This window comes from Micromonospora sp. C97 (assembly GCF_018070385.1).
Lineage (GTDB): Bacteria > Actinomycetota > Actinomycetes > Mycobacteriales > Micromonosporaceae > Micromonospora > Micromonospora parva.
Genome location: NZ_JAGPXU010000001.1, coordinates 115343 through 172250, shown reverse-complemented (window position 1 = coordinate 172250; position 56908 = coordinate 115343). Strand labels below are relative to the sequence as shown.

Below are 56908 nucleotides of genomic sequence, written 5' to 3'. Positions count from 1 at the left end.
AGGTGCTGCAGGTCTTCGCCATCGTGCTCGTCCCGGTCGCGATCGGCATGCTCATCCGGGCACGGATGCCGCAGGTGGCCGAGCGGCTGAACCGCCCGGTCCGGATCCTGTCCGTCGTCGTCCTCGTCGCGGTGATCGCCGGTGCGGTGCTCGGCGAGCGGGAGAACATCGCCGACTACTTCGTCTCGGTCGGCCTGGCCGTGCTCGCCTTCAACCTGCTCAGTCTCGCCATCGGGTACGGGGTGCCGCGCCTCGCCGGTGTGGACCGCAGCGCCGCGACGGCCGCCGGCTTCGAGATCGGCATCCACAACAGCACCCTGGCCATCACCATCGCGCTCAGCCCGGCGCTGCTCAACAGCACCCAGATGGCGATCCCGGGCGCCGTCTACGGCATCGTCATGTTCTTCACCGCGGCGGCCTTCGGTTACCTGGTGACCCGGGCCGGCGCCCGGTCCGCCACCGCCCTGACGCCCTGACGGCCGCTGCCCGCTCTCCCCGACGGCGGGGTCAGGGCGAGCGGGCGGCAACTCTCAGCCGACCTGGTTGTTGTCCTTCTGCGCGCCCCAGCCGTGCCAGCGGTCGATCTCGATCAGGGCGCTGACCCGGGCGCGCTCCCGCCGTGGGTACGCGTTGCCCGTGTAGTGCTTCGACAGCCGGTCGATGTCCGCGAGGCCCTCGTCGGGACGCAGTTCGGTGACGTGCCCGATGATGCTGACGTGGGTGTACCAGCCGGCCTCGTCGAGAACGGTGAGCGACACCCGGGGGTCGTTGCGGACGTGCTCCAGCCGGCGGCGGCTCTCGTCCATGTTCACCAGGATCCGGCCGTCCTCCCACAGGTACCAGGTGGCGGCGGAGACCGGCTGGCCACCGTTGCGCAGGGTGGTCATGACGGCGGGGTTCGGCTTCTGGAGCATGGCGACCGCGGCTTCGGGAAGCGGTGGCTTGGACATGAAGTCTCCTCGTCGCGACAACGTTTACCCCTGCACGTTACGCACCCGCTGGCCCGATCGCGCTCGGATCGTGATCACGGCGTGGCGGGCACCCGGCTGCCGGAGCGACGCCGGCGGCGACGAAGATGTGGTCATGAGCAATTCCGCACTGCCCAGGCGTGTCGTCGTCACCGGGGCCACCGGCAAGCTCGGCCGAGCCGTGGTCGCCCACCTGCGCGCCGTCGGCGTCGACGTGTTGGCGGTGGACCGCACCGGTGGCCGCGACCCGCGCGACGTGAACGGCGAGTTCCTGCTGGCCGACCTGACGGACTACGGGCAGGTGGTGGAGGCGTTCACCGGAGGTGCCGACGAGCACGCGGGCGGCGTCGACGCGGTCGTGCACCTGGCGGCGGTGCCGGCCCCCGGGCTGATGTCCAACGCCACCACCTTCGCGAACAACTCCGCCGCGACCTACAACGTGTTCGCCGCCGCTCGGGCGGCCGGCATCAAACGGGTCGTGTGGGCGTCGAGCGAGACGGTGCTCGGCCTACCGTTCGACACCCCGCCGCCGTACGCGCCGGTCGACGAGGAGTACGCGCCCCGGCCCGAGTCGACGTACTCGCTCAACAAGGCACTGGAGGAGGAGATGGCCCGGCACTTCTGCCGGTGGGACCCGGAGCTGGTCATGGTGGGTCTGCGCTTCTCCAACGTGATGGACGTCGAGGACTACGCGCCGTTCCCCACCTTCGACGCCGACCCGCAACTGCGCCGGTGGAACCTGTGGGGCTACATCGACGCCCGCGACGGAGCCCAGGCCGTCGAGCGGGCCCTAGCCCACGACCAGCCCGGCGCCGACGTCTTCATCATCGCCAACGCCGACACCGTCATGACCCGCTCCAGCGCCAGCCTGATGGCCGAGGTCTACCCGGACGTCGAGGTCCGCAAGGAGCTGGGCGAGCACGAGACCCTGCTCAGCATCGACAAGGCCCGCCGGGTGCTGGGGTACGAGCCGCAGCACTCCTGGCGGGACCACGTCGACCTGCTGTAGGTCAGCGCGCCGCCTGGTAGGCACGGCCGACGGCGGTGGCCGTGCCGCCGGTGCGGAACAGCCCGGTCTGGTCCTTGTCCGTGGCGGGCAGGCCGAACCACGCGTACCGGTGCAGCCAGGACAGGCCGCCCAACATCCGGGTGGCCGCGGTGAGGAACGCGGCCTGCTGGGCCTGCGTGGGGAAGCGGACACCGTTGGAGAAGTCGATCAGGGCGAACTCGGTGAGCCAGATCGGCAGCCCGTACCGGTCGTGCACGGCCTGCAGGTACGACCTGAGCTGGTTGACCGCGTTGGCGGTGGTGAAGTCGCCGCCGTACCAGTGCAGGGCGATGAAGTCGACGCGGTAGCCGCGCTGCTTCGCCCCGGCCATGAACCGGTCGAGCCACTCACCCGGCCGGTCCCCGCCCCAGGCGACCGCCGGGCTGCCCAGCGGAAGACCGGTGGCCTGCAACCGCGGCCACAGCTCCAGCGCCTGCTCGACGGTCATCTCCGCCTGACCGTTCAGGTCCGGCTCGTTGAACCCGAGCAGGTAGCGGCCGTTCTGCTTGGCCTGTTGCAGGTTGCTGGCGGTGACGCTCTTCGCCCCCCAGATCATGGGGACGAACTCGGTGCCCTGCGGACTGGCGACGCCCTGGTGCTTCACGTCCCAGGTGTAGTACCAGCTCGCCCCGGAGTCGGCCAGCGCCTGGCTGACGCCGTCGAAGGTCCACACCCCGACGCCCTTGCGCTTCGAGGTCGCCGCCGGGGCGACCGGACGCCCGGTTGTCGGCCGCACCGCCGGCGTCGGGGGCGGGGTCGGGGCCGCCCCCGCCGGGCTCGCCGTGGCGGTGGGTGCGCTCGGCCCGGTCGCGCCGGGCTGCGAAGCCGTCGGCGTGGGCGCGTCGAGGGCCTGGGTCGCCGCCGGGGCCGGCGTCGGCCCGGTCGGCTGCACCACGACGATCACACCGGTCACCAGTACGGCGACCACGGCGGCCACCAGGAGCGGCCACAACAGCCGCCGCGCGCCGACCGGGAGACTGCCGAGCGTCCCGCGTCGGGGTTCCGCGTGGACGCCTCGTCTTCCCCTCGCGGCGTCCGCTTCACCCGGGCCGGTTGCGCGCATCGTCTCGACTCCCTCATCTGGTCGTACCTCTACCTGACGGGGGCATGGCGGACGAACCGCCAGCTGCCTCCCCTCAGGAGACTGGCCGGCCGGACCGGGATAACGATTTCTGCGGCTGATGGTGGCCGGGAGCGCTGTCCCCGGGCGCGCTGCCGGCCGCTACCACCCGGCCTGTGCGGTCAGGGTCTGTCGCAGGTACGTCTTCGGCCGGGACCCCACTGTCGAGCCGACCACCTCGCCCTGACGGAACACCAGCAGCGTGGGCAGGGACATCACCTGGTAGCTACGGGTCGCCACCGGGTTCTCGTCGGAGTTGAGCTTCGCCACGACCATTCGGTCGCCGAACTCCTGGGCCAGCTCGACGAGGCTCTTCTCGATGGCCTTGCAGGGCGGGCACCAGTCCGCCCAGAAGTCGACGACCACGGGCCGGTCGCTGGCCAGCACCAGCTCCGCGAACGTGTCGTCGGTCACGGTGACCAGCGAACCTACTTCCGACTTCTGAGACATGTCTTCTCCCGATGGGCGATCGCGTGGGTGAGTTGACCGTGCAGTTGGTGGCGCACCGCGCCGAGCCGGTCGATGACGGCGTCGACCTCGGCGATCTTGCGCCGCAGCACCACCACCGAGTCCGGGCAGACGTCGCCGGAGCTGTTGCCGGCCCGCAGGCAGGCGACGAACGGACGGACATCATCGAGGCCGAAGCCGACATCGAGCAGTGCCCGGATCTCCCGTACGACGCGCAGCTCCGCCTCGTCGTAGATGCGGTAGCCGTTGGCGGAGCGCTGCGCCCGTACCAACCCGTGCGCCTCGTAGTAGCGCAGCGTGCGAGGGCTCGTGCCGGCCCGCTCAGCCAACTCGCCAATGAGCATCTGACCTCCTCCATCGGCCCGTCGCGACCACGCTAAACCTTGTCGTCGGCGTCAAGGCAAGCACCGGGCGAGGCGCGGTCAGCAGCCAGAAATGCCCCTTTGGGGGGCGCGCCGCCGGGGCGAGGCGAGGCTCGTCACCGACGCAGGGTCGTCGACGGCGACTCGCCGAACCGGCTCCGGTACTCGGTCGCGAACCGACCGAGGTGCACGAAGCCGTGTTGCAGGGCGACAGTCGTCACGGAAACCCCTGGCGCGGCCGAACGGAGCGTGCGGTGCGCCGCGTCGAGCCGGCAGGCCCGCAGGTACGCGGTCGGGGTGGTCTGCAACTCACGGCGGAAACAGTCCTGCAGCGTTCGTACGCTCACCCGCAGCGCCTCGGCGACGTCACCGACGGTCAGCGCCTCGCCGTGGTGTTCGGAGATCAGGGCGCAGGCCCGGCGGACGAGACGCCCGGGGTGGGCGTGCTGGTCCGGCTCGGCGAGCAGGTGGGAGTGGCTGTGCCGGTGGGCCAGCAACAGCTTGCCGATGAGCCCCTGCTCGAAGCGGGCGGCGACCTGCGGGTGGTCGAACAGCGACGCGTCCGCCGGCTGCGACAGCTCGTCGGCGAGGAACGCCACCCCGCGCGCCCACGCCTGCGCGGTCGCCGTGGTCATGAGCATGCCGACGTCCAGGCGGACCGGGTCGTCCACCGGGCGGCCCAGCAGGCGGGCGAGTTCCCGGTCGACGGCGCGCCGGTCGGCGTAGAAGATCCGGTGGGGAGAGCCCTCGGACCACCGCATGTCCGAGGCGTCGTACGGGGACAGGACCGAGGCGACGTCGGGGGTCGAGCTGACGGTCTGACCGGCGTGCCGGACCAGTGTGCTGCCGGCGCTGGGGATCTGGACGAGGTAGAAGGTCTCCAGCGCGGGCGGTTGAATGCGGACCGCCTGCCCGTAGTCGAGGTCGATGACTCCCACCCCGCCCGCCCGGCGAGCCGCCATCCGCAGGCGCACGCTGCGGACGCCCGCCTGCGGGGTGAGCCGGTGTGGACAGAAGACGCGGCCCACCTCGGCGCGCGCCCGGTCGACGTCGTCCGTCCGGACCGTCACCGCATCCATCCGACACCTCCTGGGCGTCCTGTCGCGCTGACCGTAAGGCGTGCGCGGGCCGGAACAGCCCGGAAAGCCGTCGACCCGACAGGAAAAGGGTCCGGCCGCGTACCGCGGACAGTGGCCGCGTCGCGCGGATAGCGACAGTCCCGGCGTGCTCGCTAGCGTGCGAGCACCGCGGGCGGTCAGCGTCGGCGCGGGTTTCCGGCACTGCTTCACGTCGCAGGGCTCACGTTCGTTTGGAGGAGACCATGAGGATTGCTGTCGTCGGTGCCGGATTCGCCGGTGTGAGCGCAGCGAAGGTGCTGCGACAGAGCGGATTCGACGTCACCGTGTTCGAGCGCGCGCCCGACGTCGGCGGGGTGTGGAGCCGTACCCGGCGCTACCCCGGTCTGACCACCCAGAACGACAAGGGCACCTACCACCTCTCCGACCTGCCGATGCCCGCCCACTACCCGCAGTGGCCCTCGGGCGAGCAGGTCCAGCGGTACCTGGAGACCTACGTGGAGAAGTTCGGGCTGGCCAGCGCGCTGCGCCTGTCCACGGAGGTCGTCTCCGCCGAACTCGTCAACGACGAGACCGGGTGGCTGGTCACGTCCCGACCGACCGGCGCCCAGGAACCGTTGACTGTGCAACGGTACGACCACCTGATCGTCGCCAACGGCATCTTCTCCGACCCGCTCGTGCCGTCCTTCGACGGGCAGGCGGCCTTCGCCGCCGCCGGAGGGCGCGTACTGGCGACGGGGGAGTTCCCCGACGTCGAGGCGGCCCGAGGTAAGAACGTCCTGGTGGTCGGGTACGGCAAGTCGGCCTGTGACGTGGCGGTCCCGGTGAGCGAGGTCGCCGCCCAGACCCACGTGGTGGCCCGGGAACTGCTCTGGAAGATGCCCCGCAAGCTCGGTGGGGCGCTCAACTACAAGTACCTGCTGCTCACCCGGATGGGTGAGGCGCTCTTCCGCTACCTGCACCTGAAGGGCTTCGAGCGGTTCCTGCACGGCCCGGGGAACGGCCTGCGGCAGCGCATGGTCACCAGCGTCGGCTCGGTCGCGACCCGGCAGTTCAACCTGCGCGCGCTGGGCCTGGTGCCCAACGGCAGCTTCGAGGACATCGCCCGCAGCACGGTCAGCCTCGCCACCGAGGGCTTCTTCGAGCGGGTCACCGACGGCCGCATCGTCGTGCACCGGGATCAGGTGATCACCGAGTTGCTGGTCGATGACGCTGGCCGGCCCGCCGCCCGCCTGGCCGACGGCACGGTGCTCCCCGCCGACCTGGTGCTCTGTGGCACCGGCTTCCGCCAGCGCGTGCCGTTCCTCGACGAGGCGGTGCACGCCCGGCTGCAGGACGACGCCGGCAACTTCATGCTCTACCGGCAGATCCTGCCGCTCGGCGTGCCGCGCCTGACGTTCGCCGGCTACAACTCGTCGTTCTTCAGCCCGCTCAGCGCGGAGATGGCGGCGGTCTGGACGGCCGCGTACCTGCGGGGTGGGATCACCCTGCCACCCGAGGAGCGCATGCGTGACGAGGTGCGCGCCCGGCTGGCCTGGATGACGGCACGCACCAACGGACGGCACGCTCGTGGCACGAACATCATCCCGTTCTCGATGCACAACATCGACGAGGTGCTCGACGAACTGGGGCTCAACCTCGGCTCGCTGACCCGGGCCCGGCAGTGGCTGTTCCCGGTCGACCCGGGCTCGTACCGCGGGGTGACGGCGCAGATGATCCGGCGTACCGCCGACCCGGTATTCGCCATCAGCGACGACAGCCCGATAAAGATGGATAAAGTACGCAGATAGCGGATCAGGCGGGACCGGTCGGTGAGGAGGCTCGGGGACGATGGCAGCGGAACAGAGCCACCACCGTGCTGCGTCCGTGCCACCTGCCCCGGCCGGCTGAGCTGTCCCGCCGCCCGTGCTGAGGCGCGCCGAGTTCTTCCGTGGCCTCGGGGACAGCAGGAGCCCGAACTCGGCGACCGTCCTGGAACTGCTGTTCGACATCGTCTACGTCTTCGCGCTGGCCCGCCTCGCCGGGCGGGTCGCGGACGACCTGACCATCGTCCGGCACACCCTGCTCTCCGAGGCGGGCCAGACCGTCCTCTTCTTCACCGCGATGTGGATGATCTGGTCGCTCAACGCCCTGCTGGCGAGCACCTACGACCCGCGGCGCCCCGATCTGCAGGTCATCCTGCTGGCGACGATGTTCGGCACGCTGGTGCTGGCTGTCACCCTGCCGCAGGCCTTCGGCCAACGCGGTGTCATCTTCGCCTGCACCTACGTCGTCATCCAGGTCGGCCGACCGCTCTTCCTGTCGTTCGCCCTGCGTGGCCACCCGGTGCACGTGTTCTCGCTCCGGGTGCTGACCTGGCACCTGGCCACCGGTGTGCTCTGGATCAGTGGTGGCATCAGTGGTGGTCTCGGTCGAGGGGTCTTCTGGACCATCGCTCTCGCCGTCGAGATGATCGGCGCCGCCACCACCTACCCCCTGCCCCGCCTGGGTCCGAGACAGATCGACAGCCTGCGGGTCACCGTCTCGCAGGAGCATCTCGCCGAGCGGTACAACCAGTTCTTCATGATCGCTCTCGCCGAGGTGGTGCTCGAAGCCGGCGCCGCGGTCAGCTTTCCGGGCTTCTCGACCGAGGGAACAATCACCCTCGTCGCCTCGTTCGTGGCGGTCGTCTCGTTCTGGCGAATGTACTTCTACCACGTCAGATCCGGCCATGCCTCGACCCCGAGCGGGGAGGGGATCCAACTGTCGCGGTGGGCGAGCTACAGCCTGCTGTTGATCGTCGGTGGCATCATCTGCACCGCGGTCGGCTTCGGTCAGGTCATCGAGGACCCACACCCGCCGATCGACTGGGCGCTGGTGGCCATCATCTTCGGCGGCCCGGTGCTGTTCCTGATCGGGCGGAGCACCCTGGAACGGGCGAGCCGATCCGCACCTCGGTGTCGGGTGCTCTATCTCGGCGCTGTGGCGCTGGCCGTGGCGGCCCCGGTAATGGTGCTGCTTCCACCGGTCGCCGTGGCGGCCGTCGCGGCGCTGATGCTGGCCGCCATCACCGTGTTCGACCAACGAGCCCACCGCCGAGTCCACCGGCTGGGGTCGGAGTCCAACCCGACGCTGTGATGATCCCGTTGCGGGCCGGCGGCCACTGCGCGTAGCGTGGTCGGGCACGCCGTCGAGCGGGAAGGAGGTCAGAACAATGTCCGATGTTCTGCGCCCCCTCCGCGCTCCGGCGTCCGCGCGGGTCTGACCCGGGGCGCTCGCTTCCCGGAGGACCAACCCATGACTGATCTGGTCATTCGTCCGCTCGTCGCGGGCGAGGAAAATCTGTTCGACTCCATGCCCGATCCGCTGCCGCAGCTGCGCCAGGTCGCGTACGCCGACGGGGTCGCCGGCGGCGGCTACCGGCCCGAGACCACCTGGGTCGCGTTGCGCGCCGGGCGGTTGGTGGGCCGCGCCGCCTGGCTCCTGCCGCCGGGCGCGGTCGGTGCCCCCTGGCTGGACCGGTTCGACCTGGACGCCGAGCCGGAGGTGGGCGCCGAGCTGCTGCGCGCCGCCCACGAGGCGCTGGGCGGTCCCGGTCTGTACTACGCCGCGCTGCCGGCGCACTGGCGGCGTCGGCCGGAGGTGCTGGCCGTGGTGCAGGCACCGATGGCGGCCGCCCGGCTGGCCGGGCTGGTCGAACGGGGGGAGCGGATCCGGTGCTCCTGGACGGGCACCCCGCTGCCGGCGTCCTCCGGGCGCTACGACTTCCGGCCGCCCGCCGACGTCGCCGAGATCAACGCGCTGGTCGCCAGGATCGTCGAGCCGGACGTGCTGACCGGCGTCGAGATCGCGCGGGTGGTTGCCGGTGTCGACCTCGCCACCGACCCACTGGCCTGGTTGGGCGACGCCACCGAGGAATGGCGCGTCGCCCTGGCGGCCGGCGACCCGGTCGGGTTGGTCGGCACCGCCGGAGACGCCTGCTACCCCCTGCTCGCCTACCTCGGCCTGCTCGACGAGGCGGCCCGGCCCGAGCTGCTGGCCGAGGCGGTGCGGGTGCTGGCCGCCGGTGGTGCCCGCGAGGTCATCGCCGATGTGGAGTCCCACCGGGTGACGGTGCTCGCCGAGTTGGAGCGGACCGGCTTTCGGCAGTTGCGTTCCCGGGTCGCCTTCGCGCCGCCGGACAGTCAGGAATAGCTGACCGGGTGCGCCCGGTCACCCGGGCGCACCCCCTCAGCCGGCGCGGACCCCGCCAGCTGTCAGCATCTGGGCATGCCGGAGATCATCGCCCTTCTCCTCGGCGGGTTGGCGCTGGTCGTGGCGGCGGTCGCCGGGCTCTATCTCTGGCCGGTCGGCCGCCGTGGGCTGTCGGTCGCGCCGGCCCGACCGCTCGACTTCGACACGGCCATCCGTGCCGCCGAGGCCACCATCGCCGCCGAGGCTGCCGATCCGGAGATCCGGCCCGAGTCGCGCAGCCGCCTGCTGAGCCACGGCTCCCGTACCGGCCGGGCCGTGCTGTTGCTGCACGGATACACCCTCGCGCCGGAGCAGTACGCGGGGTTGGCCGAGGAGTTCTTCGACAGTGGGTACAACGTCTGGATCCCCCGGGCCCCCCAGCACGGCACCGTCGACCGGCAGGCCCACCACCGGGTCCAGGCCGCTGAGCTGACGACGTACGCGGCGCAGGGTTGGGCCGTCGCGGCGGCCCTCGGAGACGAGGTGGGCGTCGTCGGGATCTCCGGCGGTGCCGTGCTGGCCACCTGGCTCGCGCAGGTGCCCGGCAACGTCGTACGCCACCTGTTGTTGCTGTCGCCGTTCTTCGGCCCGAACCCGCGACAGGCACCGGCGTACGCGGTCAAACCGCTCATCGTGCTGTACGGACGCCGCGTCCTGCGGGACCGCGTCACGTCGCGCGGATACTCCCTCGCCGCCGTCACCCAGTACCTGACGATTGCGCGTACCCTGCCGAATCCGCCCCGACGGACCGGTCTGCGGACCGCGGCTGTCGCGATCAGCCCGCTCGACGCCGTGGTGGACCTCCGGGCGGCGGTGCACCTGCCGCGCCGGATCGCCGACGCGAACGCGATACCGCTGCGGGTGTGCACCCTGCCGGCGGAGTTGGGGGTCGAGCACAACACCCTCAACCTCGGCGTCGACGGCGACGAGTGGCGACGGCGGTACGTCGCGCTCTACGAGGGCGACCCGGCGCCGTTGAACACCGCAGGGGCGTAGCCGGCGGGCTTGTCGCCGATGCCGAGGCCGGGGCTCACCACCCAGGACTGGTACTGCGGGGTGAACATGCCGTAGAGCAGCGGGACCTTCGGGGCGCTCGCCTCGTCGAGCCGACGTCGGGCGTCGGCCGGGATCTCGAAGTCGAGCGCGCCGAGGTTGCTGGCGAGCTGTTCGGGGCCGCTGGCCCCGATGACCACCGACCCGACGGCGGGCTGGGTGGCCACCCAGTTGATCGCCACCTGCGCCATGCTGCGCCCGAGATCGGCGGCCACGCTCTCCAGCGTCTCGATCACCTGCCAGTCGCCGGGGCTGATCTCCCGACCCGCGGCGTCGGGGTTCGTCAGGCGGCCGGCCCCGCTCATGCCCTCGGCGGTCCGCCGGTACTTGCCGCTGAGCAGCCCTCCGCCGATGGGGCTCCACGCGGTGAGCCCCATGCCCAGGCTCTGCGCCATCGTCACGTGCTCCGCCTCGATGTCCCGGGCGACGAGCGAGTACGGCAACTGCACGTTGACCATCGGGGCCAGCCCGTGTGCCTCGGCGTAGCTCTGCGCCCGGGCCGCGTACCAGGCCGGTACGTCGGACAGCCCGGCGTACCGGATCTTGCCGGAGCGCACCAGGTCGTCGAAGGTGTGCACGACCTCCTCGACCGGGGTGATCCGGTCCCAGGTGTGCAGCAGGTACAGGTCGATGTAGTCGGTGCCGAGCCGGCGCAGCGACGCCTCCACGGCCCGCATGATGTGCTTGCGGCCATTGCCGCTGGCGTTCGGGTCGGACGGGTCGACGGTGTTGGTGGCCTTGCTGGTGAGCACGAGCCGCTCGCGTACGCCGGCCCGCTCGATCAGGCGGCCGAGGATCTTCTCGCTCTCGCCGGCGGTGTAGAAGTCCGCCGTGTCGATGAAGTTCCCGCCCGCCTCCAGGTACTGCCGGAAGATCGGTTCGGCCTCCTGCTCGGTCCTGCCGTACGCGGCGTGGAACCCGTCGACGCCGAAGTTCATGGTGCCCAGTGCCAGCCGACTCACCCGCAGACCGGACCGCCCGAGCAGGTAGTAGTGGTTCATGGTGGTGCCCTTCCGATTGTGGTGTCGGCCCGCTGCGGGCCACGTGTTCCAGACTTTTGCTCGGCAAAAATGGACCTGCAAGTCCAAAACCGAGCTAGGGTCGGACCCGCACCCCGAGACCAGGAGGTCCCATGACACGGGCGTTGACCCGCAAGGGCGAGGCGACCCGGGCCCGGATCGTCGCCGGCGCGGCCGCCGAGATCCGCGAGCGCGGCGTCGACGAGGTACGCCTCGAAGACGTGATGGCCCACACCGGCACCAGCAAGGGGCAGCTCTTCCACTACTTCCCGGACGGGAAGGAGGGGCTGCTGCTCGCGGTGGCGCAGCACGAGGCGGACCAGGTGCTCGCAGACCAGGAGCCGATGCTGAGCAACCTGACGACCTGGCCGGCCTGGCTCGCCTGGCGGGACCGGCTGATCGAGCGGTACCAGGCACAGGGGGTGAAGTGCCCGCTCAACGGTCTGCTCGGCCAGACCGGCCGGCGGGCGCCCGGCGCGCAGGCGATCGTGACCGGCCTCATGTGGCGCTGGCAGAAGGCGATCACCGAGGGCATCCGGCACATGCAGTCGACCGGCGACATGGCCGGAGACCTCGACGCCGACCGGGCCGCCGCGGCACTGCTCGCCGGCATCCAGGGCGGTGTGCTGCTGCTGCTCTCCACCGGGAAGATCGACCACCTCGAAGCCGTCCTCGACCTCACCATCGACTCGCTTCGGGCAGGTGCTCGAACGGCCTGATCGTGTGAGAATCTGCTCGTCCGGCCGTGCCCCGGTCGTTGTCGGAGAGGGGTGGTCGCTCGTGTCGGCAGGATTGGTGGCAGTGCTGCTCGGCGGCGGGATCCCGCTCGTCGCCGCGCTCCTGCTGATGATCATCGGCGCGCTGGGGCGTCGGGCACGGGCCGGGCGACTGACCGGCCGATACACGTCGCGTCCGGGCAACTCGTCAGACAACAGCTCGTCGAGCATGGGCGGAAGCTGAGGCCAGCCCCGCCCAACCTCCAGCGAACCTCCGCAACTGACCGTGCACCGCGACGCTCCCGCCCTTGGTGATCAAGAGGTTTGCGTCAGCGGGCTCGGCGTGTCGTGACGCGAACCTCTTGATCACCGCGGGCGGGGGTTCAGGTGGGTTCAGGTGGGAGGTGGGTGAGGTGGGTGGTGGCGTTGCGGGTTATGGCGGCAGCGAGCGCGATGGTCGCGGGCTGGACTCCGTTCTGCTGCTCCGCGGTGGCGATCCGGACCGACTGCGTCAGGTGCGCCCGCAGGTGCCCGGCGAGCAGACGGTGAAGCGGCGCCCCGGTGGCCGACCGCAGCGTCGCCAACTGCTCGGCGGTGACCATGCCCGGCATGTCGTGCCCCTCGTGCGGATTGGTCGTCGGCGCGCCAGCCTCGGCGAGTAGTTGGCGGGCGCGGTCCAGGTCCGCGCGCTGGGCGGCCGCGACCTGGGCGGCCGTTCGCCGCCAGGCCGGGTCGGTGGTGCGGGCCGGCACCAGATCGAGTACGGGCAGCAGACGTTCGGCCATCGCGGCGGTCAGTTGCAGCCAGGCGATGTCGGTCGGGTTGAACGACCCCGCCGTACCCGACGGTGTCGGCGCGACCGTCGCCGGTGGCGCGGTAACGGGTGGTGTGCCGGCCGCGTCCCGGCGCCCGGCACCGCAGCCGGCGACCAGCAGCACGGCGACGAGCAGGGCACCCGCCCTGGGTTGGCGCATCCGACTCCCTCCCCACCCGGGCGGCGGGCCCGGGATGACCGGACCCGCCGCTGAGGTGTGACCCGCTCGCTCAGATCGGTCGGCCGTCGTGACCGCACTTGATGACGGGACGGATGCAGTCCTGGACCCGACGGGCCAGCTCGGCCACCGGCCAGGCGTTGAAGAAGTCGCCGTGCATCGTGTAGCCCGGCCCGGACGCCAACCGGAACCGCGACGGGTCACCGGTGACCGGGTACCGCAGCACCTGCCGCAACTTCGGCACGTGCACCGGGTGTGTGCTCGGGCAGGCCTGGTTCACCGGGTACGCCAGGTGGCTCTTGTGGTCCGGTGAGTCGAGGTCGCGGCCGTTCCAGCACTGCGGGAAGTCCAGGTACGACTCCAGCATCGTGCCGGACGGGCAGTTGACGAAGTCCTTCGACGGCGGCACGTGTCCGGCGTGCAGGCAGGACCAGCGGGCGATGCTGTCGTTCGGCCCGGTGGCCTTCGCGTTGCCGGCGACGAGCCGCAGCCCCTGCGGGAACGGCTGGGTGTTCGCGACGACGTCGGCGCGTACGCCCTCGCCCAGGTAGTAGAACGTGGCGATCGCCGGCTCCACCGCGACGTTGTCCCGGTACAGGGTCGGCACCCAGTAGGACGAGACGTCCACCCGTGGATTGCAGGTGGTGGGGGAGTTGACCAGGTCGGGGAGCGTGGTGTTGGCGTTCGTCACGGTGCTGCCGAAGAAGCTGTGCATGTGCGAGGCCCCGGGCAGCCCGGGGAAGATGATCGGGTCGTCCGGCAACCGGTGGCTGTAGGTGCAGTCGGCGGGGAACTCGGCGACCCGGATGACGTTGGCGCCGAAGTCAGCGCCGGCTCGGCCGGTGGCGGCGTCGGCCCGGCCGGTGGCGGAGACCAGGTACGTGCCGAGGAGCATCAGCAGTGCGCCGATCGCCGTGGCGAGGCGCAGTCGGCGGGGCATGCCGGAGAGGGGTGCGGCCCTGTCCATCGTGTGACTCCTGTCGGGAGGACGGGTCAGGGACAGCTCCGGCGCCGCCGCCGAAGACAGCGGAGTGTGTCCTGGCCAGACATGGTGGTGGCTTGGTGAGCCCGAGAAGAGAGAGCGCTCTCTTCGTCCCAGCCTCACCCGTATGTCGACTCTTGTCAATACGTTCGGCAACTGGTGGAAAAGACGCCGAAGGGCCGGGCCCCGTGGTGGGGTCCGGCCCTTCGGTGTTGGTGTGGTGCGGGTCAGCTGGTGGCGTAGCCGCGGGTGGCGATCCAGTCCGCGAGGTGCTCGACGGTGACCTCGTAGGAGGCGGTGTCCGGGTTGGCGGAGTCGGCGATCTTCACCACGTTCCCGCCATCGCGGTAGCCGACGACGCTGATGTAGTGCCCGCCCTCGAAGGAGTGGATACCACCGTCGGTGTCGGTGGTGGTGCCGGCGATGTTGGCGACCACGGCCCGGCCGTCGTCGACGGTCTTCACAACGTCGGCGCGCAGCTGGTCGGTCTGCTTGTCATCCGCGGCGGGCGTGCTGATCTCCACCGACCGGTAGGCGTCGTTCTTACCGGTCTCCTTGTTCAACACCGGGGTGATGTCGTTGATGGAGTTGGTGCCGGCTTCGGTGGTGCCCATTTCCTTGGCCATGGCGTCGACGCTGATGTCCTTGCCCTGCACGGACAGGGCGTTACGGGCGGCGGCGGGGCCGCAGTAGTAGAAGTTCGGCTGGGCCTCGTAGCGCACGCCGAGCTGACGCTCGCCGTGGCCCTTGCGGTCGGTCTGGGTCTGCGACGCGGGCTTGCTGGTGTTCGGGGCGGCGAAGGCGGTGGTGACGGGGCCGGCGATGGCGCCGCCGGTGAAGGCGAGGCCGGCGGCGGTCAGGGCGGTCTTACGGATCAGATCGGTACGCATGATGGCGTGCTCCTCTGCATCGGGGGAAACCGCACAGGCACTGAACCGGGGGGTGTGCCCGTGGGGGGTGTGGCCGTGCGGGGACGTTCGCGGGGTGCCCGGCGACCCGCTGAGGGGTCGGCGTCGGGACAGGGTGTAACGGTTGGCGGTGGCGGGTCATTCCGCCTGCCCATCGGCCCTGTTGTGATGCCGGGCCTGGCTGGTTCCGCCTACCAGGGCTGGCCGGTGGTGCTCGGGCCTGGCTGGTTTCGCCTACCTGGGGCCGGCCGGTGGTGCTCGGGCCTGGCTGGTTTCGCCTACCTGGGGCCGGCCGGTGGTGCTCGGCCGTGCGGGGGGTGTAACCGTGGCGGCCGGGCGGGTGTTCCCGGCGGCTGCTCTCCACCGGGCCGGGGGCGCGGTGGTCTGCCAGGTATAACGACCCGGCCCGGCCCCCGATTCCGCCGTCGGGGTGGTCCCGACCACCCGACATCCCCACCCAAACCGGACACCGATGCCTGCCGGGCTGCCCCGACATGACGGACGAACGGGATGATCGACTCGGGTTCCTGAAAAGCGCGCTGTCCCGGTGTGGGGGATACCGCGGCTTCCTGAAAGCCGAGTGGATCACGCCCGTCTGCGCCATTTGCGCCCCCTCGACCGGGGCCGACGCGGGGGGAGACAGTGCCCGACGGAACCGGGCGACTTGGCCGGACCCGGTCCCACCCTTGGGTCACGTCGCGGGCCCGTTCGCGTGCCCCTCGACGAAGCCCTCCCGATCGGGAGGGGTGTCAGCCTTCGCGACCGGGGAACATCGCCAGGGCCTTCGCGCGCTGCGCGACGAGATCGGCGTAGGTGCCGTCACGTTCGGCCCAACGATGCATGAGAACGCCCTTCACGAGGATTTCGCGCGGGGTGGGGTTCGCCGAGAGCAGCTGCATGACCTCGGTGGCGAAGTCGTCGAGCGGCAGCGCGTGCGGGTTCACCTTCTCCTGCCCGGCTGTCGCGACGGCCGGGGGAACGAGCTCGACGACGTCGACACCGGTGCCGTCGAGCTGCGCGCGCAGCGCCTCGGAGTAGGCGTGCACCGCTGCCTTCGAGGCGGCGTAGCTGGGCATGGGCGGGAACGGCAGGAAGGCGATGCCGGAGGTGACGGTGATGAACGTGCCGGCACCCCGACCCAGCAGGTGCGGGGTGAAGGCGTCGATGACCCGGATGGTGCCGACCAGGTTGGTGTCGATCGTCGCCTGCGCCGCCCCGAAGTGCGCAGGATCGCGAAGGTCTTCGGTGAGCATGACACCCGACATCGTCACCACCGTGTCCAGTTCGGGGTAACGGGCGAGCACGGCGTCCCGGACAGCGCCGACAGAGGCGCCGTCGGTGACGTCGATGCCGAACGTGCCGAAACCTTCCGCGGCGAGCGCGGAGAGGGCCTCGGGGCTGCGACCGCCAACGGCCACGGTGCTGCCCGCCGCGGCGAACCGCCGGGCCAGCTCCCGCCCGATACCCGACGTGCCGCCGACGATGAGAACTGTGCGGTTGGAGAGATCCACGAGATCTTCCCTTCGATCCAGAGGGCGCCGACGCGTCAACTCGCGGCGCGAACAGTGATGCGCGCTGTCCTTCTCAACAACAGCGCGATCACAGTCTTGACGGAGCCCGGCGGGGGTGGCAGGGCCCCCGTTTTCCCAGGTCCCACCAGGACCCCTCTGCGCCCCGCGCACCGCACTACCGTGGTGAGCATGAGGGATGAGGAGTCGGCCGGCGGCCATCGGCTGGGCAGCTACCTCCGGGCCCGGCGCGAACTGGTCTCACCGGCGCAGGTGGGGCTCCCGACCGGCGGTCGGCGCCGCGTGCCCGGCCTGCGCCGCGAGGAGGTCGCCCTGCTCGCCGGGATCAGCCCCGACTACTACCTGCGGCTGGAACGGGGCCGGGACAGGAACCCCTCACCGCAGGTCCTCGAATCACTCGCGCGCGTCCTGCAACTCGACGACATCGAGCGGACGTATCTGCTCGACCTCGCGGCGGCGCGTCCCAGGGCACCGCGCCGCAAGCGGTCCGAGCACGTACCGGCGCGGGTGTACGAACTGCTCGCCCACCTTCAGATCCCCGCGTTCGTGGAAGGACGCGCCTTCGACGTCCTGGCCTCCAACCCGATGGCCGTGGCGCTCTCCCCGCGCCTGCGGCCCGGTCAGAACCGGCTGCGCTCGCTCCTGCTCGATCCGGAGGAACGAGCCTTCCACCAGGACTGGACGAAGGCCACCGCCGACTTCATCGCCACCCTGCGCACCACCATCGGCGACGACATCGACAACCCCCGGTTCGTCGAGCTGGTGGGCGAACTCGCGCTGTCCAGTCAGCGGTTCCGGACCCTGTGGGCCCGCCACGACGTCCGCAGCCTCGACGGGGGCACGACCACCGTCCACCACCCCGTCGTCGGTGAACTGCGCCTCCACCGGGACAAACTCCCCATCGGTGACGTCATCCTCGTCGTCTACTACCCCGACAAGGACAGCGACAGCGACGAGAAACTGCGGCTGCTCGCCGCACTCGCACACACCGAGACCGCCGACGACCACACCCGGGTGGGGCGGCCCGACGCGTCGTCGAACCGCCCCACCCGTTCCCAGAGCTGATCAGAAACCGAGGACGGCCCGCCCGCCGACCACCGGCAGTCGCAGCTCGCTGTCCTTCGGCGCGACCCGCAGCTCGGTGCCGCCCAGCGGCAGCAGGGTGTACTCCTGGTCGCTGGAGAAAACCACCACGCCGATGCGGTGGCCCGCCGGGAAGACGTAGTCCTTCGGCTCCATGGTCCACCGGTAGTCGTACAGCTTGCCCTGCTTGACCGGCTCGGTGCGGGCGGCGCTCTTGCGGTTCTGCGGGTCCATCCAGCCTCGCGTCACCACTGTCGGTGCTGCGGTCGACCCGGCCGGCCCGTAGTCGACCAGGTACGCGGTGAGGTTCGCGTCCGGCTTGTTGTCGATCGCCATCCGCAGCCGCATCTCCGGACGCCCCGAGATGCGCACGCTCTGCGTCAGCTCCGGGGAACGGTAGGCGAGGCGGTTGGCGCTCGCGGTGTCCGGATTGGACACCAGAGTGTCCGGGTGGATGGTCCGGCCCTCGTCAACGAAGCTCTGCTCGACAGTGGCCTTGGGCGGCTTGCCGGTGGTGAGGGTGCCCGGCGCGGTGGCGTCGGTGGCGGCGAAGCGCAGCCCGACCTCCCGCGCGGCCGGGTCGGGCCAGTTGGCGTACGTGGTGTAGGCGCGATCCTCGCGCTGGAGCACCGCCGTCGGCTCGTCCATGATGCCGTTGCGCACGTTCCACAACCAGAAGTCGAACCAGCGGTTCTCGGTCTGCTTGTACGTCCACGTCTGACCGCTCGGCAGGGTCACCGAGGCGCTGCTGCCCGGGCCGCCGTGCCCGCCCTGGTGCAACCAGATCTTGCGCGGCACGTGGCGCTTGGCGAGCTCGTCCCACCAGCCGGCGAAGTGTTCGGTCTTCACGTTCCAGTCGTTGAGGCCGTGCACCACGAAGACGCTGGCCTCGACGTCGCGGGCGTCGAGGTAGTCGCGGTCGCGCCAGAACGTGGAGTAGTCGCCGGTGATCCGGTCCTGCTCCTCGGTGATCTTCGCGAGCTCGTCGGCGCACTGCCCCTCGGCGCGGGCCTGTCCGGCGGTGTACTGGGCCAGGATGTCGAGGTCCTCGCCCTGGAACGTGCCGGGTGCGACGACGAGGCCGTTGGCCCGGTAGTAGTCGTACCAGCTGCTGATCGCGGAGACCGGCACGATGGTCTTGAGCCCCTTGACGCCCGTGGTGGCGACCTGGTTGGGCAGCGTCCCGTTGTAGGAGACCCCGGTCATGCCGACCGCGCCGGTGGTCCAGCCGGCGGTGACCGGGGCGCCGTTGGCGTCGTACCCCTTCGCCCGGCCGTTGAGCCAGTCGATGACGGCCTTGGTGCCGAGCGTCTCGGCCTGGTCGCCGCTGGTCGGGCAGCCGTCCGAGTCGCCGGTGCCGACGCTCTGGCCGAGCACCACCGCGTACCCGCGGGGCACGTAGTAGTCATCCAGCGAGCCGGGCAGGTTGGCCTTGGCCTGGGCCCGCTGCGTGCCCACGTCGAGCGCCCGGCGGCCGGAGCGGTCGGTCAGACCGTTCTGCGGCAGGTCGTCGACCAGCACGCTCGGGTACGGCACGTCACCCCAGGTGCCCTTGCGGTAGGGGCTGTGCTCGAAGATGACCGGCACCTTGAAGCCCTGGGTGGCGGTTTCCCGGGGACGGGAGATGTCGATGGCCACCCGGTCGAGTCGACCGTCGTGGTCGGTGTCCACCGGGGTCTGGACGAACACCCGTTCCTCGATCGCGTCGGCGAGCGAGAACACGGGTTGGGTCATGCCGTCGCTGACCACGATGCCGGTGGGCGTGGTGGGCGGGGGCGGGGCGGCAGCCGCTGGTGGGGCTGCGCTGAGCACCAGCGCGCCGGACACGCCGACGCTCAGGAGTGCCAGATGACGGGGTCGACGCATCCGCGTCTCCCTTCGGTTGGGCTGGTTGCCGGGGTCGGCGGGGGCCGATCTCGAAGATCCATTCGTCGCCATGCTAGGTCCGGTCCGGCGTCGCGTCGATCCCTTCGACCGGGTACGCACCTGTCGTCCACGCCGTCGCCGCCGGTCCGGCGGGCCGCAATCGAAACGACATCGAACTGAGCCCGTCGGCGATACAACGCCGAAATCCGCAGCGCGTGGGCCGGAAAACCCCCTCGTCAAGGGGTGCCCGCCTGGTCGTCTCCGTGCATATGATCTTGCGGGAAGTCGCCCGAAGAGGCGCTTTCGTCCACATAAGACGAGGAGCACCATGCTCAGGAAAACGCGGTGGCTGTTGGCCATCGCCGTCACGGCCACCACGCTGACCGCCCTACCGGGCGGCGCGGCCACGGCCGGACCCAGCCACATCGGTCAGACCGGCGCACCCGCAGCCACGGCCGATCCGAAGACGCACACCGTCACCCTGCTGACCGGGGACGTGGTGACCGTACGGGACACCGGACCGGGCTGCCCGCACGCCACGGTCCGGCCGGCCGACGAGAACGCGGTGATCCGCCAGACCTGTGGCCCCGACGGCCACCTGCACGTCATCCCCGCCCGCGTCGCGTCCCAGATCGGCTCGGTCCTCGACCCCGACCTCTTCGACGTCACCGCGCTGATCGCCGACGGGTACGACGACGAGAACACCCTCGAGTTGCCGCTCATCGTGCAGCCCGCCACGGCGTCGGCCCGGGTGGCCGCGCTCGGCGACGTGCTGCCGTTGCCCAGCATCGGCGCGGTCGCCGGCCGCGTACCCAAGAAGGGCCCGGCCACCGCGAAGCTGGCGACGAACTCGCTGCTCGCCGGCGCGAAGAAGGTCTGGCTCGACCGCAAGGTCCGCGCCACCGCGTTGACCGGCGGCAAGCGCGCCGACCTCGACCGCAACCTGGAGCAGATCGCCGCATCCGACGCCTGGCAGGCCGGCTGGACCGGCAAGGGGAGCACCGTCGCGGTGCTCGACACCGGCGCCGACTTCACCCACCCGGACCTGGTCGGCCGGGTCGCCGACCGGGCCGACTTCACCGCCGAGGGCGGTGACGCCGTCGACCACAACGGCCACGGTACGCACGTCGCCGCCACCATCGCCGGCACCGGCGCGGCCGCACAGGGGCATCGTCGCGGCGTGGCGCCGGACGCCAGGCTGATGATCGGCAAGGTCCTCGACGACCACGGCTCCGGCGAGGACTCCGGCATCATCGCCGGCATGGAGTGGGCCGCCGCCCGGGCCGACGTCATCAACATGAGCCTCGGCGGCAGCGACGCGGACGACGGCAACGACCCGCTCTCGCTCGCCGTCGACGGCCTGAGCAAGTCCACCGGCGTCCTCTTCGTCATCGCCGCCGGCAACAGCGGCGGCGCGATCTCCTCGCCCGGCTCCGCCGCCAGCGCGCTGACCGTCGGCGCTGTCGACCGCAACGACAATCTCGCCGACTTCTCCAGCCGCGGACCGCTGGTCACCAGCCACGTGGCGAAGCCGGAACTGGTAGCGCCCGGTGTCGACATCGTCGCCGCCCGGGCCGCCGGCACCAACCTGCAGGATCCGATCGACGAGCACTACGAGGCGATCAGCGGCACCTCGATGGCCAGCCCGCACGTGGCGGGCGCCGCCGCGCTCCTCGTCCAGCGGCACCCCGACTGGACCGGCGAGCAGATCAAGGCCGCGCTCGTCGGCGCCGCCGACCCGCTGACCGGCGTCGACGCGTACGCCGTCGGGGCCGGCCGGCTCAACGCGGCGCGGGCCCTCGGCGGCCCGACCAGCAACCAGCCGGTGGTCAACCTCGGCACCTTCGCGTACCCGCAGTCCGGGACCAGCGAGGCGAAGCTGAGCTGGACCGGCGCGGCGACCCCGGCGACGACCCACCTCGACCTCGACGTGTCGGTGGTCAACCACGACGGCCAGCCGGTGCCGCGCGGGGCGGCGTCGCTGTCGACCAACCGGGTGACGCTCAAGCGCGGTTCCACCGCCGGTACGACAGTGCGGATCGACCGCGCGGCGCTGGCCGCCCGGCCGGGCTTCTACCTGGCCACCGTCACCGCGCGCGGCCCCGGCCGCAAGCTGGTCTCGACCACCCCGGTGAGCTTCTCCGTCGAGCCGCCCAGCTATGACCTGACCATCCACACGAAGCCGCTGCCCGGGCTCAAGGACGGCGCGGAGAGCTGGATCAACCTGCTGGTCACCAACCTCGCCGACCCGGTGGTCTACTACGACGGCGCGGGCGGTGCCCCCGGAGACACCTTCACGCTGCGGGTGCCGGCCGGCCGGTACGCGATCCTCGGCTCGTCCGTCGCCTACTACGTCGACAGTGACGTGCTGGAGACCACGCTCGCCGCCGAGGCCGACCTGGACGTGCGCGGTGCCCGGAGCGTGACCCTCGACCCGGCGCGGGCCAGGGCGGTGACGGCGACTGTCGACGGGGTGCCCGCCACACCCACCAAGACCGACCTCACCAACGTCCAGACCGCGCCGAACGGGTTGTCCTGGTGGCACCAGGTCAGCGGGTACGGGTCCAAGACCACTGTCCGCACCACCGCGATGCCGAAGCCCGCTGTCGGGTCCCGGCGCAGCTGGGCGGCCGTCAACCTCGATTCGCCGGCCGGCACGGCCAAGCCGTACCGCTACAACCTGGTGCACGAGTACCCGGACGGCGTACCGGCCGACCCCGCCTTCCGGGTGGGCCGGGCCGAGCAGGCGACGCTCGCCCGCATCGATGAGCGATTCCACCAGATGGACTCGGAGGGGATGGTCACCCAGCTGATCCGCAGTGGCTTCGCGCCGGACGGGTTCCCGGTGACGCAGACCCACGAGGGGAACCTGCCGCCGAACCGCACCGACTACCTCTCGCCCGGGTTCCGCTGGGCGGACGAGGGTGTCTACGGTGGCCTGTCGGCCCAGGAGGCGCCCCGCAGCTACCAGCCGGGCAGTCAGCAGACCAAGGTCTGGGCACGCCAACCGCTGCATTCCGGCTTCTACGACGACCCGGCCGGCGTCGACCAGAGCTGCGCCACCGCGCCGTCGCGGACCCGGGGCAACCTGCACATCGACCTGGTGTCGCTGACCGACCAGCACCAGCGGGCCGACTGCCTCCAGGGCCCCTCCATCGGGGTGAACCGCAAGCTGTCGCTGTACCGCAACGGCAAGCTGGTCGAGGAACGGGACCGCCCGCTCGCCGACTTCACGGTGCCGCAGCAGCTGTCGGACTACCGGCTGACCCTCGACGTCGACACGAGCCTGATCCTGCCGATCTCCACCAAGGTCAGCACCTCGTGGACGTTCCGGTCGGCCGGGCCGGACGGGACCGCAAGCGTGCCGTTGCCGCTGCTCGCGGTGGACTACGCGCTGCCGATGGACACCAACAACCACGCCACCGGCGGTACGGCCGAGCTGGCCGTCCGGCAGGCGCACGGTGTCACGGCGCAGAAGGTGACCTCGTTCGAGGTGTGGACGTCGACAAACGACGGTGCCACCTGGACCTCGGCCCGGGTCACCAGCAGTGGCGACAGCTACCGGGTCGTGCTGCCGAAGGCCGCCGCCGGGCAGGCCGTCTCGCTGCGGGTGAAGGCCGGCGCGAACGGTGGTAGCGGCATCGACCAGACCATCATCCGGGCGTACCACGCCGGCTGACGGTCACCCCGCTGGTGCGGCCCGGGCCCTCGACCGGGCCGCACCGGCACCCCGAGACCGTCATCGGTACCGGTTGAGGACGTCACGCAGTCGGTTCTCCGGGCCCCGGACAAACAGGGCTCGGATCTCGACGAAGGGGTTGTTGCCGGGTCGGTACCTTTCGTCATCGTCCTCTTCGTACTCGTCGCGTGGATCCTCGGGCATGAGCACGAACGGTGTGCCGTCCTGGTCAGGGTGGTTCATCGGGAGTTGCGGGTTGCAGTGCCACACGGTGCCGTAGTGCCGGTTCTGCACCTCGCCGAGGTACCAGGCCGAGACTGCCACGATCGGATCCTCCTGCGCCGCGCTCACCTCCTCCCAGGTGGAGAACTGCCGCCGGAGCAGGTCTTCGAGCTGATCCAGCGACCCGGGCGTGAAGTCCCACGCGTGGCCACTCTGCTGCGCCCACCCCGGGAAGGCCGCCTCCTGCTTCGCCAGCCACGCGTTCAGCCGTGGGTTGTCGGCCCACTCCTGCTCTTCGCTCTGCCGATCGACGCTCATGGCGTTCCACCCTACGACTGTGGTGGCGCGAACGTAACGATCCCGCATCCAAAGCTATCGATCAGGTAGTGCTGGACTGCACCAGCGGCGAACTCACGCCTAGGGTGCCTGACGGCGCTGGTGACCAGATGACTACGGGGAGGCATCTGCCGCAGCGCTTCCGCTGTCTGGTCTTTCAGCCTCCCCAGACGAGGATCCAGATGAGCTACCCGACACCCAGACGTCGCCCACGCAGCCTGGCGCGAATCGCGGTGGCGGTCGCCTGCGCCAGCGTGATGACCTTCAGTGGCCTGCCTGTTCTCACCGGCGGCGTGGAGGCGGCACCGAAGGCGAAGCGCTGCGACGAGATGTACGGCGTCAGAGGCGATCCAGCGAAGCCGGGCGGACTGCCGGCGGACAGCACGATCCGTCGCGAGGCGGACTGGGACGAGTACGAGTTCGACAACCCACGGCAGGCCATGGACGGTCTGACCCTTCCCTCTGACCCGGCCGAACGCACGAAATTCCTGGACGAGATCGGCGAGGACAGCTCGCGATACAAGGAGGGCGACCCGAAGCGGGTCTACGCCACCTACAACAACAACCAGAAGAACGGCACCAGGCCGTTCGCGGGCACGTTCGACGAGTGGCTGAACGAGGTCTACATCGAGAACTACGCCCGTAACCGGCGTGGTGCCGCGTTCACCGCGAAGATCGTACGCGATCTGAACCTCGTCGGACCGGACTGGCTGTGTGAGGAGTACATCCTCGACAAGGACGGCAAGACCATCCGCAAGTACGACGCGGCCAACCACCGGACCAAGGAATTCGTCGAGTTCAAGTCCGGCGGCGCGCACGACACGAGCCAGCCGCCGAAGGACCGCGTCGTACTCAAGGACCCGAGGTACCAGGACTACAAGCTGCGGTACGCCTTCGGCCAGGAGCAGGAACCGAAGACCAGGACGGCTGTGCGGAACCTGGGCGCGGACATCGGCAACGACGCGCAGGGCAGGCCAAGGGTCACCACCTACGAGCACCGTTCCACTGCAGTCGTCCGCTACACGCCTGGCCCGCACAGCAGGTACGACTCCACCCTCAACGCCAAGCCGGGCGTGAACCAGGGCTCACGCGGCGGCGGCAACGACATGATCAACCGGTCCGCGCCGAACCCGGAGACCGCGCGCCAGCAGATCGAGCGTGCCCGTCAGTTGGACACGACCGGTCAGCGCGTGCGTGGTCCCGGCGGCGTGGACTTCTCCACCCTGGAACTGCGCTTCGTGGGCGCGCCGGTCAAGGGCGAGGGCCTGGACTATTCCTTCAGCGCCAAGAAGATGCCAGATCCGGACACCAATCCCGGTGCGGGCGGCAAGGAGAAGGCGGAGCTGGTCTCCGACTCGTTCTTCACCTGGCTCGCGCTCACCCCGGACAAGTTCTGGGTGAACCTCAACCCGGACCAACCCGACAAGATCATGGACGACCGGTTCGGCGAGACCGACGCTGGCCGCGTGCTGCTCGAAGCTGACCTGGATATGAAGCACGACTTCGCCCAGACGATGAACCCCAGCACCGACCGCGGCGCCCGCTTCTGGGACTCGCTGAGTCGGGTCGACGGACGGCCCTGCCTGCACAGCATCCGCAACTGGATCGTCCCCCAGCCGGCGCAGGTGCGGGAGCAGGACGGCGGCATCTACATCCTCGACGCGCCGCTGAAGGTCAACTCCGTTCCGCAGGAGGTCAACACGCCTGTGCCAGGCGGCACCTGCGACCTGACCAAAGCGCAGATCGAGCACAACCAGAGCCTCGTCAACACCATGATCCTCCCCGAAGTCGAGAAGAAGATCAACAACCATGCGGCGTACGCCGACCTGCGCCGGGTGTACACCTCGCGCGTCGCCGCGGAGTGGATCCGGCTGCAGGACGCGGAGAAGGCCACCGACTACCGCGCCATCATCAACAGCAACGAGGTGTCCCGATGGCCGATCCGCGGTGCGAAGTGGGACAAGAACGAAACCTGGCAGCGGTACCTGAAATCCTTCAAGGAGGGCGACTACAGCTTCGAGCGCGAGTACGGCGGCAGGGTCTACGTCTACACCGTCGGCGGCGTGGACTTCTCACAGGCACCGAAGAAGAACATCACCAAATCGGAGTTCACCACGGCGCACCCGCACCTGCCGCGCACCACGCAGACCTCCGTCAAGGCGATGACCGACGACGCCGAGACCAAGAACATCCTCTACCTCGGCGGTAACACCACCGTGAAGGCGTCCAGGGGCGGAGGCGCGACCCCCGAGCCGCCGTCCAACGACGGCGGATCGGGTGGTGGTCTGCCCATCACCGGCGACAGCCTGCCCGTCGGTCTGGTGCTCACGTTCGCTGCCGCGCTCATCGCCGTCGGCAGTGGCATGCTCTGGTGGACGCGTCGCCGTCGGCGATTCCAGAGCTAGCTGTCCCGTTCAGGTCTCCCGGCTGGGCCGGTGCCGTCTCCGGTTGCTGGTCAGCGTGTTGGCTGACCAGCAACCGGAGACCTCGGGCCCGCCCTCGACCCGGTGCCGAATCCTTCTGTCGCCGGAGGTGTCGATCCGGCGGGGCGGCGTTCCGGTCGCTGATCGCGGCCGGTCTGCTGCTCGCCTGGCGGGTCACTGGCCCTCCCAGACCGCCTTCGCCCCGGAGTCGCCGGTACGGAACACGTAGTAGACGGCGACGCCGGCGGCCACCACCGACAACACCTGCAACGCCACTGTCAGCGCAGGGGAGGGGCGCCGGTCGACGTCGCCGTCGGTCGCCCTGGGCGCGACGAACCAGACCAGTGCCAGCGCCACCACGGCCAACCCGATCGTCGCGTACAGCGTGATGTCACCGAACTCCTGATGCGCCTCAAGCTTCGGCAGGAACTCGGGAGTGACCCGGTTGGCCGCCTGCATCCGCTCGAGGAAGGCGTCGCCGGAGAGCTTCGTCAGCAGGGCGGCGATCGGCGCGCCCACCGCGAGCAGCCCCAACACCCAGCGGGTGTGCGGCCGGATCGGCGCGACCAACGCGTAGCCGACGGTCAGCAGGGCCAGCAGCGGCACGAACACCACGGCTGCGTGCAGCAGCAGAGGGTGGGCGGGGATGCCCATGAACTCCTCGAACATCGGCGTCTCCTCCTGATACCGGCCGGACGTCGATCGTCCGGGCATGGACGCTATCGGTACCGCTCGGATGTGTCAGCCCCCACGATCGCCCGGCGGCGCGCGAGCCACGGCGACCTCAGGTCACCGCCGCCCGTACCCCGAGGCCGAGCAGGATCGCACCGGTCAACCGATCGAACGCGCGTCGCACCGAGGCGGTGCGGAGCAGCCGGGCGGCGGCACCGGAGACCTCGGTCCAGCCAGCGAGCCAACAGGTGTGCAGCGCGGCGTGTGCCGTGGCGAGAAGCACCATCGGCACGAGCACCGGTCGACCCGGTTCGAGGAACTGTGGTGCCAGGGTGAGGTAGATGGCGGCGGCCTTCGGGTTCAGCACGTTGCCGAGCAACCCCTGCAGGTAAGGGTGGTCCACCCGCCAGGGCAGCCTCCGGCTGGGAACCGTCGGTGGTCGTTCCGTCTTCGTGCGACGGCGTGACGCGGACCAGAGCAGCCAGAGCCCGAGCCCGACCAGGTAACCGGCGCCGACCAGCTTGACGACCCAGAACGCCTGCGACGAGCGGAGCACCAGCGCGGCCAGACCGACGGCTGCCAGCGTGGCGTGCACGTACAGCCCGGTCACCGTACCCAGGATCACCCACCAGCCCTGCCGCCGGCCGCCGCTGGCGACCCGCGAGACGACCAGGGTCAGGCTCGCCCCCGGCGTGGCGGTGATCGGCGCGACGGCCAGCAGGAAGCCGAGCACCGCGACCCCGTGCACGCTCAGACCACCACCCGGTAGTGGGTGGTGAGCAGCCCGGTGTCGTCGTACACGTGGAACGCGACGCCGGGCGGCTGGGTCTGGGTGGTCAACGGGCCGTCACCCTCCCACGGCATCCGCAGCGTGGAGACCACACCCGGCGCGATCCGCAGTGGACGGCCCGCGAAGGTGCTCGCGGCGGCGGTGTGGAAGTGCCCGGTCAGCACGGCGACGACCTGGGGGTGGGCGGCGACGAGATCGGCCAGGGGGTCGGCCGGCAGCAGCCGCATCGGATCGATGACCGGGTGGTGCAGCACCACCGGCGGGTGATGGAGGGCGATGAACGTGGGCGTCCCGGCCGGCACCGAACCCAGCTCGTCGGCGAGCCACGCCATGGTCTCGTCGTCCAGGTGGCCCTCGTCGGCACCGGGCACCGACGAGTCGGCGAGGAGGAAGACCGCGCCGGCCACGTCGTGCCGGGCGTTGATCGGGCCGGTGCCGCCGCCGTCGTCGCCGAGCAGACCCTTGCGGTACGCGTCGCGCACGTCGTGGTTGCCGGGGCAGACCATGACCGGCAGCGGGGATTCGAAGAGCTTCGCGGCGGTCTCGTACTCGGCCACCTCGCCATGGTCGGCGATGTCCCCGGTGATCAGGATGGCGTCGACCGGTCGTGGCAGGGAGTGCAGGTGGTCCATGACCCGGGCGGTCCGCTCGGCCGATCGGGGATGGCTGTCGATGTGGGTGTCACTGAGGTGTGCGATGACCAGCACGGCGCCCCCTAATGGTTCACGAACGGCGTAAGCATTAGGGAAGCTACTCTTGGCAGCATCGACAGCACAAGCCAGCACCGGAGGGACCGATGTCAGCGCAGCTCGCGCTCGCCCTGGTCAGCACGATTCGGCACGACGGCAGCGGCGGCGTCGCCGACGACCTCGACGACCTCGCCGGCCTCACCGCCTGGCTGCACGAGCAGGCCGACGCACTGCGGGAGTACGTCGACGGGTTCGACGCCCACGGCGACGTCGTCGACGAACGGACCCGACTCGACGTGGTGGCGGTGCGCCGTGCCGCGCGTGGCCTGTTCGCCGTGGCGGTCCGCCCAGGCCCACCGAGCCGGGCCGACTCGGCCTCACTGCTCTCGCCGCAGGAGGCGGTCGCCCAGCTCAACCAGGCCGCCGGGGCGGTGCCGGTCCGGCCCGTGCTGAGCTGGGCGCAGGAGGGCGCACCGTCCCTCGCCTGGCACGGCGAGGCCGCCGACGCGCGGCTCGCGATCACCGCCGGCCTGGCCCGGGCCGTCATCGGCTTCCTCACCGGTCCGGCGCGCGAAGAGTTGCGCGCCTGCCCCGCACCCCGATGCGTGCGCTACTTCGTCAAGGACCACCCGCGTCAGGAGTGGTGCAAGCCCTCCTGCGGCAACCGGGCCCGGGTCGCCCGCCACTACCAGCGGCGCGCCGCACCTCGCTAGCTGCCGCGCTCAGCTACGGGAACGCGGCAGGCAGTCCTTCTTGTACTTGAGGCCCGACCCGCACCAGCAGGCGTCGTTGCGCTCCGGAGGCCAGGCGATCCGCGCGCTGGGTCGTGCCTGCACCTCGGCCGCGTATCCCGCCCGGACCGCGGCGTCGGCCGGATCGCCGTCACGTCGACCGGCAAACGCGTTCAACCCGTCCACGGTGGCACGGAACACGGCCAACCCGGCCTGACCGGCACCCCTCAGCCGGACCAGTTCCTTCTCCAGCCGGCCCCGGTGCGCGTCCCAGTCCGACCCGTACACCTCGCTCAGCGCGGGGTGCTCGGCGAGCAGTCGGTCGAACTCGACCCGGGGCCAGAAGAGCAGGTCGGACTCGGCGTCCCTGCGCTCGCCGGCCCGGCGCACGAGTTGGGTCTCCAGCCGGTCTGCCAGGTCGTCCTGCCGGTCGTGCGGCAGGTTCAGGTTCCGGCGTACCCGATGCCGCTGTTGCAGCAGGAAGAAGGTGACACCGGGCGCGTCCGGCGGACCGAGATCGACCACCGGGTCGATCGCGGTGCTGGCCGGCCCGGAGGCGGCGGTCGCGCGTTCGTTGAGCACCGCGTCGACCGCCTCGCTCAGCCACTGCTCGGCAATCGCCGAACGACCACCGGCATCCAGCGCCGCGCTGACGTAGGCGGGGGCGTGGGGCTGCGTGCGCAGCAACGGGCGCAGCGCTGTCAACTCCGCCATCGCCTCGTCGGCCCGACCGCCGGCGCGGAACAGGGCCCGGGCCCGCAGCGCCCGGGCGAACCCGGCCCGCGGATCGTCCCCGGACGGGTACGCCGCCAGGGCCCGCTCGGCGTAGCGCAGGGCGGCATCCGGTCGGGCCCGGATCTCGGCGATCTCGGCGGCCAGGGTCAGCGCGTCCCCGGCGTCGTCGGGATCCTCCAGTCGGCCCTGCTCCGCCGCCTCGGCGAGATCAGCGGCGACGCCGAGCGGGTTGGCCGTCCCGAGCGCCGAGCGGCGAAGTTCAGCGAGGTCAGCCTTGGTGAGTACGTCTTTCGTCGACACGATCTCACGGTACGTCCGGGTGCTCGCGGTATGCGGGCAGATCACCTGTTACGCCGCTCTCATGCCGCCCGCCGGGCGGACTACGACCACGCGCCGGCCGCAACGGCCCGTTCGGCGTAGGTGTCGAAGTCGAGCGGGTCCCGTCCGAGAACTCGACGTACCCCGTCGGTCGGTTCGGCGAGATGGCCCGCCCGCATCCCGGCGAACAGGGCGTTCAGCCCCGTGGCCGCCTGCGCCGGATAACCCTCGGCGCGCAGTTCGGCGTGGTACTGCTCCGGAGTGAGCTCCACGTAGCGGATCGAGCGGCCGGTCACCCGCGCGATCGTGGCGACCGCCGTAGCGAAGGTGAGCGCACGGGGGCCGGACAGGTCGTACACCTGTCCGTGGTGACCGGGCGAGGTCAACAGCGTGGCCGCCACGTCGGCGACGTCCTGGGCGTCGACGAACGGCTCGGGCGTGGCCCCCATCGGCAGGGCCAGCCGACCGTCGAGCAGTGGTTGGCGAAACAGGTCCTCGCTGAAGTTCTGACTGAAGTTGTTCGCCCGGATGATCGTCCACTCGATGCCGGACTTCCGCACTGCCTCTTCCGCGGCGAGCATGCCGGGGGAGAAGTTACCGATCCGGTCGATCCCGCGCCCGGAGAGCGCCACGATCCGGCCGACACCTGAGTCGACTGCCTGCGTCACGAAGTCGGTGGCCAGCGCCGGGTCCTCCGGAGCGAGCAGATAGACAGCAGAGGCACCTGCCACGGCCGGCCGCCAGGTATCCCGCCGCGACCAGTCGAAGCGCACCTCACCGGAGCGAGAGGCGGCCCGGGCGTGGTGACCCGCCGCCCGCAGCGTCTGGACCAGCCGGCGACCGGTCTTGCCGGTGCCGGCCATCACGAGTGTCGAAGGTGCGTTCGTCGTCATGACCACGAGTCAACGCGCCCGGTCGTTTGCGGGACATGTCCTGTCGTACGCCGGGCATGTCCGATCGTCCGCGGTCCATCCTCCGCGACCTATCGTCGGAGACATGGACCCGTTCGACAATCTGCTGCGCGGTCTGCACGCCGACGGCGCGGCCTTCGGCCGGTCGGTGCTGACGCCGCCGTGGGCGCTGCGGTTCACCGACGGCGCCCCGCTGACGCTCTGTGTTCCGATGCGGGGCGAGGGCTGGATCTCCCATCCGGACAGCGACAAGCCTCGCCTGGTCCGGGTCGGCGAGGCGGCCATCGTGCGCGGGCCGGCGCCGTTCGTCTTCTCCGCCGAGCCCCGGTCGAGCTTCGAGCCCGGGGAACTGCGGGACGTCCGGCGCGGCCAGACCGGGGTCGTCGACCCGGTGGACGCGGATCACACCGACCGCCTCGTGCTGTTGGTCGGGGTGTACCACGTCCGGGGTCGGGTGCCTCAGCGGTTGCTGGGCGCGCTGCCGCCGGTGCTCGTCGTGCCGGAAGACCAGGACTGCGCCGCGCTGCGCGACTACCTGGACGCCCAACTCAACGCGGGTCGGCCCGGACGGCAGGTCGTGCTGGACCGTCTGCTGGACTGGTTGTTGGTGTGCACGGTCCGGGACTGGTTCGACCAGCCGGAGGCCGAGGCGCCCGGCTGGTACCGCGCGCTGAGCGACGACACTGTCGGTCCGGTGCTGCGCGCCATGCACGACGCGCCGGGCCGACCGTGGACCCTGGCCGACCTGGCCGCCCAGGCCGGGGTGTCCCGGTCCACACTGGCGAAACGGTTCACCGCATTGGTGGGTGAACCGCCGCTCACCTACCTGACCGACTGGCGCATGGCGGTGGCCGCCGACCTGTTGTCCGAATCAACAGCGACGGTCGCCGCCGTGGCGCGTCGCCTCGGGTACGCGGACGCGTTCGGCTTCAGCGCGGCCTTCAAACGCGTGCACGGCCTGAGCCCGAGCGGGCATCGACGGCTCACCCGGGTCGACGTCACGGCGGCGTGACCGGCACTCATCGAGGGCCCAGAGCCGGTCGACGAGTGGTCGCAAAACCAACGAACTACGGTCATCCGCCGTCAACCCGTCGTCGGTAGCGTCCGGTCGCCAGTTTCTCGACCAGATCGCACAAAAGGCGGAGTTATGGGCACGGTGGATCGGCGCACGTTCCTCAAGGCGATGGGAGTCCCCGCGATCGGCGCGGCGCTCCCGCTGGACCTCAGCAAGGCGCTCGCCATCCCGGCGAACAACCGGACGGGCACGATCAAGGACGTCGAGCACGTCATCATCCTGATGCAGGAGAACCGTTCCTTCGACCACTACTTCGGCACCATGCGCGGTGTACGCGGATTCGGTGACCCCCATCCGGCGACACTGCCGTCCGGCAAGGACGTGTGGCACCAGCCCAATGGGGCCGACGAGCTGCTGCCCTTCCGGCCCGAGGTGAAGGACCTCGGCCAGACCTTCCTGCCGGACCCGCCGCACGGCTGGAACGACGGGCACGCCGCCTGGAACGACGGCCGGTTCGACAGGTGGGTGCCGAACAAGGGCGTCACGGCGATGACCTACCACACCCGCCAGGACCTGCCGTACCACTACGCGCTCGCCGACGCCTTCACTGTCTGCGACAGTTACCACTGTTCGCTGATGGGGCCGACCGACCCGAACCGCTACCACATGTTCAGCGGCTGGGTCGGCAACGATGGCAAGGGTGGCGGTCCGGTCATCACCAACGCGGAGGCCGGCTACGACTGGTCCACCTACCCGGAGCGGCTGGAGCGCAACGGCATCTCCTGGAAGATCTACCAGGACGTCGGCACCGGCCTGAACGCCGGCGGCTCCTGGGGCTGGACGAACGACCCGTACATCGGCAACTACGGCGACAACTCGCTGCTCTACTTCCACCAGTACCAGAACGCGCAGCCCGGAACGCCGCTGGCAGACAAGGCCAAGACCGGCACCGAGATCAGGACGCAGGGCCGCGACCCGGAGGCGCTGCTGGCCGACTTCCGCGCCGACGTCGAGGCGGGACGCCTGCCCCAGGTTTCCTGGATCACCGCTCCCGAGGCGTACACCGAGCACCCGAACTGGGAGCCGGCGTACGGCTCCTGGTACATCTCGCAGGTCATCGACATCCTCGCGGCGAACCCCGAGGTGTGGAGCAAGATGGCGCTCTTCATCACGTACGACGAGGAGGGCGGCTTCTTCGACCACGTGGTCCCGCCGACCCCACCGCAGTCGCGGGAGCACGGGCAGTCCACGGTGCCCACCACCAACGAGATCTTCCCCGGCGACGCCAACCACCCGGCCGGACCCTACGGGCTCGGCCTTCGCGTACCGATGATCATCGTGTCGCCGTGGACCCGCGGCGGCTACGTGAACTCCCAGGTCTTCGACCACACCTCGCTGATCAAGTTCCTGGAGGCGCGGTTCGGACACGGCCGGCCGGACCTGATCGAGCAGAACATCACCCCGTGGCGGCGTGCCGTCGTCGGCGACCTGACCACGGCCTTCGATTTCCGACACCCGAACCGCTCACGCGAGGTCCGGCTGCCCGACACCGACGACTTCAAGCCCGAGGACCTCATCCGGCACCCCGACGAGGTGCCGGTCCCGCCGGCGGACCAGCGGCTGCCGAAGCAGGAGCACGGGGTACGACCGGCGCGCCCGATCCCGTACACCCTGCACGCCGACGGGCACCTCGCCGACGGCGCGTTCCGGATCGACTTCCGCAACTCGGGCGGGGTCGCCGCGGTCTTCCAGGTCCGCCAGGCAGGCAGCGCGGACGCCCCGCGCAGCTTCACCGTCGAGCCGGGCAAGCACCTGTCGGACACGTGGAAGGTCGAGTCCGGGTACGACCTGTCGGTGCACGGGCCGAACGGGTTCTTCCGCCGGTTCACGGGCGGCCGGTCGAACCTCGACGTCACCCCCTCGTACGACGAGCGGGACTTCAAGGTCGCCCTCACGCTCACCAACCGTGGGTCGAAGCGGGTCGAGGTAACCGTCCGGGACCTCTACAACTCCCGTCCGGTCAAGCTGTCGCTGCGGCCCGGCGAGACGGAGCGGGCGCAGTGGCCGCTCTCCCGTACCCACGGCTGGTACGACCTGACCGTCAGCGTCGCGGGTGACGCCGCCTTCGAGTACCGGTACGCGGGCCACGTCGAGAACGGCAAGGACAGCATCAGCGACCCGTCCCTCGGCGGGCTCGTCTGATCTCACGCACGCCGATGCCGTGCCGGGCGGCCGCCACGTGGCCGCCCGGCACCGGCGTGGGTTCAGTCGTCGCCGCCGCGCCCGGCGGTTGCCCACGTCCAACCAGCTTCGCAGGCCCAGGGGGAGTCGGCGTGCCGCGTCCTGGTGACGGCGGAGCAGCGCCCGGATTCTGGCCAGCAGTTCGGCGACTTCGGCAGGCTTGACCAGATAGTCCTCCGCGCCGGCAAGCGGCGGCCTGAGCGCCCGGCAAGGCGGGGGTCGCGGGCTCAGTCGGCCAGCAGCTCCCGCACCCGCGGGATCACCGTCGTGGCGTACAGCTCGATGCTGCTCATCAGGTGTTCGTGGGCCAGGGTGCCGGTGGCGTACTTGAGGTCGATGCGCTGCAGACCGAGCACCCGCACCGTCTCCGCGATCTTGCGGGCCACCGTCTCCGGCGAACCGACGTGCCAGGACCCCTCGGCGATGTCGGCTTCGAACCGGGCCCGGGTGGCCGGCGGCCAACCGCGCTCCCGGCCGATCCGGTTCAACATGTTGCGGGCGTGCGGCCAGAGCCGATCGGCCGCCTCCTTGTCGGTAGCGGCGACGAAGCCGGGCACGTGTGCGATGACCGGAAGGCGCTCGCGGCCGAACTGGTCGAGGGCACGGTGGTACAGCTCCACGTAGGGCGCGAACCGGGCCGGGTCACCACCGATCACCGCCAGGGCCAGCGGGAAACCGAGCCGGGCGGCCCGGACCACCGACTGCGGGCTGCCGCCGACGCCGACCCAGGTGCGAATCCGCCCGGACTCCGTCTTCGGGTAGACCTCCTGCTGCTTCAGCGGCGCCCGTACGCTGCCCTCCCAGGTCACCGGACCTTCCGCGAGCAGCCGGGACATCAGCTCCAGCTTCTCCTCGAACAACTTCTCGTAGTCACCCAGGTCGTAGCCGAACAGCGGGAACGACTCGGTGAACGAGCCCCGGCCCAGGGTGATCTCGGCGCGGCCCTGGGAGACCGCGTCGAGGGTGGCGAAGCGCTCGAAGACCCGCACCGGATCGTCCGAGCTGAGGACGGTCACCGCGGTGCCGAGCCGGATCCGCTCGGTCCGACCGGCGATAGCGGCGAGCACGATCTCCGGGGCGGAGATCGCGAAGTCGTCGCGGTGGTGCTCACCGAGGCCGATGGCGTCCACGCCGAGCCGGTCCGCGAGGACCGCCTGCTCGACGACGTTGCGGATCACCTGCGCGTACGGCAACGGTCTGCCCTTCGCGTCGACTGTGACATCCCCGAAGCTGTCCAGCCCGAACTCCACCTCGGTGGCCACGTCCGTCCTCCTGATCACGATGCGTCCGCCGCATCCGTTCTTCAGCTGCTTCCGGCGCTTCAACGGCGATATCGCCGCCTCGAATTCCCCAACCCGGCAGTAATAAGCAGCACTCGACGCGACCGACTACCCCGAGTGCGCGAGGTACGCGAGCATCCCCGGGCGGCTTCCCGGCAGGCCGTACTCCTCGACCAGCATGCTGACGTTGCCGAACTCCTGCCCGTCGATCAGCCACGGCTGCGGTGAGCGGCCCAGCACCTCGGCGAGCCGCCGCTGCCGGGGAGTCAACGCCGCGACCGGTGTCCCCGCCGGCGCGGGGCCGTCCGGGAAGGCGAGGCGCAGCGCGGCACCCAGCACCGTCAACGACCGGTCACCGCTGACGACGGGCAGCCGGTCGAGCAACGCGTCGAAGGCCCGGTCGCTGTGCCGCGGGCCGAGCTGCCGCAGGGCCAGGCCCGCGTAGCCGCCGAGGTCGCCGTCGAGGAACGGCACCCACCCCTCGGGCAGGGGTGCCAGCACCTCGTCCCGGCTCGGATCGGCCGCGTGGTCGGGGGCGGCGATGCCGTCGGGCGGGGCCGCCGCCCAGCTCAGCAGCTCCTCGACGGTCGCCGGGTCAGCCGCCGCGCCGAGGACGCGGGCCCGACCGATGGCGGCGCCCCACCGCACAACCGGACGCGGATCGGCCAACCAGCGGACGTCCGGCGCCGCGCCGAGCAGCCCCGACGCCACCAGCATCGTCGCCACCTCGCCGGACGTCACCTCGACGCCGGGCTTCCCGGCGGCGTCGATCGCGGCGGCCAGCGCGGGCACGCTGCCGGTGGCGTCCTCCGGAAACCAGGCCACTGTGTACGCCGCGCCCGTCCGCACACCCGGGTCGCTGTGGTGCAGCAGGGTGCGCAACAGCGGCACCCCGGCGCGCACCGCGTCGTAGACCGACAGTTCGATGTACGCCCACAGCCGACTCTGCTCCGCAGCGGTGAGGGACTCGACGTAGGTGTACTCGACGTACTCCTTCGCCGACTCGTCCGGGCCGGTCCACGGTGGCGGCTTCGCGGCGAGCAGCTCACGCCCGCCCTCGGCGGCCCGGCGGTGTTCGGCAACCGGGAAACCGTCGGGGAGGACACCCTCGTCGAAGCCGACCGCCAGGGCGCCCAGCAGCCCGAGCACCGCCGCCGGATCCGGGGTGGCCGCATCGGCGAGCAGCTCCAGCAGGAACGGCACCGCGTACGCGCTCGCCTCGAACCGGCCGCCCTGGTGGAAGACGTTGGTGTACAGCTCGCCCAGCGCCTCGTCTCGGACGGCCGGGTCGGGCGAAGCGAGGGCGCGCAGCTGGTCGGGCACGTCGTCGGCCGCCCCGTACGCGTGGCCGAGCCGCGCCCAGTCGATGTCGTCGAGTCCGTCGAGCACGCCCCATGCTCTCCCGACTCCTGACCGTCCGGTGCGGCGGGCCGGTCAGAACTCCTCGTACACCGCCGGGTCCTGGTCCGCGAGTCGCCCGTCCGGGCGGCCCAGCGCGGTGATGGCCGCGACCTCCGCGTCGGTGAGCGTGATCCCGAAGACGTCCAGGTTCTCGGCCTGCCGCTGCGGGGAGGCGGCCTTGGGCAGCGGGATCACCTGACGGGCCACGTGCCAGGCGAGGATGGCCTGCGCCGGGCTGACGCCGTGCGCCGCAGCGATCTCCCCGATCACCGGATGCTGTCGCAGGTCGTTGCCGTGGCCGAGCGGGCTCCACCCCTGCACCAGAATGCCGTGCTCCCGGTGGTAGTCGAGCGCCTCCTGCTGCGGGAAGTACGGGTGCACCTCGATCTGGTTGACCACCGGGGCGACCCCGGTCTCGGCCACCAGCCGCTCGATGTGCTCGGGCAGGAAGTTGGACAGACCGATGTGCCGTACCAGCCCGCGTTCGCGGGCCTCAATCAGCGCCCGCCACGCCTGCACGTACCTGTCGACCTTCGGGTTCGGCCAGTGGATCAGGTACAGGTCGATCCGGTCGAGGCCGGTGCGGAACACACTCTCCTCGATGGTGGTCAGGGCCTCGTCGTAGCTGTGGTGCCGTCCCGGCAGCTTCGAGGTGACGATCAGCTCGTCCCGTACGTCGCCCGCCGACCGCACGGCCCGACCGACAGCGCCCTCGTTCTCGTAGTTGAACGCCGAGTCGAGCAACCGGTAACCCGCCCGGATCGCCTGACCGATCGCGTCGACACCCGCCGAGCCGTTCAGTTGGTAGGTGCCGAGCCCGATCGCCGGCAACGTGGTGCCGTCGGCGGCCGTCAGATGCGGAATCGTCATGATCGGAACCCTACCCGCGCGAGCCGTCCCACAGGCGTGTCCCGCGTCCGGACGGCCCCTCAGGCGGACCCGGCATCAGCGGGGGCGTCCCGGATGGCGAGTGCCGCCTGGACGAGCGCGGCGTGGGTCAGCGTCTGCGGGTAGTTGCCGAGGTGGGCACCCGTCGCGGGGTCCACCTCCTCGGCGTAGAGGCCGAGCGGGCTGGCGTAATCAACCATGGCCCGGAACATGTCGACGGCCTCGCGGCGACGCCCGGTGCGGGCAAGGCCCTGAACGAGCCAGAACGAGCACGGCAGGAACGCGCCCTCGGTGCCGGGCAGGCCGTCACGTCCGGGCGGGTAGCGGTAGAGCAGTGGGCCGCCGGCGGACAACCTGTCTCGCACGGCGTCGACGGTGCCCCGCACCCGCTGTGACTCGGCCCGGTCCATGTCCAGCAACGGCAGGACGAGCACTGCCGCGTCGAGATCGGCGGAGCCGTACCCCCGGACGTAGCTGTCCGCCCTCGCGTCGAAGCCGCGCGTCCGGACCTCGGCGGCGATGGCATCACGGGCGTGCTGCCAGCGTCGACGCTGAGCCTCCCGCAGGGGATGCGTGTCGGCGATGGCCAGGGCGCGGTCCAACGCGAGCCAGCCCATGAGCTTGGAATGGACGTGCTGGCCGGGTTCCCGCACCTCCCAGATGCCGGCATCGGGTTCCTGCCAACACTCGGCGACCACGTCGGCGAAGCCGCGCACCGCCCGCCACGTCTCGGCGTCGAGGCGATGCCCGGCCGAAGCGAACGCCCAGGCGGCGTCGATCACCCAGCCGTAGCCGTCGAGCTGGTGTTGACCGGCCGCACCGTTGCCCATCCGCACCGGACGGCTGCCGAGGTAGCCGGGCCAACCAGGCAGTTCTCGTTCGGCTGGCACGTGCCGGCCGTGCACGGTGAGCAGCGCTGGCAGGCGTGGCCGTTGCAGCCGGCTGGCGTGCAGCAGCCAGGCGAGGAAACCGCGGGCCTCGTCGGCCTTGCCGACACTGAGGAAGGCGCTGACGCCGATGCTGGCGTCCCGGGGCCAGACATAGCGGTAGTCCCAGTTGCGTCCGCCACCGGGATCCTCGGGCAACGACGTGGTCGGTGCGGCCACCGGCGCTCCCGACGGCGAGTAGGTCAGCAGCCGCATGGTGAGCAGGCTTCGGGCGACGTGTTCCCGGAACGGCAGCCGCTCGTCGATCTCCGCGGTCCAGGCCCGCCACCGGGCCTCGTCCTCGACGAGCAGGTCCCAGGCGGCCTCCGGCTCGACGTGGATCAGCGGTTCGCGGTGGGCCACGGCCAGGACGAGGGTGACCGGACGGCCCGGCCGGACCGTGACCGAGGCGGGCCGACCCGGTTCAATTCTGAACGGGGGCGTGCTGTCCAGCGCGACCGCGAGCGCCTCCCACTCACACACGAGGCCCTGGCGCCGGTGGTGGATACGCGGCCGGCGGTGCCGTACACCGAGGCGGGGATCGAACTCCACCACCGCGTCGACCGCCGCCTGCTCGGCCGACAACCGTCGCACGATCAGTGTGGTCGGCAGCAGCCGACCGCTGACCTCGGCCAGCATCGCCTCGGTGAGGCGCAGCCGGCCGCCGCCCACCAACCAGGTCGTCTCCACTGTGGCGGTGTGCTGCTTGTACCGTCGCTCGACGACGGTGGCCGCCCCGGCCGGGCCGACCCGGAACGTGCCGGCTTCCGGGCCCCCGACCAGCCGACCGAACAGCGGATCGCCGTCGAAACGCGGTACGCACAGCCAGTCCATCGCGCCGTCACTGGCCACCAGGGCGGCGGTGCGCGTGTCCCCGATCAGCCCGTAGTCGCTGATCGGTGGCCCGTCGGTCATGCAGATCGCTCCGTGCCGGGCCGCCTGGACGAGCGGCGGGTCACGCGGTTCACCTGGCCTGCAGGAGCAACCCGAGGAAGACCCCGTAGACGACGTGGACGACGACCGTGACCAGCGGGGTCTGGATGCCGTAGTTGACGGCGAACAACCCGGGCGGCTCCAACACCGCAGTGCTGGCCGGCCCCGCTCGCTGCGACGCCATCCGCGGGTGGACACCAGGAAGCAGCGGCAGAATCACCGTCAGCGCGATCCCGACGTGCACGACCCCCAACACCGCCCCGAGCCACCAGGTGGAACGGTGCAACAGCGCGAACGCGGCCGCGTAACCGAGCGCGAAGCCCTGACCGACGCAGAGATGCAGGAAGAACCCGACGACCCGCGCCCGGTCCGGATCCCCGGTGACGAAGGCCCCGAGCACCAGGGGAAGGTCGAGCCGGGTGAGACCGGCCAGTTGAGCAGTGATCATCGCCGCGGTGAGCGCCGCGGTGGCGACCAACCCGAACAACGCCCATCCGGCCCAGTCCATCTCAGCGGTTGTCGACGCCGCGGGCGTTGTCGGTCATCGGTCCACCCTCCGGCTGATCAACGTGAAACCCACGGCCGTGGGCCGCCCACCCGGCGCCCGATTTCTCACCATAGGTCACTGGGCCGGTCGGGTTGACCTCCTCGCCCAGACATCCCTTGACCAGTTGACCCCGTGTGGCGAGTGCCCCTTCGCACCTGTCGTGCCGCCGAGCCCACCGGTCGTCACCCGAGGTCGTCTCCGATGGCCGTTTCGTAGACAGTCTCGACCGGTCGGATCACCTTGACCATCGACGCGAGGTATTCCCGCGTCTCCGGGTCCGTGGAGTAGACGATCGTGCCCCGCATCCCGCGGGTCAGCAGAACCTTGTAGGTGTTGCGAATCAGCAAGTCGGCTTCGGTGTCGCTGACCAATTTGCGACTGCGAAACGCCGGGTCCTTCGACTCCTCGCGTCGAGTCACCAGCCGGCCATCCCGCGCCACCAGATCCGGTCCGATGATGACGCCCGACCAGGTGTACTCGAAACCCTGCGCGGTGTAGACGCAGCCCACCTGGCCAAAGCCGTCCGGGTCAGTGGCCCAGAACGCGCTACCTGGCGCCTCGCCGACGCTGCGGTCGCTCTTGACGTTCCAGGGCCTCGACCAGCCGCCGATCTGTACGTCCGGCACCAGGCTGTCGTCCGCTCGCGGGTCGCTCCACGGCCAGCAGTAGCCGGCGGACATGCGCGCCGTGAGACCGGCTGCCTGCCTGCCGGCGAGGAAGGTCTCCAACTCCTGCGGCGACTCGGCGAGGCGCAGGTCGACCCTCCCGTCGCCGGTCCAGACCGACGGCTCGCCGCCGTCGAGCCCGAGCAGATCAACGACCCACTGCTCGTACGCCTCGCTGCCGCCGCAGCGGAACTGAGTGTGTAGAGACACCACCTCGACGTCAAGGTTGAGCTGCTTCGCGTACGACGAGATGACCTCCACGTTGCCCAACTCACCCGGCTTGACTACCTGGTGCTCATCGAGCAGGAAGACCGGCACCCGAGCAGCGGCGATAAGCTCGTCGATCTGCGACCGAGCCTTCTCCCGCTTGACTTTCGGCGTGAACCGGTTGACGGAGGTTTCCCGGATGCGGTGCGCCTCGTCGCAGATCAAGACGTCCAGACCGTTGCGCTCGGCGGACATGAAGCTGTTGAAGTAGCTGAACAGGTTCTTGATCCGGGTCGAGCCTTTGCCTGCGTACCGGCGCAACGTCTGGGTGAACGACCGCGAGCCGGTCGCGTGCATGACGGACCGGTTCTGGCGTGCCAACTCACCGAGCACCGACAACGCGATCACGCTCTTGCCGCTGCCCGGTCCGCCCGATACGACAACGACCGATTTCCGATCCGCCGATCGGGCGCGCTCCACGGCGTGCAGCACCAACTCGTAAGCCACACGCTGCTGATCCAGCAGCGTGAAGTGCGACCGGCTCTGCAGTTCCTGTGCGGCGTACCTGAGCAGATGACGACTGGGGCGAACGGAACTGGTGAGGAACCGGTCTGCGGCCCCGGTACCTGATGTCGGGGCGAGATGGGTGCGCAGGTAGTCGATGAACTGGCCGCGCCGCTGCTTGGTGAAGATGCGGCTCTGCTCGGTTGATCCGCGATCGAACAGGTCACTGATGTCTCGGTCGACCGCGTTGTGCAGGTATGCCACCCCACGGATCCGGTTCCGCTCCGTGGTGAGGACGCCGAGAAAGTCCGTCAGGTACTGGCAGTACAGCTCGACTTGGACGCCAGGGTGGAGCCGTGGGCCACGTGCGTGTTCCACCGCCACGAGGTCGCCGGAGCCCTCGTAGGACTCGGCGTAGGACCACTGCTTCAACTCCACGACAACGTAGGAGTCGTCGGCGGTCCTCGGGTCCACACCGGCGAGAACCACGTCGACCCGCTTGCTGGTCAGCGGCAACTGGTACTCGACGAGTATCTCGACCTGGCTCAGGCCGGCATCGGCGAGATCCTGGCCTAGCACCTCAAGGCTGCGCGACCAGGCACGGCGTTCCGCCGGACTCACGTTTCGGCCGATCTGCTCCGCGATCCGGTCCGCGAGAGTTCCGTTAGCGACCAGGCGCAGCAGACCATCGGCGGACGTACGAAACGCTGACAACTCTTGCCCCCGGGCAGCACGAAGTGATCGTGCGCATGGGGGGCGTATCCGACACTCGCCGGAAGCCCGTCGTGACGCGCTCCTACGTGGTGGACTGTAACGAATAGATCAACTCGGCGCCATGCCGACGCTGCCTGCGGCTACCGCTTCGAGGCTGAACCGCGAGCCAGGTCAACGGGGTAGCGACGAGCCGAATCCTGAAGCTTGGTCAGAGCCGCCTCCACTAGATCGACGCCGAGTACATCGGCGAGCCGGGTCAGGTAGATCATGACGTCGCCGATCTCGGCTCTCACCCGTTTGCCGGCGTCCGGGTCAGACATGACCGCCGCCGACTGCTCGGGCGTGAGCCACTGGAACTCGGCAATCAGCTCACCAACTTCACCAGCGAGTGCCATGGCCAAGTTCTTGGGCGTGTGGAACTGTTGCCAGTCCCGTTCTTCCGCGAATTGCCGTACGCGGCTCGTCAGGTCGTCCATGGCCTGAGCATGGCAGGCCTGCGAGCCAGCGGCGGCAGCCCCCTTGCTGTCCCTCCGCTACTGGCGATGCCGGCGGACCGACTGCGAGTGGACGCGGTCGTCGGCAACTCCGGTGACCAATTCAGAGGTGAGATGGTGAGCGGCGGGCCCGCCGTCGGATTCCTCAAGAATCTCGGACTGTCTATTCCGTGCGAATGTGACAGGTCGATGCGAGAGCCCGAGTTGCTGAAGGAATTATGTACGGAACCGATTGCTAGGTGCCGTCGTCGGTCACAACGAAATGATGACCGGCTGGATCTGGACGTTCTTTTTCAGCTGCTGCGGCGAGGGGATTGGCGTGCTGATGCTGACGGACGTGTTGTAGCCGTAGATGACGACCCCGTCGAGGTGGTTCGCGCCCGGCCAGTTCGACTCCAGGCGGACCGCCATCTGGGTGGGGAAGTTGGTCACCTCCTCGGCGCACGACCGGATCAGGACGATGCTCGGGGTGGCGGTCAGGTGGGTGGCCAGCATTCGGGCCAGCTTCTTGTACGTCCAGCCCCAGTCCTTGGCACCGGCTTCGGCGTCGCCGATTTCCTCGTCGTTGCCGTGCGCGCGGATGCACAGCGGCTCGCCCGCCTGCACCCCGGCCAGGTAGGTGGCCAGTTGCCCGTCCGCCTCGGCCTGCGTGAGCCCGGCGTCGATGGGTAGGAGGGCACCCCACGCGTCCGCGCCCGATTCGGGAGCCTCAGACTGACCGCGTGTCTTCGGATCCTGCGTCGCCACGATGAACATGACATTCTCCTTTAGGAATGGTCGCCTGTTTCAGCGAAACCGCCGAAGGCAGATTAGCGTGGTGGTCGAAGAAGTGCCCTGTCAGCTATCCGGCTCGCATTTAACTCTGTCGGTGGTCGGACAAAATGCTGGCGGCTTCGACGGAGTGACACGTGATTGCTGTCCATCACGGATGCGCAATTCCCGCACGTGCAACAGACGTACGATGGCAGCCGGCGTTGGGGGAGCTACCCGGGGGGTGAGGGTGCGTTATCAGATCCACGTCGAGCAGGAGTTGCCCGCAGGGGCGCTCTGCCGATTTCTGGACGAGAGCTACGGCATCTCGCCGGACGCCGTCTACGTGGGACGCGTCGAGGATCGAGCAGTCGATGACCCTCGGCCGGTCGCCATGCTCAGCCCTCCAGCGCACGACGAGGAGTTCGGCTGGATCCTGACCGGTGACACCGACCTGGCCGACGCCACCGGTCAGGGTGAACGAGAGTTGGCGATTACCTTGGCCCGCGCCTTCGGGGTGCGGGCGCTGGGCGACGACGGCAGCATCTACCCCAGCCGGTGGCTGCTGGTCAGCACCGACGGCAGCAGTGGCCGCGTCATCATCGACGAGGACGCGGCGGCCGACGGGCACCTGCGGGTGGTGCACGCCCTCGAACCGATCAGTGCGGAGCCGCACCTCGCCGTCACACCGCCGTCGAAGTGGGCAGGTGACTGGTGACCGACTGGAGAGGGTGACGCGCGCACACCATCGACGACGCCGCACCTTCAGCTGGCGCAGCCCTCATGTTTGGCTGCCGCGACGAAGTCCGTCCAGGCCTGGGCGGTGAAGGTGAGTAGCGGTCCCGTGGAATCCTTCGAGTCGCGCACGGCGACAACGCCGGGGAGGTTTGTGGCGACCTCGACGCAGTCACCGCCGTTGTCGCCGCTGCGGGTGCTTTTGCGCCAGACGGCGCCACTCAGGTCAGTCATGCCGCATCTCCCCAGCGATCCGCTTGATCATGTCAGTCGATTCTGCCTCGCCGAGGGCCAGCGCATCCAGGCCTCGCCAGACGCGCTGGTAGGCGGCCAGCTCGTCGGGCTTGTCGAGGTACAGAGCGCCGGTCAATGACTCGCTGTAGACCACGGAGGGCTCCGGCGCGGTACGACCGCCCTTGGTGGCCGGGAAATCGAGGATCACAAAGGATCCCGCGACCGCCCCGGGCTGCGGGCCTGCTGCCAGGGGCAGCACTCTGACGCTGACGTTCGGTAGCTCGGACAGCTTGGTGAGGTGAGCGAGCTGCTCGGTCATGACGGTTGGGCTGCCAACGCCACGCCGAAGCACCGCCTCGGACAACACGGATTCAACCCTGGGAGCTGCCGGCAGCCGCCGAGAGAGCAGTGCCTGCCGTTGAAGCCGGACCTGGACCGCGCGCTCGCGTTCCTCCTCGTTCAGCATCCCGCCAAGGCGATAAAGCGCGCGGGCGTACTCCTTGGTCTGAAGGATCCCAGGGATGAGCGACTCGTCATAACGGCGGAGGTGGGCGGCGGCGGACTCCAGGCCGACGTACAGCTCGAACCAGTTCGGCACCGCATCGCCGTACGCGTGCCACCAGCCCTTCGACTTCGTCTCCACGGCCAGCCCGCGCATCGCCTCGGTCATCTCCGGCGACACCCCGTACAGCTCGCACATCGCCTTGACGTCGAGCACCCGGACGGAGCCCTGGCCGCATTCGAGGCGCCAGATCTTCTGCCGGCTGTATTCGAGGGCCTCGGCCGCGGCGTCGAGGGTCACCCCGGCCTCGTTGCGGAACTGACGCAGCAGCCGGCCGAGTTGCCGGCGCGGCACTGTCGATCCGATGTCTTCGGGCATCCGCACACTCCCTGGTTCCGTCACGCAACACTGCGTGACCTGCTCCTGCAACTCCTACGGGGTTCAGTAAAGAAAGTCAATGCACAACGGCGAAATTGCGGTGTGGAACGTTGCGTTTCCACTGCGGACTGTCGCAGGCTGATCACAGCACGGCGGCCGGCCGGTCCCCCCGAACGGCCGCCGTGCATCTCCGAAGATCCCTGCGCGGCGGGAAGGCAGGCAGACATGAACGCCAGCAACCAGCGACCAGAGCCGCCGCGCGGCGGCGCGACCTACCGCTCGGCCGCGTACACCAGTCTGCTGCCGTGGCAGGTGCGTGAGCGCCGCTTCCCGCCGGTCGGGCTCGGACGTCGCGGCCTGAACCCCGACGACGTGTACGCCTTCCTCGACCGGGTCGCCGGCGACATGGCCGCCGTCTACGCCGCGCTCGCCGAGAGCCGCCGCGAGACCGCCCGGATCAAGGCCGGTCTGCGTCGCTGGCAGACCGATCAGGCCCGCGCCCGCAACGAGCGGGACCAGACCAGATGAGCCAGCGGTACGTCATCCATCTGCCCGTCGTTGCCAACGACCTGCCGGCCGCGCAACGCCTGGCTAGGGTCATCGGCCGATGGATGCTGGTGCTGCCCATGGCGGATCCGGGGGAGACCACCGTTTCCGCGGAGGACCAGCAGTTCCTCCGTCACCGGGTCTTCTGCGACCTGCGACTGCCCGGCGGTCGGCGTTGCCTCCTGCGCGACGGCCACGACGGCGACTGCTCCCGCCACCTACGCCGCTGACGGAGCGCTGCCGGCGACGGACCGCCATGACACGGCTGAATGAGCAGGGCCATGACACGGTATGCGCCGGTCAGCTTCCAAAATGTCCGGCTCGGTCACAATGACTGCCGTCGTCGTGTGAGCTGGTGAACAGCGTTCGCTCGGCATCACGGTGATGATTCGGGGTGTGTCAGGCTCCGCCGGTGACGATCACGACGGCAGGCGCGCGATTTCTCGCCGCCTTCAATGACATCGAAAACCACTTCCGCTCCACCCTGCGGGCCGATGTGGCGGTCGGCTTCGCCCAACTGATCCGGGACTATGGGCAACGGCGGACGCTGTCGCAGCAGCAGCGGAACGCCCTGGTCGCGTTCGCCTCGCTGCGCAACGCGATCAGCCACGGCACCTACTACGGCGGCCGGCCGATCGCCGACCCGGTTGAAACCGTCGTGCAGGAAATCGAGCATCTTCGACAGCAGATCGTCGAACCGCCGTTGGCGCTGACGGTCCTCAAATCCGGCAAGGTCTGCGCGGTGCGCCCGGACGACCCCATCAGCATCGCGCTGGAGCACGTCCGCGCATTCGGGTACTCACAGTTGCCGGTTTACGACGACGGCTACGTCGGCGTGCTGACCACCAACGCCATCGCGCGCTGGCTCGCCGATCAGATGACCAGGAACACGGGGATGGCCGAGGAGGAACCGGTTCGGCAGGTGCTTCGTTTCGCCGAACCAGGGGAGGGTGCGGTTCTGGTCCCCAGGGCGATCACCGTGGTGGAGGCGATCGACCTGCTCAGCCAGAGTTGTCTTGCCGGGCAACAGAGTATGGCGCTCATCATCACTCAGAACGGGAGGCGGACCGACAAGCCGTTGCGCCTGGTGGTTCCGTTCGACCTACCGATCTTGACTCAGGCGCTCGCCTTCAACTGAGCTGCCCAGGCCGGGATGGCGGATGGGCCCGGCACTGGCCGCGTCAGCCTAGGCCGTGCTCATCCAGGCCGGTGTTGAGAACCCACGCGAGCGGCATGGTCGCCTGGGTGACGTACTGGTCGCCGTCCAGGCGGTGCATGGTCACGGTCTGCGCCGAATCCTGATCCACTACCCAGTACTGGGGGATGCCGGCGGCAGCGTATTCGCTGCGCTTGGTCACCGTGTCGACGCCCTCGGAGCCGGGCGAAACGATCTCGACCACGAGGAGCACGTCGGCCACCGGCAGCCACACGCCATCTACCTGAGCCTTGCTCCATACAACCAGGTCCGGAATGCGCCCACCGACACCACCGTCACGGCCCGGGATGCGTAAGCCGACTGCTTGAGCGATGTGTTCCGCTGGAACACCGCCCTGGGCGAGCCACACCATGAGCCGGGTCGCGATGATCGCGTGGGTGTAGCCCGGCGGCGGCATGATCGAGACGACTCCCTCGGGGCTGATTTCGTACCGGTGGTTCTCGTCTGCGGCCATCATCGCCGTCAGGTCATCGAGCGTCACGACCGGGGGCATGTACCTGCCAACCGCCTCTGAGCTCATGGGCGCATAGTACCGGTTCGCAGTCCAACTCCTGCGACGATGGGACCGCACGGCGTCAGCGACCACCAGGGTTGCTTGATCCGGGGAACCCAGCCGAATAGGTGGCGTCGACCAGTTCCTGAAGGTGGCGGATGACATCGACCTTGTGTTCAGTTTCCGGAAGTTGTCGCTCGCCAGCCGCCACCAGGCCGTCGCGCCAGTGACTGACGATCTCCTCCTGCGCTGCGGCGGGCAAGTCGTCGATCCACACCGACCCAAGGTTGTTGTCGACGATCTCCTGCAGGTGGTTGGCGGTCTGCCTGTCCGAGAGGCGGGAAATCAGGAACTCCAGCGTCCAGTCGAACAACCCTCCGGTTGCGGTCCAGTCGACGCCTGGTTTCAGGACGATGAGGCCAGCCATTACTTCCCCACAACGAATACTCGTGGACCGAGGCGTCGGTCCCCAATGAACTGCTCGATCCGGGCGACCTGTTCCGGAGCGAACCGCGAGACGTCTACCGGCACCAGGTCTGCTTTATCTAAGTGTCGCTCGATCTGATACTGCAATTGCGGCCACTGACGGTCAAAGTACTGCCCCGGAAAGTTGCCCACCGCATCGTAGGTCCGGCCGGCATCGTCAACCCAGTCGGCTGAGGAATCCGCAGGAGCGCGATGCAGCCGCACGCCCAGTTCCTGCTCCAGACGAAGCGCCGTCTCCGCCTCACCCGGACGAAACCTTCCTGTGGCCGGATCCATGCCAAGGTCGTGGACTCGTTGCTGCTCCGTCAGGGAATGGGATGTTGTCTCGCGAGGTGGCTCAGGTTCCGGCGTGTTCCGGCCCGATGGCGATTCACCTCTCCGTAGCCGCCCCAACACCTGCTTGAGCTTCTCGATGAGGTCGGCGAGTCGGCGTACCTCCGGGATCAGCCGCCGCAGGCTGGCCAGCAAGCCGCGCAGCAGCCGCGCGATCCGCGCCCCCCACGACGCGACCAACGTCGTCACCTGCTCCACGACCAGGGGCGCGGCCAGGCCGCCGGTGATGAGGAGTTCGCCCGCGTACACGATGATGCGGGACACGCAGGTGGCGATGGCGTCGCGGACGAGGAGCCGGACGGCGGCGACCAGGCCGGCGGCGCCTTCGGTGATCGCGGCCAGGGTGTCGGCGCCCTGGGCGAGGCCGGTGATGGCCTGGTGTTGTTCGGCGGTCCAGGCCCGGTAGGCGGGGCCGGCGCTGCCGCCCCAGGCGGCGACGTCGTTGCGCACCGCGCGGGCCAGTTCGGCGGCGTCGTCGCGCAGTGACCCGGCGACGGTACGCCAGGTCTGGGCGTGTGCGGTGATCTGCGCGGGGTCGCCGGCGAGCCAGTCCAGCGCCTCGCTGAGCGGCTTGACGTGTTCGATGAGCCAGGCGATCCCGTACTGGAGCAGGGCGCCGACCGGGTCGGAGACGAGGGCGAGGGCGTCCAGGCCGGCGCTCACGACGCCGAGGCTGCCGTCGATCCAGCTGCCGTTGCGGATGCCCTGCGCGATGAGGTCGATGTCCTCGCAGATCCACACGCCCGCCCAGGCGCTGGGCGGGGTGTCCGCAGCGGTGGCGACGAGCGGGTTCGACGTCACCGGTGCTGCCGCACCTCATCGAGCCGGTGCTGCCGCACGCTGTCGAGCAGGTGTTGGGCATGGGCGTCGGAGCTGCGGTAGCGGTCCGCGCCGACCCGTAGCCTGCCGGCGGTGTCGCGGACCGACGTGGCGGCGGCGCCGATGCCGTCGACCACTGCCTGCTGGAGGCCGCCGAGCAGCACCGGCATCATCGCGCAGAGCTGCCCGTAGGCGTCAGCGCCCAACCGGACGTGCTGGCCTGCCTGGTGGGCGGTGTCGAGACTGCCGGCGCAGCGGTCGAGGCGCGCGGCGTGGGCGGTCAGGTCGTCCGGGTCGACCTGGATGCCGTCACCGGCGGGCATCGTTCGACCCCTGGTCGGGGAGAAGCCGGCTGCGGTACGAGTCGATGATGGCCTGGGCGCTCGCGTCGTCGCCGAGTGTCTCCCCGACTGTGGCGCTGACCTGCCGGAGCAGGTCCGCGCGGGCGGCGGCGGTGATTTCCAGGATCTGCCGGGCGGTGCGGGTCGCGGGTTGTTGCCGGATGCCCTCGTCGAGCGTGAGGTCGATCAGCAGGCCGGTCGAGTCGACGGTGACCTCGACCGTCCGGTCGGCGTTGCGGGCGGTGCCGGTCAGGTCCCGCATCGTCGTCGACAGCGCCCTGGCGCGTTCCGCCCGTTCGGCGAGCGATGATTCCCACTCGTCGAGCCGGCGCGCCGCCGCGTCGAGCGCGGCGTCGTCCGCCCACATGTCGACCCTCCCCAGGGGAGCGCCGCCGACGGCAACCGGCGACCCCACGACACGTTACCAACCGGTGCCGCTGCGTGCATGCCCGCCAAGGTCGCCGCCCTCCCCGCGCGATCTTGCACTTTCTGTCGCGACAAATGACACGGAAGCCCGCAACCCGACCACCGAAAGCGCAAGATCGGCGCAGTGGGGGAGGGATGAGCGCGCGCGGTCGTCTTCGGCGGGGAGGAGTGGCAATCGGGGCCGTGTGACGGTCGGGTCGGCGAAGATTGTCCCCGTGACGAGCGACAACATGCGCCGGGGCTGGACCAGCCGAACGGCCTGGCAGGGGCGGATCAACGCTCCGCTGCGCCGGTTCCTGCGCACCGAGACCGGCGGCGCGCGGGTGGTGCTCATCGCCGCGCTGGCCGCTCTCGGCTGGGCGAATCTGCATGTGTCGTCGTACGAGTCGGTCTGGGGCACCTCCCTGTCGATCCAGCTCGGCGGATGGACCGTGTCGCACGACCTGCGTACCTGGATCAACAGCGGCCTGATGACGTTCTTCTTCCTGGTCGCGGGGCTGGAGTTGCGCCGCGAGTTCGACATCGGCGAGTTGCGGGAGCGGCGTCGTCTGGCGTTGCCCATGCTGGTCGGGATCGGTGGCATGCTCGTGCCGGTCGCGATCTATCTCGCGATCAACGCCGGGCAGACCACCGCCGCGGGGTGGGGCGCGGTGATGGCCACGGACACGGCGCTCGCGCTCGGGGCTCTGGCCGTCTTCGGGCCGCGCTTCTCGGAACGGTTGCGGGGTTTCCTGCTGACCGTCGCCGTCGTCGACGACGTGGTGGCGATCGCGGTGCTGGCCGTCGCGTACCCGCACCATCCCTCGGTGACGGCGCTGGTCGTCGCGGCGGTGATCTTCGGCGTCGTCCTGCTCGTCCGGGCGTGGGGTGTGCGCTTCGGGCCGGTCTACGGGGTGTTGGGGGTGGCGGCCTGGTTGGCGGTCTCGATGTCCGGCGTCGATCCGGTGGCGGTGGGCCTGGTCATGGGGTTGCTGACCTACGCGTACGCCCCCGGCCGCAGCGACCTGCAACACGCCAGCGACCAGTTCCGCCTCTTCCGGGAACAGCCCACCCCGCAACTGGCCCGCATGGCGCGAGCCGGGCTCACCGCCGCGCTGTCGCCGAACGAGCGGCTGCAGACGCTCTACCACCCGTGGGCCAGCTACCTGGTGGTGCCGCTGTTCGCGCTGGCCAACGTCGGGATCGTGATCGACGCCGACCTGCTGGCCAGGGCCGTGGCCTCCCCGGTCACGCTCGGCGTCGTGGTGGCGTACGTCGTGGGCAAGCCGGCTGGGATCCTGCTTACCGCGTGGCTGGTGGCCCGGCTGAGCGGTAACCGGTTCCGGCCGCCCGTCGGGTGGATCGCCGTCCTCGGGGTCGGCACGGTCTCCGGCATCGGGTTCACCGTCGCGCTGCTGATCGCCACCCATGCCCTGGACGGCCCGGCCCTGGACGAGGCGAAGTTCGGCATCCTCGTGGCCACGTTCGGCGCGTCCCTCGTCACCTGGCTGGTGTTCCGCTCAGTCGGCCGGCTCTCGCCGGCGCGGCGGTCACGCGCGCTGCTGGGCGTCACCGAGGGGATCGTCGACCTGATGTTGCCGGTCGACCCGGACCGCGACCACATGCGCGGGTCGCTCGATGCGCCGGTGACGGTGGTGGAGTACGGCGACTTCGAGTGCCCCTACTGCGGGCAGGCCGAGCCGGTGGTCCGAGAGCTGTTGGCGGATTTCGCCAACGTCCGGTACGTCTGGCGACACCTGCCGCTCACCGATGTCCACCCGCATGCCCAGCTCGCCGCCGAGGCCGCCGAGGCGGCGGGGGAACAGGGCGCGTTCTGGGAGATGCACGACCTGCTGCTCGCCCACCAGGACGCGCTCAGCCCCACCGACGTGCTCGGCTACGCCGAGCAGCTCGGCCTGGATCTGGACGGGTTCCGGGAGCACATGGTGAAGCGGATGGGCGTGGACCGGATCGCCGAGGACGTCGACTCCGCCGACCTCAGCGGCGTCACCGGCACCCCGACCTTCTTCATCAACGGCCGTCGACACCACGGCGCGTACGACATCGTCGCCCTCTCGGCGGCGGTGAAGGCGGCGTTCGCGAGCGCGAAGCTGCGCCCCGAGTACCGCCCCCGGGACCCCGATCGCCGCGAGGGCGGGCCGGGAGCTGACCGCGCGGGCGCTGATCGCCTCCGGCCAGGTGATTGACGGGTACGGATGGGCGAGCACCTAGCCCAGCGCCGGTACTCGCGGCACCACCGGATCGGCGGCTGGGTCGGCGGCTGGGTCGCCGGGCCTCCGGGTGTGATCGGCGGCCGAGCGGGTGTTGCCGCGGGGGTGGGCATCTTCGGGGCGGATCCGTAGGTGGCGGTCGCTGCCTTTGGAGCTGAATCGTTTGCGGCATCGCCCGCTTGTCGGTGTGGGTGGTCTGATCGTTTGCGGGATCGCCGGCCTGGCGGTGGGCGGTGTGATCGTTTGTGGCATCGCCGGCCCGGCGGAGTGGACGGCTGATTCGTTTGTGACATCAGCTCCAAAGGCAATCCGCTAAGCCTGCCACCCGGAGCCGTCGAGCCGTCGAGCCGCCGAGCCGCCGAGCCGTCGAGCCGCGGGGCCGCGGGGCCGTGGAGCCGTGGAGCCGTGGAGCCGCAGGGTCGCGGAGCGCCGAGCAGCTGGGCCGCAGGGCCACCGAACCCGTGACACCCCGGGGCCCCACACCCGCGCCCTCGCGATCCCACGGGCTTACAGCCCTCGCCGTGTGCGGGCGGCCGAGCCAGCAGGAAAGACGGCCACGGTCGATGTCCGGAGTGGAACAGCTGCGGAACGTGGTGGCGGAATCACGATGGACGCCGGCTCTTGACTCCCGGGAAACATCAGGCCACCATCTGACAACGTTGTCACGGATCCCCGCCGTCTGACAACGTTGTCACTTCTGGAGGCACGATGTCCGAGCCATCGCCGATTTCGCGGCGTACCTTCCTCTCCGCCGGTGCGACGCTGCTCGCCTCGGTCGGGGTGACAGCGGTCCTGCCGGACGCCCTCGCGTCCGCCGCCGGGCCGACGCCGAGCACCACCCCGACCACCACCGACCTCGCCCGGTACCGCCCGGTGGCGGTCTCCTCGACCGACTACGCCCCGACCCCCGCCACCTTCGCCGTGGACGGTCTGCCGCTGGTGGGCGTGCGGGGGAGCGGATGGCGGGCCGCCAACGGCGATCCACAGTGGATCTCGGTGGACCTCGAGGCGCCGTGCCGGGTCGAGGCCGTCTGCCTGGTCTTCGAGGCCACGCTCACCGACGCGCCGTTCGACGGCGACTACACCGACACCGACGGCGACGAGATCCTGTCCAGCGCCGCGACGGCGTACCGGATCGAGGTCTCCACCGACGGCCGTTCCTGGCGGTCGGTGTACGAGACCAGCGAGGGGCAGGGCGGCGTACAGACCATCAAGCTGCCCGAGCCCGTCACCGCCCGGTGGATCCGGATGACCGTCACGAAGCGCTCGAACAGCAACCCGGTGGGCCTCAACGGCTTCCAGGTCTACGGCGTACCGCTGGCCGGCCGGCCGAAGGCCGCTGGTTGGACCAGCTGGGAGGGCGGCAACACCGGCCCGGCCCCCGAGCTGAGGGTCGCCGCCGACGGTACGGTCCCGCTGGAGTCGGGCTGGTCGTTGACGATGGACGACTTCGCCGGCACCGCCGACGGCGCGGAACTCTCCCGCGCCGGTGTCGACGTCCGGTCCTGGCTGCCGGCGACGGTGCCCGGCACCGTGCTGGGCACCCTGGTCGAGCAGGGGCACCTGCCCGACCCCGTAGCCGGCTTCAACAACATGCGCATCCCGGAGGCGCTGTCACGGCACGCCTGGTGGTACCGGCGTGCGCTGCGACTGCCACGCGAGCTGGACACCTCGGCAGGCCGACGGATCTGGCTGGAGTTCGACGGGATCAACCACGAGGCGACCGCCTGGGTCAACGGCGTCCAGGTCGGCACCGTCACGCACCCGTTCGCGCGGGCGGCCTTCGACATCACCGACGCGTTGGCCGGTCACCGTGGCGAGCACGTCCTCGCCGTCCGGGTGACCCCGATGCCGCACCCGGGCACCCCCGGCGACAAGGGCCCCGACGGCCGTACCTTCCTCCAGTCGGCCCGCCACTACCTGGACGCGCCGACCTACCTGGCGGTGTCCGGGTGGGACTGGATGCCCGCCGTCCGCGACCGGGTCACCGGCCTCTGGGACCACGTCCGCCTGCGCAGCACCGGCGCCGTGGTCATCGGCGATCCGCACGTGCAGACCACGCTGCCCGACCTGCCCGGCACCGACACCGCCGAGGTCACCATCCGGGTGCCGGTCCGCAACGCGGCGGCCAGCGCCACCACTGTCACCGTCCGCGCCGAGTTCGACAAGGTACGCGTCGAGTCCACGGTGACCGTCCCCGCCGGTGCGAACACCACTGTGATCTTCAGCCCGGAGCGCTTCCCCGCGTTGCGGCTGCGCAAGCCCCGGCTCTGGTGGCCCAACGGCTACGGCGACCCGCACCTGTACGACCTCACCCTCACCGCCACCGTCAACCGCTCGGTCAGCGACCGGCGTGCGCTGCGCTTCGGTGTCCGCGAGTTCGCCTACGACTGGCACCAGCCGGTCGTCATCTCGCCCCCCGGCAAGCCGGCGCTGGAGTTCGTCGACGGCGCCGCGACCCAGACGGTCACGTTCGACCGTCAGCACGCCCAGCACGTACGCATCCAGGCCGGCCAGCGCGCCACCGGTTGGGGCATCTCGATGTTCTCGCTGTCGGTCGCCGACGGCACCGGCCCGGATCTCGCCCTGCGCCGCGACGCCATCGCGTCGTCCTCGGAGAACGACGGCAACGGTCCCGGCAGGGCCGTCGACGGCGATCCGGCGACCCGGTGGGCCTCCCGGGCCGAGGACGACCAGTGGATCCAGGTCGACCTCGGCGCGGCGGTCGACTTCGACCGGGTCACCATCGTGTGGGAGCAGGCGTACGCGCTGGACTACCGCGTCCAGGTCTCCGCCGACGGGAACGCGTGGACCGACGTGAAGGCCGTCAGTAACGACACCCCGCTGGGCAGCCGCGCCACCCAGGTCGAGACGTTCCCCAGCCAGACCGCCCAGCACCTGCGCATCCAGACCGGTGCGCGGGCGACGTCGTGGGGTGTGTCCATGTGGGCGCTCTCGGTGCAGCGGCAGGCCCAGCCGGACGTCGACCTGGCGCTGCGCCGCACCGCCACCGCGTCGTCGTCCGACGGCGACTCCAACGGCCCGGAGCGGGCCGTCGACGGCAACCCGCGGACCCGGTGGTCGTCGAAGTTCGAGGACAACCAGTGGATCCAGGTCGACCTCGGCGCTCCCGTCGCGTTCGACCAGGTCACCATCGTCTGGGAGCAGGCGTACGCCCGCGACTTCGTCATCCAGGTCTCCGCCGACGGGCAGCGCTGGACCGACGTCAAGACCGTCAGCAACAAGATCACCGAACTGAAGATCACGGTGAACGGCGTGCCGGTGTTCGCCCGTGGCGGCAACTGGGGCTGGGACGAGCTGCTTCGCCGGGTGCTGCCCGACCGGCTGGCCGACACGGTCGAGATGCACCGCGACATGAACTTCACGATGATCCGCAACTGGCTCGGCAGCAGCAACCGCGAGGAGCTGTACCAGGCCTGCGACGAGCAGGGCATCCTGGTGTGGAACGACTTCTGGCAGGCGGGCGCGTTCCTGCCCAACCCGCCCGGCTACGTCGACATCGCCGCCGACACCATCCGGCGCTTCCGCCACCACCCGAGCATCGTCGTCTGGTGCGGCGCCAACGAGGGGGACCCGCCGCCGATCGTCGACGCCGGGCTCAAGCAGGCCGTCGCCACCGAGCACCCGGAGATCCTCTACATCCCCAACTCGGCCAGCGGCATCGTGAGCGGGCGTGGGCCGTACGGCTGGGTCGACCCGACGACCTACACCGACAAGACGATCTACGAGGCGGACTCGTTCGGCTTCCACACCGAGATCGGCATGCCGGTGGTGTCGGTGACCGAGAGCATGCGCAACCTCGTCGGGGACGCTCCGGAGTGGCCGATCGGTGAGGTGTGGAACTACCACGACTGGTCGACGATCGGTAACCAGCGCGTCGGCACGTACCAGGCGGCGATCGACGCGCGGCTCGGTGAGTCCGGCTCGCTCGACGAGTTCGCCACCCGGGCGCAGTTCGTCAACTACGAGAGCCACCGCGCCATGTTCGAGGCGTGGAACGCCAACCTGTGGCAGGACGCCACCGGTCTGCTGCTGTGGATGTCGCACCCGGCGTGGCACAGCACGGTCTGGCAGACCTACGACTACGACCTCGACGTGAACGGCGCCTACTACGGTGCCCGCAAGGGGTGCGAGCCGGTGCACGTCCAGGCCGACCCGGGCACCTGGCAGGTGCGGGTGGTCAACCACACCGCCGCGCCGCTGAGCGGGGTCACCGTGAGCGCCCGACGCTACGACCTGAGCGGCCGGTCGTTGGGTCCGGCGCGGCGTCAGCGGGTGGACGTGGCCCGCTCGGCCACGACGACGGTCTTCCCCCTCGCCGCGCCGGACGGCGGCGGGCTGCACCTGGTGCGACTGGAGCTGCGCGACAGCCGCGACCGGTTGCTCGCGGAGAACACCTACTGGCGCTACGACAAGGCCGAGCAGATGCGGGCGCTCAACGACGTGCCGAGCACCCGACTGTCGACGTCGTCGAGCACCGTACGCGTCGTGGACGGGCGCAACACCGTCACCACGACCGTCCGCAACCAGGGCCGTACGGTCGCCGCGCTGGTCCGGCTCGCCGTGCGCGACAAGGACGGCAACCGGGTTCTGCCGGCCCGCTACGACGACAACTACTTCTGGCTGCTGCCGGGGGAGACCCGGGAGGTACGGGTCTCCTGGCCGGCGCGGCCGGGCGTGGCCCGTCAGGTCAGC

General features: G+C 70.3%; 52 protein-coding genes (2 of these 52 cut by a window edge). 20 read left to right on the top strand and 32 right to left on the bottom strand.

Features of this window, described 5'->3' with window-relative positions:
* Positions 1 to 476: the 3' portion of a bile acid:sodium symporter family protein gene (locus KBX26_RS00725; RefSeq protein ID WP_030337922.1), read on the top strand. It extends 409 nt beyond the left edge of the window; only the last 476 of its 885 coding nucleotides appear in the window; its start codon lies off the left edge, out of view; the stop codon is at positions 474 to 476.
* 54 nt (positions 477 to 530) lie between these two features.
* On the opposite strand, the gene KBX26_RS00720 is transcribed toward KBX26_RS00725, so the two are convergent.
* Complete coding sequence (locus KBX26_RS00720; protein ID WP_030337921.1) at positions 531 to 950, bottom strand: PPOX class F420-dependent oxidoreductase; 420 nt, start codon at positions 948 to 950, stop codon at positions 531 to 533.
* Between the two features lie 133 nt (positions 951 to 1083).
* Between KBX26_RS00720 and KBX26_RS00715 the strand changes: the two genes are divergently transcribed.
* Positions 1084 to 1977, top strand: coding sequence for an NAD(P)-dependent oxidoreductase (locus tag KBX26_RS00715; protein WP_210864419.1), 894 nt, complete (start codon positions 1084 to 1086; stop codon positions 1975 to 1977).
* 1 nt (position 1978) lies between these two features.
* Here KBX26_RS00715 and KBX26_RS00710 read toward each other — a convergent pair whose 3' ends face one another.
* From KBX26_RS00710 to KBX26_RS00695, 4 genes are all read right to left on the bottom strand, one after another.
* Positions 1979 to 2944, bottom strand: a complete 966-nt coding sequence (locus KBX26_RS00710; RefSeq protein WP_307857720.1) for a glycoside hydrolase family protein — start codon at positions 2942 to 2944, stop codon at positions 1979 to 1981.
* Positions 2945 to 3238: 294 nt separating this feature from the next.
* A complete protein-coding gene (trxA, locus tag KBX26_RS00705; protein WP_030337918.1) occupies positions 3239 to 3586 on the bottom strand; it encodes a thioredoxin in 348 nt (115 codons plus the stop codon).
* Positions 3565 to 3948, bottom strand: coding sequence for a MerR family transcriptional regulator (locus KBX26_RS00700; RefSeq protein ID WP_030337917.1), 384 nt, complete (start codon positions 3946 to 3948; stop codon positions 3565 to 3567). The genes trxA and KBX26_RS00700 overlap by 22 nt, the downstream gene beginning before the upstream one ends.
* Before the next feature lie 134 nt (positions 3949 to 4082).
* Entirely contained in the window at positions 4083 to 5045 is a 963-nt protein-coding gene (locus tag KBX26_RS00695; protein WP_210864418.1) for an AraC family transcriptional regulator, read from the bottom strand.
* Positions 5046 to 5287: 242 nt separating this feature from the next.
* On the opposite strand from KBX26_RS00695, the gene KBX26_RS00690 reads away from it, so the two are divergent.
* From KBX26_RS00690 to KBX26_RS00675, 4 genes are all read left to right on the top strand, one after another.
* Positions 5288 to 6832, top strand: coding sequence for an NAD(P)/FAD-dependent oxidoreductase (locus tag KBX26_RS00690; protein WP_210859124.1), 1545 nt, complete (start codon positions 5288 to 5290; stop codon positions 6830 to 6832).
* 115 nt (positions 6833 to 6947) lie between these two features.
* The gene (locus KBX26_RS00685) at positions 6948 to 8159 is read left to right on the top strand and encodes a low temperature requirement protein A (protein ID WP_210859125.1); all 1212 of its coding nucleotides are present in this window, start codon (positions 6948 to 6950) and stop codon (positions 8157 to 8159) included.
* A 159-nt stretch (positions 8160 to 8318) separates the two neighbouring features.
* Complete coding sequence (locus tag KBX26_RS00680) at positions 8319 to 9215, top strand: hypothetical protein (protein WP_030337913.1); 897 nt, start codon at positions 8319 to 8321, stop codon at positions 9213 to 9215.
* Positions 9216 to 9290: 75 nt separating this feature from the next.
* On the top strand, positions 9291 to 10250 hold the full coding sequence (locus KBX26_RS00675) for a carboxylesterase (protein ID WP_030337912.1): 960 nt from the start codon (positions 9291 to 9293) through the stop codon (positions 10248 to 10250).
* On the opposite strand, the gene KBX26_RS00670 is transcribed toward KBX26_RS00675, so the two are convergent.
* On the bottom strand, positions 10208 to 11308 hold the full coding sequence (locus tag KBX26_RS00670) for an aldo/keto reductase (RefSeq protein WP_030337911.1): 1101 nt from the start codon (positions 11306 to 11308) through the stop codon (positions 10208 to 10210). The genes KBX26_RS00675 and KBX26_RS00670 overlap by 43 nt on opposite strands.
* 131 nt (positions 11309 to 11439) lie before the next feature.
* Between KBX26_RS00670 and KBX26_RS00665 the strand changes: the two genes are divergently transcribed.
* Both KBX26_RS00665 and KBX26_RS00660 read left to right on the top strand, forming a co-directional pair.
* Positions 11440 to 12045, top strand: coding sequence for a TetR/AcrR family transcriptional regulator (locus tag KBX26_RS00665; protein ID WP_030337910.1), 606 nt, complete (start codon positions 11440 to 11442; stop codon positions 12043 to 12045).
* A 61-nt stretch (positions 12046 to 12106) separates the two neighbouring features.
* Entirely contained in the window at positions 12107 to 12286 is a 180-nt protein-coding gene (locus KBX26_RS00660; RefSeq protein WP_156058023.1) for a hypothetical protein, read from the top strand.
* A 139-nt stretch (positions 12287 to 12425) separates the two neighbouring features.
* On the opposite strand, the gene KBX26_RS00655 is transcribed toward KBX26_RS00660, so the two are convergent.
* From KBX26_RS00655 to KBX26_RS00640, 4 genes are all read right to left on the bottom strand, one after another.
* A complete protein-coding gene (locus KBX26_RS00655) occupies positions 12426 to 13016 on the bottom strand; it encodes a DUF305 domain-containing protein (RefSeq protein WP_036412717.1) in 591 nt (196 codons plus the stop codon).
* Positions 13017 to 13086: 70 nt separating this feature from the next.
* Complete coding sequence (locus tag KBX26_RS00650) at positions 13087 to 14001, bottom strand: DUF1996 domain-containing protein (protein WP_210864417.1); 915 nt, start codon at positions 13999 to 14001, stop codon at positions 13087 to 13089.
* A 242-nt stretch (positions 14002 to 14243) separates the two neighbouring features.
* Complete coding sequence (locus KBX26_RS00645) at positions 14244 to 14906, bottom strand: C39 family peptidase (RefSeq protein ID WP_210864416.1); 663 nt, start codon at positions 14904 to 14906, stop codon at positions 14244 to 14246.
* Positions 14907 to 15673: 767 nt separating this feature from the next.
* Positions 15674 to 16435 (bottom strand): SDR family oxidoreductase, encoded by a 762-nt coding sequence (locus KBX26_RS00640; RefSeq protein ID WP_210864415.1) that lies wholly within the window; start codon positions 16433 to 16435, stop codon positions 15674 to 15676.
* Positions 16436 to 16624: 189 nt separating this feature from the next.
* Between KBX26_RS00640 and KBX26_RS00635 the strand changes: the two genes are divergently transcribed.
* Complete coding sequence (locus KBX26_RS00635) at positions 16625 to 17518, top strand: helix-turn-helix domain-containing protein (RefSeq protein WP_030337156.1); 894 nt, start codon at positions 16625 to 16627, stop codon at positions 17516 to 17518.
* Here the strand turns inward: KBX26_RS00635 and KBX26_RS00630 are convergent, their stop codons facing one another.
* Entirely contained in the window at positions 17519 to 19402 is a 1884-nt protein-coding gene (locus KBX26_RS00630) for a Xaa-Pro dipeptidyl-peptidase (protein WP_210862391.1), read from the bottom strand.
* 328 nt (positions 19403 to 19730) lie between these two features.
* Between KBX26_RS00630 and KBX26_RS00625 the strand changes: the two genes are divergently transcribed.
* The gene (locus KBX26_RS00625) at positions 19731 to 23081 is read left to right on the top strand and encodes a S8 family serine peptidase (RefSeq protein ID WP_210864414.1); all 3351 of its coding nucleotides are present in this window, start codon (positions 19731 to 19733) and stop codon (positions 23079 to 23081) included.
* A gap of 60 nt (positions 23082 to 23141) precedes the next feature.
* On the opposite strand, the gene KBX26_RS00620 is transcribed toward KBX26_RS00625, so the two are convergent.
* Positions 23142 to 23621 (bottom strand): hypothetical protein, encoded by a 480-nt coding sequence (locus KBX26_RS00620; RefSeq protein ID WP_210864413.1) that lies wholly within the window; start codon positions 23619 to 23621, stop codon positions 23142 to 23144.
* Between the two features lie 68 nt (positions 23622 to 23689).
* Here KBX26_RS00620 and KBX26_RS00615 point away from each other — a divergent pair, with 68 nt between their 5' ends.
* A complete protein-coding gene (locus tag KBX26_RS00615; protein WP_210864412.1) occupies positions 23690 to 26044 on the top strand; it encodes a hypothetical protein in 2355 nt (784 codons plus the stop codon).
* 192 nt (positions 26045 to 26236) lie between these two features.
* Here KBX26_RS00615 and KBX26_RS00610 read toward each other — a convergent pair whose 3' ends face one another.
* From KBX26_RS00610 to KBX26_RS00600, 3 genes are all read right to left on the bottom strand, one after another.
* Positions 26237 to 26731, bottom strand: a complete 495-nt coding sequence (locus tag KBX26_RS00610; RefSeq protein WP_030337146.1) for a DUF2231 domain-containing protein — start codon at positions 26729 to 26731, stop codon at positions 26237 to 26239.
* Between the two features lie 115 nt (positions 26732 to 26846).
* Positions 26847 to 27482, bottom strand: a complete 636-nt coding sequence (locus KBX26_RS00605) for a LysE family translocator (RefSeq protein ID WP_210864411.1) — start codon at positions 27480 to 27482, stop codon at positions 26847 to 26849.
* Between the two features lie 2 nt (positions 27483 to 27484).
* Positions 27485 to 28231: a metallophosphoesterase gene (locus tag KBX26_RS00600; RefSeq protein WP_210864410.1), complete on the bottom strand. Its 747-nt coding sequence runs from the start codon at positions 28229 to 28231 to the stop codon at positions 27485 to 27487.
* 89 nt (positions 28232 to 28320) lie between these two features.
* On the opposite strand from KBX26_RS00600, the gene KBX26_RS00595 reads away from it, so the two are divergent.
* Positions 28321 to 28926, top strand: coding sequence for an ABATE domain-containing protein (locus KBX26_RS00595; protein ID WP_210864409.1), 606 nt, complete (start codon positions 28321 to 28323; stop codon positions 28924 to 28926).
* Positions 28927 to 28935: 9 nt separating this feature from the next.
* On the opposite strand, the gene KBX26_RS00590 is transcribed toward KBX26_RS00595, so the two are convergent.
* Both KBX26_RS00590 and KBX26_RS00585 read right to left on the bottom strand, forming a co-directional pair.
* Positions 28936 to 29979 (bottom strand): SEC-C domain-containing protein, encoded by a 1044-nt coding sequence (locus KBX26_RS00590; protein WP_307857719.1) that lies wholly within the window; start codon positions 29977 to 29979, stop codon positions 28936 to 28938.
* A gap of 80 nt (positions 29980 to 30059) precedes the next feature.
* The gene (locus KBX26_RS00585) at positions 30060 to 30890 is read right to left on the bottom strand and encodes an NAD(P)H-binding protein (RefSeq protein WP_210864408.1); all 831 of its coding nucleotides are present in this window, start codon (positions 30888 to 30890) and stop codon (positions 30060 to 30062) included.
* Positions 30891 to 30993: 103 nt separating this feature from the next.
* Between KBX26_RS00585 and KBX26_RS00580 the strand changes: the two genes are divergently transcribed.
* Together KBX26_RS00580 and KBX26_RS00575 are read left to right on the top strand one after the other, a co-directional pair.
* Entirely contained in the window at positions 30994 to 31920 is a 927-nt protein-coding gene (locus KBX26_RS00580) for an AraC family transcriptional regulator (RefSeq protein WP_030337139.1), read from the top strand.
* 135 nt (positions 31921 to 32055) lie between these two features.
* The gene (locus KBX26_RS00575; protein WP_210864407.1) at positions 32056 to 34125 is read left to right on the top strand and encodes a phosphocholine-specific phospholipase C; all 2070 of its coding nucleotides are present in this window, start codon (positions 32056 to 32058) and stop codon (positions 34123 to 34125) included.
* A 266-nt stretch (positions 34126 to 34391) separates the two neighbouring features.
* Here KBX26_RS00575 and KBX26_RS00570 read toward each other — a convergent pair whose 3' ends face one another.
* The 8 genes from KBX26_RS00570 to KBX26_RS00535 all read right to left on the bottom strand — a co-directional run bounded on the left by KBX26_RS00570 (position 34392) and on the right by KBX26_RS00535 (position 43479).
* On the bottom strand, positions 34392 to 35426 hold the full coding sequence (locus tag KBX26_RS00570; protein ID WP_210864406.1) for an LLM class flavin-dependent oxidoreductase: 1035 nt from the start codon (positions 35424 to 35426) through the stop codon (positions 34392 to 34394).
* Between the two features lie 126 nt (positions 35427 to 35552).
* Positions 35553 to 36833 (bottom strand): hypothetical protein, encoded by a 1281-nt coding sequence (locus KBX26_RS00565; protein ID WP_210864405.1) that lies wholly within the window; start codon positions 36831 to 36833, stop codon positions 35553 to 35555.
* Positions 36834 to 36878: 45 nt separating this feature from the next.
* Positions 36879 to 37715, bottom strand: coding sequence for an aldo/keto reductase (locus KBX26_RS00560; protein ID WP_210864404.1), 837 nt, complete (start codon positions 37713 to 37715; stop codon positions 36879 to 36881).
* A gap of 59 nt (positions 37716 to 37774) precedes the next feature.
* Positions 37775 to 39574: a glycoside hydrolase family 15 protein gene (locus KBX26_RS00555; protein WP_210864403.1), complete on the bottom strand. Its 1800-nt coding sequence runs from the start codon at positions 39572 to 39574 to the stop codon at positions 37775 to 37777.
* 49 nt (positions 39575 to 39623) lie between these two features.
* Positions 39624 to 40100 (bottom strand): hypothetical protein, encoded by a 477-nt coding sequence (locus tag KBX26_RS00550; RefSeq protein ID WP_210864402.1) that lies wholly within the window; start codon positions 40098 to 40100, stop codon positions 39624 to 39626.
* Between the two features lie 221 nt (positions 40101 to 40321).
* Complete coding sequence (locus tag KBX26_RS00545) at positions 40322 to 42094, bottom strand: DUF2075 domain-containing protein (RefSeq protein ID WP_307857718.1); 1773 nt, start codon at positions 42092 to 42094, stop codon at positions 40322 to 40324.
* A 275-nt stretch (positions 42095 to 42369) separates the two neighbouring features.
* Positions 42370 to 42705 (bottom strand): nucleotide pyrophosphohydrolase, encoded by a 336-nt coding sequence (locus KBX26_RS00540; protein ID WP_210864400.1) that lies wholly within the window; start codon positions 42703 to 42705, stop codon positions 42370 to 42372.
* Between the two features lie 270 nt (positions 42706 to 42975).
* Positions 42976 to 43479, bottom strand: a complete 504-nt coding sequence (locus tag KBX26_RS00535) for a hypothetical protein (protein ID WP_210864399.1) — start codon at positions 43477 to 43479, stop codon at positions 42976 to 42978.
* A gap of 244 nt (positions 43480 to 43723) precedes the next feature.
* On the opposite strand from KBX26_RS00535, the gene KBX26_RS00530 reads away from it, so the two are divergent.
* Positions 43724 to 44191 carry a hypothetical protein gene (locus KBX26_RS00530; RefSeq protein WP_210864398.1) on the top strand — a complete coding sequence of 156 codons (468 nt, stop codon included), beginning with the start codon at positions 43724 to 43726 and terminating at the stop codon, positions 44189 to 44191.
* Positions 44192 to 44238: 47 nt separating this feature from the next.
* On the opposite strand, the gene KBX26_RS00525 is transcribed toward KBX26_RS00530, so the two are convergent.
* Both KBX26_RS00525 and KBX26_RS00520 read right to left on the bottom strand, forming a co-directional pair.
* Complete coding sequence (locus KBX26_RS00525) at positions 44239 to 44442, bottom strand: DUF397 domain-containing protein (protein WP_210864397.1); 204 nt, start codon at positions 44440 to 44442, stop codon at positions 44239 to 44241.
* The gene (locus KBX26_RS00520; protein WP_030337119.1) at positions 44435 to 45322 is read right to left on the bottom strand and encodes a helix-turn-helix transcriptional regulator; all 888 of its coding nucleotides are present in this window, start codon (positions 45320 to 45322) and stop codon (positions 44435 to 44437) included. The genes KBX26_RS00525 and KBX26_RS00520 overlap by 8 nt, the downstream gene beginning before the upstream one ends.
* A 225-nt stretch (positions 45323 to 45547) precedes the next feature.
* On the opposite strand from KBX26_RS00520, the gene KBX26_RS00515 reads away from it, so the two are divergent.
* The 3 genes from KBX26_RS00515 (at position 45548) to KBX26_RS32880 (ending at position 47006) form a co-directional block, all read left to right on the top strand.
* Entirely contained in the window at positions 45548 to 45850 is a 303-nt protein-coding gene (locus tag KBX26_RS00515) for a DivIVA domain-containing protein (protein ID WP_030337117.1), read from the top strand.
* Entirely contained in the window at positions 45847 to 46098 is a 252-nt protein-coding gene (locus tag KBX26_RS00510; RefSeq protein WP_210864396.1) for a hypothetical protein, read from the top strand. The genes KBX26_RS00515 and KBX26_RS00510 overlap by 4 nt, the downstream gene beginning before the upstream one ends.
* Positions 46099 to 46280: 182 nt before the next feature.
* Complete coding sequence (locus tag KBX26_RS32880) at positions 46281 to 47006, top strand: CBS domain-containing protein (RefSeq protein WP_210864395.1); 726 nt, start codon at positions 46281 to 46283, stop codon at positions 47004 to 47006.
* 43 nt (positions 47007 to 47049) lie between these two features.
* Here the strand turns inward: KBX26_RS32880 and KBX26_RS00500 are convergent, their stop codons facing one another.
* From KBX26_RS00500 to KBX26_RS00480, 5 genes are read right to left on the bottom strand one after another with little or no spacing between them, the layout of a single operon-like run.
* Complete coding sequence (locus KBX26_RS00500; RefSeq protein WP_247680065.1) at positions 47050 to 47604, bottom strand: Uma2 family endonuclease; 555 nt, start codon at positions 47602 to 47604, stop codon at positions 47050 to 47052.
* A 55-nt stretch (positions 47605 to 47659) separates the two neighbouring features.
* Complete coding sequence (locus tag KBX26_RS00495) at positions 47660 to 48004, bottom strand: hypothetical protein (protein WP_210864394.1); 345 nt, start codon at positions 48002 to 48004, stop codon at positions 47660 to 47662.
* Positions 48004 to 49197: a WXG100 family type VII secretion target gene (locus tag KBX26_RS32875; protein ID WP_210864393.1), complete on the bottom strand. Its 1194-nt coding sequence runs from the start codon at positions 49195 to 49197 to the stop codon at positions 48004 to 48006. Before KBX26_RS32875 ends, KBX26_RS00495 begins: the two co-directional genes overlap by 1 nt.
* On the bottom strand, positions 49194 to 49538 hold the full coding sequence (locus KBX26_RS00485; protein WP_210864392.1) for a type VII secretion target: 345 nt from the start codon (positions 49536 to 49538) through the stop codon (positions 49194 to 49196). Before KBX26_RS00485 ends, KBX26_RS32875 begins: the two co-directional genes overlap by 4 nt.
* On the bottom strand, positions 49525 to 49923 hold the full coding sequence (locus KBX26_RS00480) for a YbaB/EbfC family DNA-binding protein (RefSeq protein WP_210864391.1): 399 nt from the start codon (positions 49921 to 49923) through the stop codon (positions 49525 to 49527). Before KBX26_RS00480 ends, KBX26_RS00485 begins: the two co-directional genes overlap by 14 nt.
* 289 nt (positions 49924 to 50212) lie before the next feature.
* On the opposite strand from KBX26_RS00480, the gene KBX26_RS00475 reads away from it, so the two are divergent.
* Positions 50213 to 52168: a Na+/H+ antiporter NhaA gene (locus tag KBX26_RS00475; RefSeq protein WP_247680098.1), complete on the top strand. Its 1956-nt coding sequence runs from the start codon at positions 50213 to 50215 to the stop codon at positions 52166 to 52168.
* 732 nt (positions 52169 to 52900) lie between these two features.
* Positions 52901 to 56908, top strand: the 5' portion of a protein-coding gene (locus KBX26_RS00470; RefSeq protein WP_210864389.1) for a discoidin domain-containing protein. Its footprint extends 27 nt past the window's final position; only the first 4008 of its 4035 coding nucleotides appear in the window; it begins with the start codon at positions 52901 to 52903; its stop codon lies off the right edge, out of view.

Bases quoted from the DNA above. Each gene is read 5' to 3' on its own strand.
- KBX26_RS00720 (WP_030337921.1), bottom strand. From the start codon at position 950: ATGTCCAAGCCACCGCTTCCCGAAGCCGCGGTCGCCATGCTCCAGAAG.
- KBX26_RS00715 (WP_210864419.1), top strand. From the start codon at position 1,084: ATGAGCAATTCCGCACTGCCCAGGCGTGTCGTCGTCACCGGGGCCACC.
- trxA (WP_030337918.1), bottom strand. From the start codon at position 3,586: ATGTCTCAGAAGTCGGAAGTAGGTTCGCTGGTCACCGTGACCGACGAC.
- KBX26_RS00700 (WP_030337917.1), bottom strand. From the start codon at position 3,948: ATGCTCATTGGCGAGTTGGCTGAGCGGGCCGGCACGAGCCCTCGCACG.
- KBX26_RS00695 (WP_210864418.1), bottom strand. From the start codon at position 5,045: ATGGATGCGGTGACGGTCCGGACGGACGACGTCGACCGGGCGCGCGCC.
- KBX26_RS00690 (WP_210859124.1), top strand. From the start codon at position 5,288: ATGAGGATTGCTGTCGTCGGTGCCGGATTCGCCGGTGTGAGCGCAGCG.
- KBX26_RS00680 (WP_030337913.1), top strand. From the start codon at position 8,319: ATGACTGATCTGGTCATTCGTCCGCTCGTCGCGGGCGAGGAAAATCTG.
- KBX26_RS00675 (WP_030337912.1), top strand. From the start codon at position 9,291: ATGCCGGAGATCATCGCCCTTCTCCTCGGCGGGTTGGCGCTGGTCGTG.
- KBX26_RS00670 (WP_030337911.1), bottom strand. From the start codon at position 11,308: ATGAACCACTACTACCTGCTCGGGCGGTCCGGTCTGCGGGTGAGTCGG.
- KBX26_RS00665 (WP_030337910.1), top strand. From the start codon at position 11,440: ATGACACGGGCGTTGACCCGCAAGGGCGAGGCGACCCGGGCCCGGATC.
- KBX26_RS00655 (WP_036412717.1), bottom strand. From the start codon at position 13,016: ATGCGCCAACCCAGGGCGGGTGCCCTGCTCGTCGCCGTGCTGCTGGTC.
- KBX26_RS00650 (WP_210864417.1), bottom strand. From the start codon at position 14,001: ATGGACAGGGCCGCACCCCTCTCCGGCATGCCCCGCCGACTGCGCCTC.
- KBX26_RS00645 (WP_210864416.1), bottom strand. From the start codon at position 14,906: ATGCGTACCGATCTGATCCGTAAGACCGCCCTGACCGCCGCCGGCCTC.
- KBX26_RS00635 (WP_030337156.1), top strand. From the start codon at position 16,625: ATGAGGGATGAGGAGTCGGCCGGCGGCCATCGGCTGGGCAGCTACCTC.
- KBX26_RS00630 (WP_210862391.1), bottom strand. From the start codon at position 19,402: ATGCGTCGACCCCGTCATCTGGCACTCCTGAGCGTCGGCGTGTCCGGC.
- KBX26_RS00625 (WP_210864414.1), top strand. From the start codon at position 19,731: ATGCTCAGGAAAACGCGGTGGCTGTTGGCCATCGCCGTCACGGCCACC.
- KBX26_RS00620 (WP_210864413.1), bottom strand. From the start codon at position 23,621: ATGAGCGTCGATCGGCAGAGCGAAGAGCAGGAGTGGGCCGACAACCCA.
- KBX26_RS00610 (WP_030337146.1), bottom strand. From the start codon at position 26,731: ATGTTCGAGGAGTTCATGGGCATCCCCGCCCACCCTCTGCTGCTGCAC.
- KBX26_RS00595 (WP_210864409.1), top strand. From the start codon at position 28,321: ATGTCAGCGCAGCTCGCGCTCGCCCTGGTCAGCACGATTCGGCACGAC.
- KBX26_RS00585 (WP_210864408.1), bottom strand. From the start codon at position 30,890: ATGACGACGAACGCACCTTCGACACTCGTGATGGCCGGCACCGGCAAG.
- KBX26_RS00580 (WP_030337139.1), top strand. From the start codon at position 30,994: ATGGACCCGTTCGACAATCTGCTGCGCGGTCTGCACGCCGACGGCGCG.
- KBX26_RS00575 (WP_210864407.1), top strand. From the start codon at position 32,056: ATGGGCACGGTGGATCGGCGCACGTTCCTCAAGGCGATGGGAGTCCCC.
- KBX26_RS00560 (WP_210864404.1), bottom strand. From the start codon at position 37,715: ATGACGATTCCGCATCTGACGGCCGCCGACGGCACCACGTTGCCGGCG.
- KBX26_RS00555 (WP_210864403.1), bottom strand. From the start codon at position 39,574: ATGACCGACGGGCCACCGATCAGCGACTACGGGCTGATCGGGGACACG.
- KBX26_RS00550 (WP_210864402.1), bottom strand. From the start codon at position 40,100: ATGGACTGGGCCGGATGGGCGTTGTTCGGGTTGGTCGCCACCGCGGCG.
- KBX26_RS00540 (WP_210864400.1), bottom strand. From the start codon at position 42,705: ATGGACGACCTGACGAGCCGCGTACGGCAATTCGCGGAAGAACGGGAC.
- KBX26_RS00535 (WP_210864399.1), bottom strand. From the start codon at position 43,479: ATGTTCATCGTGGCGACGCAGGATCCGAAGACACGCGGTCAGTCTGAG.
- KBX26_RS00525 (WP_210864397.1), bottom strand. From the start codon at position 44,442: ATGACTGACCTGAGTGGCGCCGTCTGGCGCAAAAGCACCCGCAGCGGC.
- KBX26_RS00520 (WP_030337119.1), bottom strand. From the start codon at position 45,322: ATGCCCGAAGACATCGGATCGACAGTGCCGCGCCGGCAACTCGGCCGG.
- KBX26_RS00515 (WP_030337117.1), top strand. From the start codon at position 45,548: ATGAACGCCAGCAACCAGCGACCAGAGCCGCCGCGCGGCGGCGCGACC.
- KBX26_RS00510 (WP_210864396.1), top strand. From the start codon at position 45,847: ATGAGCCAGCGGTACGTCATCCATCTGCCCGTCGTTGCCAACGACCTG.
- KBX26_RS00500 (WP_247680065.1), bottom strand. From the start codon at position 47,604: ATGAGCTCAGAGGCGGTTGGCAGGTACATGCCCCCGGTCGTGACGCTC.
- KBX26_RS00495 (WP_210864394.1), bottom strand. From the start codon at position 48,004: ATGGCTGGCCTCATCGTCCTGAAACCAGGCGTCGACTGGACCGCAACC.
- KBX26_RS00485 (WP_210864392.1), bottom strand. From the start codon at position 49,538: ATGCCCGCCGGTGACGGCATCCAGGTCGACCCGGACGACCTGACCGCC.
- KBX26_RS00480 (WP_210864391.1), bottom strand. From the start codon at position 49,923: ATGTGGGCGGACGACGCCGCGCTCGACGCGGCGGCGCGCCGGCTCGAC.
- KBX26_RS00475 (WP_247680098.1), top strand. From the start codon at position 50,213: ATGCGCCGGGGCTGGACCAGCCGAACGGCCTGGCAGGGGCGGATCAAC.